Below are 56,413 nucleotides of genomic sequence, written 5' to 3'. Positions count from 1 at the left end.
AAGCTGGGTCGGCACGAGATTTTCCGAGATCCCCAGGCGCAGCAGGTTGACGGTCGCGGGGGCTCTGATGTCCCGCATGAAGGTGTCGAAATGCACCATCATTCGGCGCACACCCACCAGCAGGCGTTCGCCGTCCGGGGTCAGCGTCAGCGCGCGGCTGGTGCGCTCGAAGACACGAAAACCGAGCACCTCTTCCAGCCGGATGATCTTCTGGCTCACCGCCGATTGCGACCGCGCAATCACCTCGGCAGCCGCGGTGAAACTGCCGGTCTCCGCCACCGCGATAAACGCCCGTAGCAGGTCGATCTCAAGGTCGCTGGCTTGCATGATGGATTCGCCTTTCAACTGGATGCCATTAAATTTATGCGTTTGTGTTCTAGATAGCAATTGCCGAACATCGTACTCAACCTGAATACGAGGAGTTCGAAAATGGCAGTCAATACAGCGGTAGAGATTGTTGAACGTTTCTGGCGTGAAGTCTGGCAAGCCAAAGATCCACAAGCCGCAGCACGCTTCGTGGCTGAAGACTTTGTCATCACTTCTGGCGGTATGGATATCGTTGGCCGCGAAGCCTTCATTCAATGGATCGGCGTCTTTCTGTCGAAGATCGAAGACTTCGAGTTCGGCAGTATCGAGACGTTTCAGAATGCCGAAGGCACTCGCGTTGCCTCTCGCTGGAAACTGGCGGGAAAGAACCAGGGATTTATTGGTGGCCGCACGTGCAACAGCCCTTTTGAAATGCTCGGCACCGCGGTCTGGGAAGTTCGGCCGGATGGCCTGCTGGCACACAACTGGGTGGAGCGTAATTCGCTGGAAGTTCATCGCGATTTGATCGGGCTCTGAACTTTAACGTTTAAAGTTGCCAACTGCAGAGTTTCACCCCGCTCCCTCTGTTTGCGTCCACGCAACGCGCTCGGAGGGAGCACCCTGGTCGAATTTAAAATGACACCGACGACGTTGTTCATATTGCTTCTTCAGATCCTCACGCCTCCACACGGTGCGCGACCACCTGAAGTTGTAATGGATATCCGAAGTCATCTTTATGGGTCGGCGCTGCAACTAACGACATAAAACCACATGCGTATTTATTCACATGTCAGGTGAGCCTATGGGGAATTTCGCATAGAGCGCTTTATCTCCAGGATGACCCGAGCCTGCCAGACGGCAGACGTTGCTCACACTCATCATCACTACAGGAAACACATCATGAACATTCGAACATTGCTTGCTACAACCACGCTGACCATTGCCGCGTTCACCGGTTACGCCCAGGCCGACACTCCCAACGTACCCGCCAATCCTTATCACTACGGCATGCCGATACACGTGGCCGAGGTCATTTCCCTTGAGGAACCTCGTTCCGCCGATTGCGAAGTGGTTGCCGCCAAACTGACTTATCTGGACGACTCCGGGAACGTCAAAGCCTTTACCTACTTCAAAATGGCCCAGGCCTGCGAAGTGCAGAACTGAATGTGGGGCTGTAAAACAAAAGCCGCATTGAACGGCAAAGCAAATGACCCGCTGGTGCATCGCATCAGCGGGTCTTTTTTTACGACGGATTAAAGAAGATCAGGCGCCGGCCACCAACACCTGCAACAAGCCACCCGCACCACCGCCAGCTCTGGACTGGACTGGATCAACAGCAACAAACAATACGCGGCGATGATGCAGCTTGGTGGTGACCAGGTAGTCATATGAGTGATCGTACTAACAGGTCATTTTATGGGTCGTATCCATACGATTCCATCCTCCCTCAAAACGTCTTTAAAGTCATCCCCGACATTAACTTGCTGAATCTCCCAATATTCAAACTCCCTCAGCCCTCCCTTCCAGTTCATAACCACTTTAGTAGCAGTAGCAGATTTAAAAGTGCCTTTATGGATATTAGGTGTTTGAACATCGATAGGGGCGTCGACGGCAATATTAGTGAACGAACCTTGTGAGTATGGCATTTCAATAGTTCCATCTATTCATAGAGGCTTCATCCTAAATCGACAACTGTTCAATATCACCTGTAAGAAATGACAGTTGTTTATAACTTTTCGACGTAACACCTTTGAAATTGTATTAGAAGCAGTCGCGACGCCCTCTTCTGAGAAACGAGTTAAGTATGCTTGGCTAATAGCTTGAACGCTTCAACTTCCCCCCAATCACCAACCACTCCATCGACTACCCATTCCTGGTTGGCAGCATAACCGCTTTCTCACAACGCGCCCCTGTAGGAGCAAAACTTACTTGCGAAGGACGATAACGCGGCGTCCAGACTAATCACATCATGTACAAGCCCAAACGCCAGACAGTTAGCAGGAACACCAAGCACCGAGAAACCTGTGGCGAGAGAGGTTGCTACCACTAGACCGCGCAACGGCCCCAAAAAGGCACCGCTGCACAGCCCAACGTCCGCTACTCACTCACCACAGAAGACAGCACCTACTTAGGCAGATCAATCTTATCCAACACCCGATTCGCCGTGATCTCCGCCACCATGATGCTGTTGGAAATGCCCAGCATTGCGTAGCGCGATTCCCCCTCTAGATGATTCACCAACTGATGGACCATCACGTCAACCGACGCCAGTATCTCGACCAGATAAACCGCCAGGGTTTCGGCCGTGGCCTCCGGATCTACGGAAAACAGCGTGCTGCGTGTTCGCGGGCAGGCTTTGATGTCGGCATTCGACGGGAAGTGGAAGTCGAGTGCCCGCTCGGCGGCTTCGTTGAGCTTCTTTGAATCGGGTTCGTACGGGAAGACCGGATCGGTGTCCGGCGGGTTTGGTGTGACTTTGAACATGGTGAAACTCCTAGAGAAATGGAGCTGCCACCCTTCGCTGCGAAACGATAAAAAGGTGGCAACTGTACGCGGGTTCGCAGACCAGGACTCTAGGAACCCGGCAGACCCGAAGGCCTCCCACGCACAGCCGCCATGACATGAACGACAGACCTGACAAGCATCTGCTCACGAGCGTTAGACGTTGTGCGTCTAGAGATTACCCGGGCTGCGAAACCCGATCACTGATGGGCAGTGACGGGTATCAAATTACCGAGGGGCCCCTAGGCGCACAAGCCGGCGGATTCTGGCGCAGCCGTAGGCAACGGCGCAAGGTTTTGTAGCTTTCAGGACGTAACCTTGAGAGCGCTTAAACAAAGAAGCTTCGGCTATGTTTATTAACGCCGCGCGAATGGTAAAAATCAGGTGTACACCCAATCCTGTAGGAGATGTCGAGTGAAACGAGGCAGCTCCTACAGGGGTAAGGGGGATGCCTGCTTTTCACGCGGTCCTTTCTGCCACCTTCGCCGAAGCTTCACTCGCTCCGAACACCAACCCCGAAGCAAACACCACCCCAAGAATCACGCCCCCCGCCCCCAGCAACTGCCACACATTGGGCAGCACACCGAGTATCGAGGACACCAGCATGGTGAACACAGGCGCCAGGTTGAAGAAGATCGACGTGCGCGCCGCGCCGATGGCATGAATGCCTTTGAACCACAGCAAGTAGGCAATCAACGAACCACAGACCGCCAGATAAACCACCGCGCCATGCACAGACAGCGAAGCCGCACTGATCGAGGCCATCGGGCTTTCATAGATGAAGCCCAGCACGATCAGGCCAATGACACCGAACAACATGGAAAATGTGGTGGTTTCCAGCGGTGTCGAGTCTTTGACGAAGCGTCGGGTGCCGACCATGTTGGCTGCCCAGGCGATGCTGCCGGCCAGGATGATTGCGTCGCCGGTCGCCACTTTCAGCCCGAGCAGCACCTGGATATCCCCGCGCGTGATCACCAGTCCAACGCCCAGCAAGCCCAGCACCAGCCCGATGGCGCGGCCGCGATCGATGCGTTCGCCTTCGAGCAGCACGGCGAAGATCATGGTCCACAGTGGCGTGGTCGCCAGGATCAGCGCGCCGTTGATGGGTGTGGTGGTTTGCAGACCGAAGAAGGTTGCGAGGTTGAACGCAGTAAAGCCCAGCAGGCCCAGACCGATAAAGGCCGGTAGATTTTGCTTCAGCGTGGCGAGGCGCAACTTGCCCGCCAGGCCGAAAATCAGCACCAGCAACAGGGTGGATATGGCAAAGCGCTCAATTGAGGCGCTGATCGGTGCCATGCTCTTGATGATGTAGGCGCCGGCATTGAAGTTGGTGCCCCAGAAAAACGTGGCACCGACGATGCCGGCATACGCGAGAGGGGTTGATTTTGACATGGCTGTTTCCTCGTCAAGTCGTACGATGAACACGCCGCACATCGCGGAATGCTTCAGACCTGCTTGTCAGGTGTTGAAGGATTCTTGCAGGCTTGGCAGTGGGGCAAAATTCCCCATTTATTCACCCATCATGTGAGAAAACGCCCATGTTCGATTGGGAGGATCTTCGCTACTTCATCGTCTTCGCCCACGAGCAGTCATTGTCGGCGTCGGCGCGCAAGCTCAAGGTCGACCACGCCACCGTGGCGCGACGCATCAGCGCGCTGGAGAGTTCGCTGAACCTCAAGCTGGTGGACCGACGCCCTCGCTCCTATGTCATCACCGAGGACGGCGAACGCATCGCCCAGCTCGGGCGGCGCATGGAAAGCGAGTCGTTCGCGGTGCAACGCTCGGCGCTCGCCGGGCAGGAAAGCTTTACCGGCGAAGTCACCGTCAGTGCCCCGCCCGCCCTGGCTTGCGCGTTGATAGCGCCGCGGATCAAGGCGTTGCGCACCTTGCATCCGCAACTGTCTGTGCAGTTGATCGGCAGTCTGGACAGCGCTTCGTTGTCGCGGCGCGAAGCCGATATTGCCGTGCGCCTGAGCCGCCCCAAGGAGCCGGACCTGGTGGCGCGCAAGGTGGCGACGGTGCAGTTCCACCTGTACGGCTCGGCAGATTACTTGTCCAAGACCGCCCCACAAGATCTGGCGTTCATCGCCTACGACCAGACCATGGAGCAAACCCCGCAACAGGTCTGGCTCAAGCAACAAGCGGGGGATCGGCCGATCCTGCTGCGCAGCAATGATCTGAACATCCAGGCGACCATTGCCCAGGCAGGCGCTGGTGTCGCGGCACTGCCGTACTTCCTCGGCGAGCATTATGGCTTGCAAGCGATGGAGGCTGTGGGCGCGGGGCTGGCGCGTGAAGTGTGGCTGGTGGTCCACAGCGACATCCGGCACACCCCGTCGGTCCAGGCGGTGATGAGTTTCCTGGCGTCCTGTTTCGAAAACTGAGTCAGTGCGCCAAACACTGCTTTACTGATTCAGAATTCGAATCAACGGGAAGCGCCCCATGGACCGTCTCACCGCCAAAGACTTCGCCCCGGAACTGCTGGAGCTCTACGACTACTACGCCCACGGCAAGATCAACCGGCGCGAGTTTCTTGATCGAGCGGCGCTGTTCACCCTGGGCGGTTTGACGGCCAGTGCCCTCCTCGCCTCCCTGAGCCCGAACTACGCGCTCGCCGAGCAGGTTGAATTCACCGACCCGGACATCCTCCCCGAATACATTTCCTATCCATCCCCCAAGGGCCACGGCAATGTCCGCGGCTATCTGGTGCGCCCGGCCAAAGCCACCGGCAAGGTGCCGGCGGTGGTGGTCGTGCATGAAAACCGTGGGCTCAACCCTTACATCGAGGACGTCGCACGGCGCGTTGCCAAAGCGGGGTTTATTGCCCTCGCACCCGATGGCCTGAGTTCGGTGGGCGGCTATCCGGGCAACGATGAAAAAGGCAAGGAGTTACAAGCGACTGTCGATCCGGAAAAGCTGATGAATGATTTTTTCGCCGCCATTGACTGGTTGATGAAAAATGACAAGACCACGGGAAAAGTCGGCATCACCGGGTTCTGTTATGGCGGCGGCGTCTCCAATGCGGCGGCGGTGGCCTACCCGGAACTGGCGGCGGCCGTACCTTTTTATGGACGGCAGCCAAAGGCTGAGGATGTGCCGAAAATCAAGGCGCCGCTGCTGTTGCATTACGGCGAACTGGACAAGGGCATCAATGAAGGATGGCCGGCGTATGAGAAAGCGTTGAAAGCGTCGGGCAAAACTTACGAGGCATTCATTTACGCAGGCTGCAATCACGGTTTTCATAACGATTCCACGCCTCGCTACGATGAAGCCGCCGCTAAGCTCGCGTGGGACAGGACCGTGGCCTGGTTCAACAAATACCTGGTTTAGGCTGCGATCTTTCGGGTTGTTTGCAGGTGTGGGCTACGCAGCTATCGATTGCTTCGATCTTTTAAATCATGAAGCCGAATTTTTTATTTTTCAGCGGCGGGTTCAGGATGGCGCCACTTCTGATAATTCGGGCGAAAGCTTCATGAACATCAATTTTGCGTTTGCGTGCTTGATCGTGGTGTCGTTTGCGATTGCCCTGGGGCATGGCTGATCGCTCAGGCGTGCGCTTGCACCACTTCGATGCCCAGCTTGCGATAGTCGTCGATGTCGCCCGACGCCACGTGACGCTCGGTAATCAGGGTGTGCAAACGTGAGCACGGCACGACGATGTACGGTTCCACCGCACCCAGTTTGTCCGCCGTGGTGACGGCGATCACTTGAGAGGCACTGTCAAACAGCGCCTGCTTCACTGGCACCTCATCAAAATGCAGCGAGCTGATGCCGACCTCCGGATGAATCGCACAAACCCCGGTAAACAGCACGTCAGCCTTGATGCCCTGCAACAAGCGCACGGTCTCGTGACCGCTGACCGACATCGTCGCCAGGTTAAGTTGCCCACCCGCCAGAATCACCTTGATGCCGGGGTATTGCGCGAGGGTAATCGCGGTCAACGGCGATGTGGTGATGGCCGTGATGGAGATAGTCGAAGGCAAGGACCGGGCGATCTGCAGCGTGGTGCTTCCCGAATCGAACATCACGATCTGACCGTCCCGGACGTGTCGTGCGGCGAGTTGCGCGAGGTGCACTTTCACCTCGTCGGTTTCACCCACCCGAGTGAGGAAATCCTTGCCCGTGTCCTTGGGACGAGGCAGCGCGCCACCGTGCACACGTTGCACCAGACCGGCGTTGTGCAGTTCCGACAGATCGCGGCGAATGGTGTCTTCCGAAACGGCGAAATGCTGGCTCAACTCCGAGGCCATGACCTTGCCGTCGCGTTCGAGGATCAGGAGGATTTTTTGCCGGCGCACGGAAGGAAGCTCGGCTGCCGAATGCTGATCTTGCATGTTTATGCCTGATTTTGCGTGTTTGTGCGAGATTAGCCAAACCATTGCACAAACACAATCGCGGTTTTTTTTCTGGCAAACTCCCCCGGCGCCTCCCTCCAGAGCAATCAACCCATGCATTTCGCCCTTGTCTCAAACGGTTCCCTCCTCACGCCTGAGCTGCCCGATGCAACCGTGCCGTGGTGGAGTTTCACCAAGACGGTACTCGCTGCTGCGGCGTTGTCGTTGGTGCGTGATGGGTTGATCGCTCTGGATGATGTTGTGCCTGAAGGCCCGTTCACGTTGCGTCAACTTTTGCGGCATGAAGCGGGGCTTGCAGATTACGGTGAGCTCGCCGACTACCACGCCGCCGTTGCCCGCCATGAGACACCTTGGCCAGCCGCTGAAATGCTGCAACGGCTTGATGCCGCCCGGTTGCGTTATGCACCGGGAGACGGTTGGCGATATTCGAACGTCGGTTACCTGTTCATCGTCAAACTTGTTGAGCGCATCACCAGCCTCCGACTTGAGGAAGCGCTGACGCAACGCGTATTCGCCCCCCTCGGTTTATCGCGCATACGCCTCGCCACGACCCGTGCCGACCTGGAAGGCGTGAATATGGGAACGGCCTCAACTTACGACCCGGGCTGGGTTTATCACGGGTTACTGGTCGCTCCGCTTGCTGATGCGGCGCTGTGTCTGGACCGTTTATTGGGCGGGCACCTGTTGCCGCAATCACTGCTGCGGGAGATGCAAACGGTACGCACGCTGGGCGGACCGATGGCGGGACGTCCTTGGGTGGTTCCGGGTTACGGCCTCGGTCTGATGCAGGGCATGGTGGAAGATGGCATGACCCTGAGTGGTCACACGGGAGCCGGACCGGGCAGCGTCGTTGCGGTCTACCGCTGCGTTGATGACGGCCGTTCGGCGAGTTGCGCGATTTTTGATGAAAGTGGCAACGAAGGCGCTGTGGAGGCCGAGGTCGTGCGCCACCTGACAAGCGAGTCACTTGAATAAATCTGAAAATCATCTGACCCGCCTCCCCCACCAAGGGCGGTGATACCTCAATGCGGCGAGCACACAAGACCTGTGGCGAGGGCAGTCAGACCTCGATGTGGGGAATTCACAAATAAGTTTGGCGGATTGATGGATCACTTTGGATGTGCGTCAGTTGCTAGCGACTCGCGCCCCATCACCGGGCGTCACCAACGCCTTCAACGAAGCATCAAACTGCTTCAACGCATTCAGCTGCACCGCATTTTGCTGGTCAATCTGCGCAGCAATCTCCGGGGCGGCTTTGCCATGAACCCAGACCGAAGGCATCTGCTGCTCACGTGATCCTTCAGCCTTACCAATGTATTGCAGGTTCGAGTCGTAGAACTTGGCCAGGAATCGCGCTTCGACCTGGTTGTTGCGCTTGGACACCAGACGGCTGTAAGTGTCCAGCATCACCACCACATCGGGGTGGGCTTGCACCAGGGCGTCGAGATTGTCGTAGACGGTCACCGAAGCGAATTGTTTTTGCAGCGAGCCCATCAGCCAGTTGATCGCCAGTTTCGGATCGGAGCTGTTGACGAAGGCGTTGCTGATGCGCGAATCCAGCGCCGGGTTCTTTGCCCCATTCAGCGCGACCGAATGGTACTGCTCAAGGTATTCGATCGTATTGAGGGTGTTTTCGCTGTAGAGCACGCCCACCGATTGAGTGTGCTGCAAGCTGGCGGTGCTGTCGGCGATCGGCAGGAAATGGCAGGACGGGTCGGCCGCGTAGGCCGGCACGGTGGCGGCAACACTGCCAGTCAAGACGGCGACAAGGGCCAGCAAGGTAGAGATTCTCATCGCGCAGGTTCCTTCAGAGGCGACTTTGGTATGACGCTATCCTCCTCTCATGACAAAAAAACAGAACTTGCATTCCTTGATGGTGATTATTGATTAAACGAATGGTTGCGAAGTGAGGCGTCAGGGGCGACTCAGCGCCCGCCCCTGAGGTTGAACGTGATGGCGAGTGGATATCTGCGCGAAGCCGATTATGCTTCAGGAAACCTTGCAGTGATGCGAGGCCGTCAACCTGTGTGCATGCTTCGCGCAATCCGTATTCCGACGACATCAGCCCAAGGGCCTGGGTGCGGCAAAAGGTAATGAGCGACTCCGGCCTATAACAAGAACGACGGAGAAGACTCATGGCCGCAATCGACAACACTTCCACGGGCAGCGCGCCCCACCACGGCATCACCAAGGAGGAGCGCAAAGTCATTTTTGCCTCATCCCTGGGCACCGTGTTCGAGTGGTACGACTTTTACCTGTATGGCTCCCTGGCCGCGATCATCGCCAAGCACTTCTTCGCCGGGGTCAATGAGACAACGTCCTTCATCTTCGCGCTGCTCGCGTTCGCCGCCGGCTTCGCGGTGCGCCCCTTCGGCGCCATCGTGTTCGGGCGACTGGGCGACATGATCGGGCGCAAGCACACCTTCCTCATCACCATTGTGATCATGGGTATCTCCACGGCCGTGGTGGGTTTTCTGCCCGGCTACGCGACCATCGGCGTGGCGGCACCGATCATCCTGATCACCTTGCGCCTGTTGCAAGGCCTGGCGCTGGGCGGTGAATACGGCGGCGCGGCGACCTACGTCGCGGAGCATGCGCCGAAAGGCAAACGTGGTTATTTCACCTCATGGATTCAAACCACTGCGACCCTCGGCCTGTTCCTTTCACTGCTGGTGATCCTCGCCTGTCGCACCGCCCTCGGCACCGAAGCCTTCGAGGCCTGGGGCTGGCGGATTCCGTTCCTGTTGTCGATCCTGCTGCTGATTGTTTCGGTGTACATCCGCTTGCAGCTCAGCGAGTCGCCGGTGTTCCTGAAAATGAAGGCTGAGGGCAAGGCTTCCAAGGCACCGCTGACCGAATCCTTCGCCCGCTGGGACAACCTGAAAATCGTGATCATGGCCCTGCTCGGCGGCACCGCCGGCCAGGCGGTTGTCTGGTACACCGGGCAGTTCTATGCGCTGTTCTTCCTGCTGCAAACACTGAAGATTGACCCGCAGACCGCCAACTTGCTGATCGCCGGATCGTTGCTGATCGGCACGCCGTTCTTTGTCATCTTCGGCAGCCTGTCCGATCGCATCGGCCGCAAGGGCATCATCATGGCCGGCTGCATTCTCGCGGCGTTGACTTACTTCCCGATCTTCCATGCGTTGACCCAATACGGTAACCCCGACGTGTTCGTCGCGCAGGAGAAGAACCCGGTCACGGTGATCGCCGATCCCGACCAGTGCTCGTTCCAGTTCGACCCGGTGGGCAAGGCCAAATTCACCAGTTCCTGCGACCTCGCCAAGACCGTGCTGGCGAAGCGGGCCATTCCCTACAAGAACGAGAAGGCCGAACCGGGCACTGTCGCGCAGGTGCGCATCGGCGACAAAGTGGTCCAGAGCTTCGAAGGCACCGGCATGCCGGCTGCCGACTTCAAAGCCAAGAACGACGCCTTCACCGCCGCCCTCGGCACCGCGCTCAAAGAGGCCGGCTACCCCGAGAAAGCCGACCCGGCCAAGACCAACTACCCGATGGTGCTCCTGCTCCTGACCATCCTCGTGATCTACGTGACCATGGTCTACGGCCCGATCGCCGCCTGGCTGGTGGAGCTGTTCCCGGCGCGCATCCGCTACACCTCGATGTCGCTGCCCTACCACATCGGCAACGGCTGGTTCGGCGGCTTCCTGCCGACGGTGGCGTTCGCCATGGTCGCGGCCACGGGTGATATCTACTACGGCCTCTGGTACCCGATCGTCATAGCGGTGATGACGGCTGTTCTGGGCATATTCTTCATGCCGGAAACCAAGGATCGGGAGATTCATCACACCTGAGGCTGGCACCTGCCCTCTCGTGCGAGCGAGAGGGCCCTTCTGCTTCGGATCAAACGGTCTACGCTCATCCACATTGCTTCGGGATTCCTGCCCCGAACGCTGAGGGGGGCACCGTGATGATCCGTATTCTGTTGAGCGCGTTTTTGCTTGCACTGAGCATTCCGGCCCATGCCGGAGTGACGCCCTTTCCTGCCGGTTTTCGTGCTCAGGACATCCCGGTCGAAGGTGCCACGATTCATGTGCGCGTCGGCGGCAAGGGCCCTGCCGTGGTGATGCTGCATGGCTTTGGCGACACGGGCGACATGTGGGCGCCACTGGCCGCCGATCTGGCCAAGGACCACACGGTCGTGGTGCCGGACCTTCGTGGCATGGGCTTGTCGTCGATCCCGGACGGCGGTTACGACAAGAAGACCCAAGCGGGGGACATTCGTGGGGTGCTGGCAGCGTTGAAGATCGAGCACGCGGTGGTCATCGGTCACGACATCGGCACCATGGTCGCCTTCGCCTACGCCTCGCGTTATCCGCAGCTGACGGATCGCCTGGTGGTGATGGATGCGCCCGTGCCGGGCATTCCACCGTGGAACGACATCGTTCGCTCGCCGATGCTGTGGCACTTCGACTTCGGCGGTCCGGATGCCGAACGCCTGGTCGCCGGTCGTGAGCGCATCTACCTGGACCGTTTCTGGAACGAGTTCGCCGGCGACCCGACCAAGGTCGATGAAGCCACCCGTCAGCATTACGCCAAACTCTATGCCCGCCCCGGCGCCATGCACGCCGCTTTTGCCCAGTTCCGCAGTATTCGTCAGGATGCGGTGGACAACGAAGCCTCGATGAAAACGCGCTTGACCATGCCGGTGCTGGCCATCGGCGGGGAAAAATCCTTTGGCAACAATGAAGCAATCGTGATGCGCAACGCAGCGGACAAGGTGACCGAGGTGGTGATTCCAGGGGCGGGACATTGGCTGATGGAAGAAGCGCCGACGCCGACGATTCAGGCGATTCGTGAGTTTATTGCGCAGTAGGCTCCGCAGCACGCACCGTGTAGCAGCTGGCGAAGCCTGCTGCTACATTCCCCAGTGCTTTGTAAAACGAATTGAACCCCGCGCATCATCGTGTTTTCGAAACTCCATAAGCGCCGATCTTTGATCACGAGCAGCGCCATTGGAGAGGAATTCCCGATGAACCATAGACTGCTGTTTCTGCTCGCCAGCCTGAGCCCCACGCTGGTATTCGCCGAAGGCTGTGACGTCCTGACCCGATCCCAAAGCCCTTCGGTTCCGGTGGTCGAGTCCCATAGTTGCTATGAGTACGAAGGCATGCCGGTGAACGCCATCGACTGGTCATGCAGCAATGAGAGCAAGGAAATGCTCACCAGCACCAAGAAAAAAGTCGAACAGTGCGACGATCATTATCAGGCCTCCTGCATCGCGACCCTGACCCAGGAATCCTTGGCCAACCCTCACTCCACCAGCAAGGACAAGAACAGCAAGTCGCTGAACATCCCCGACAATGCCCAGGTCACCACGTATTACTACGGTGCTGAACACTTGGCCCAATCGAAGATTGATTGCGAATCGGGCGGTGGTCACTGGAAAGCGAAGTGATGTCGCTGGCTGATACGTCGCCGTTACATCGCGCGATTCGCTGTATCCGCGGTGTTACCTTACCGACCGAGTTGTCACTTCTGCGGTGCCCGGCGGGCCAATAGAGTATTGGCTTCGGTGGGTTGGTCGGGTCGAGAACGTCTCGAGCCGACTGTCCGCCGATCCCCCCATCACGGAAGAGGTGACACCATGAGTTTCGTAACTGTTGAAAAAAACCAGAGCAGCGCCCCGTCGGAAGCCGATATGAAAAAGGCCATGACTGAATCTGGCGGCAAACCCGGGGAAGTCACCGGGACCAACGCGGCCCGGAAGCTGACGTACACCGGCACGGTCAATCACACCGTGTATGAGAACAAGCTGATCGAGATTGCCGAGGGCAAACGAACCAGTTGGAACTTTGTCTGGGCCGACGCGAAGGTGAGTACACCGGCGCATTAAGGCTACGGCGGGGCGGTCGCACGGCCGCCCCGCTGTTTCAACTCGCGGCCCCCTTGATACAACCCGGTTACGCAAGCTGATACGTTGCCGATTCCTGCCCGATGAATCGCCCACTCCTCTGTAACGCCAAGACACTTCGCCACCCTGAATCTTGCGCCTACTGTGAAGCCATCAATGTGTTTAGAGGGCGCTGCCCGATTACTTGTCGGATTCGCTGCCCGCTGGCCATTGATTGCCTAACACAACCAAGGAAGAGGAAAGCCATGAGTAAGTCGAGCGCTGTAAGCAAGCAAGCTCTGCAACTTCACAATGATGTGCAAGAGGCCCTCAAGTCGTTCCAAAGTCTCGCCCCAGCGAGCCTGAAAACGTCGGACTACAGCAAGGTGCTGACGTCGACCCTGGCGGCCACTCAAAAATCGGTCACGATCGAGATCGCAGCCGATGACCTGACACTGCTCAAGCAGTCAGGCTACAAGCTGTGCTTCGCCAAAAAGGTCGGCAACGAAGCCTATAACGTTGTCTGGCAGTCCTATGACAAATACCTGAGCAACAATGGCTTCAGCTGGACTCCTCAGTACCAACTGTTCGGGTCCAATACTTTTCAGGCTGACGTGACGGTGAAGGTCTCGACCAACATCGTCACGATCGGCCTTGGGCAGCAATCGATACTCAGTCCGGAAGGCTTGCTGGGCCAGGCGGTGACCGGCGGCCCTGACATTTCCATTACCCTGGATAACGAATACGGCCCGATCCACCCTGGCATCAACCAACTGTCTGTCGGTATCGACGGCAAGCAGGTCAGCACGCCGATCTACGTTGCCACAAACCAGGTGGTCACCGGCAATACCGTTCTGACCCCTGTCGAGACTATTCTCGTGTGGTTCGAACAGAACGTGCAGACCAGCACCATGTTCAGCACATCGCGGTCCAAGGCCATCGAAATCGACCTGACTGTCGTTAACGATGCAACCCGCCTCTACGAAGGCGGGGCATGGAAAACCGTGTAATCGTCGCACCCGGGGGCAACCTCGCGGTTGCCCCTTCCACTCAAGGAACATCACCGCTTCCCCGGGCGAAATAGCCCGTCAACGACCGACAGATGGACTCCGCCAGATCTTCCTGTGTCGCGATGCCGTAAGGTTGATTGCGATCGAACTGCTCGGACCAGCGGATCCGCCCCTGTGCGACATCAATCAGGCGCACCGATGCCCGGACACGGCTCGGTTCCACCCGCACGCTGCCCTCAAGGGAATAGTTGCCGCGCCCGGCACGCACAACGTCCAGCGCCTTGACGCTGGAGCGTGACACCTTCATCAACACGTGGTTGCCATGGCTTTGCGCCTGCTCGAACGACTCGAACAGCCGGCAGCTCAATTCTTCAGACAAGCCCTTGGTGAAGTCATCGCCGTCGCGGGTGATGCAGGTAAACGGCTGAATTTGCAAAACAGGATGGCGAGTCGCGATGGTTTTGGGTCTGATCCGCTGGTAAGCCAGCCGATAACAACCGGCCGGTATGCTCAGGCGCACCGGGTCTTGCTGCCCCAGGGTGGCGTAATGGATCGCGAGTTTGCGCCGCAACCGGCCCACCTGCACGCGCACCACCGGATCGTCGCCCGTGCAGTAAACCGCCGGGTCACGGCGAAACACCGCGATGCCGATGGCATGCTCGGTGAGCGGGACATTGGAAAATTGAAGATCGTGATCGACCAGGAAACGCAGCAAACTGCCCATGCGCCTGGACTTGGCAAACACCGGACTGGCCAGCAACAGCGCCAGCACCCGCTCTATCTCTTCGTGATCGAGTGGCTCGGGAACGCCCTCGGCACTTGAATGGCCTACGTGCTTGATTACCATTGCCTGCCTCCGTGCAGGTTACCGACAATCGCTCGCCACCCCTGTAGAAGTGGATATTGATACTGAAGTCGTACTCCATGGCCACGCTCAACGCCCGAGCCCGCAAAGGCTCGGACGCTGCAACGTCGAAGCTTAGCAGCCGTAACGAAATGGGGAGGATATTGTGCTGATCGCGGCGTTCGCCCAGGTCATCAGCAGCAACGCGTGGTGCATTGCTTGCCGCCGTAGCGGGCTTCCTGACGCTCGCGAAGAAACGCTGAATGGCTCATCACCGGCTCTTCCGGGTGTTTAAGCGTCATCTGGGCGACATAGTTGTCGTAATCGGGGACGCCGACCATCAAACGCGCGCTCTGGCTGAGGAAGCGGACGGCTTGCTGCAGTTTACGGATCATGGAAACGCTCTCATTGTGAGGGGGGACAGGGCCATGAAAGCGCACTTATGTATCTGGAATGTGTCCGCGCGACAATGTGTCCAATACCAGCCATCAACCGCAACGCATAACCTGTAGCAGCTGGCGAAGCCAGCTGCTACAGGTGATCGTGCTATGGCCGGGTAGTCAGTGGCCCGGGCGTTTCTGCTGATCCGTAGTTTTCAGCAGTTTCTGCACCTGTACCAAACCCGCCCCTCGTCCAACAATGAGCAAAGCACGGCCACAGTTTGTTAATATCCACCCGTTTTTTTCGTCTGACTCATCAGGCGCTACAGATTTCCCGTCGCAACACAGGAATGCTTTTCCATGAGTACGTTGTTTACCCGCCGCACGGTACTGCGCGGTATGGGCTTGTTGAGTCTTGGCCTGCTCGCCGGCTGCGATGACAGCTCCAGGCTGTCGTTCAAGTACGGCAAGGACCTCAGCGACAAGATCATGGGGCGTACCTTCAAGCTCAAAGATGCCCAGGGCGAAACGAAGATGCTCACCAGTTATCGCGGCCTGATGCCGATGGTGTTCTTCGGTTTCACCCAATGCCCGGCGGTCTGCCCCACGACCCTGGCCCGCGCGGCACAGGCCAAGAAACTGATGGGCCGCGACGGCGAGAAGCTGCAGGTGATCTTCATCACCCTCGACCCGGAACGCGACACGCCGCAAATGCTCGACGCCTACGTCAAGTCGTTCGACCCGAGTTTCGAGGCGCTGCACGGCACCCTGGAAGAAACCGCCGCCACCGCCAAGGAGTTCGGCGTGTTCTTCGAAAAGATTCCGAGCGGTTCGACCTACACCCTTTCCCACACCGCGACCAGCTACGTCTTCGACTCCCGGGGCACCTTGCGCCTGGGGCTGTCCGCGTCTCTTACGGCTCAAGAGTGCGCAGAAGACCTGCTCACCGTCATGGAAGTCTGCTGATGAATTCGATCCACGCAAACACCGTTTTCTCGCGACGTGTCAAACAAGTGGTCCTGGGATGCGCCCTGATCGGCATGGCCTGGCAGGTATCGGCGCAAACCAAAGTGGACGACGCCTGGGTCCGCGCGACCGTTGCCGGCCAGCCATCGACCGGCGCCTTCATGACGCTGCAAGCCGACAGCGACAGCAAGCTGCTCAGCGTGCAATCGCCTGTCGCCAAAATGGTACAAATCCACCAATCCAGCATGAAAGACGATGTGATGAGCATGCGTCAGGTCGAGTCCGTCGCGCTGCCGGCCGGCAAACCGGTGAGTTTTGATCCTCACGGCTACCACGTGATGCTGATGGACCTTACGGCGCAGGTGAAGGAAGGCGACAAAGTCCCCCTGACCCTGACCGTGGAAAACGCCAAGGGCGAGAAAGAGACGATCAAGGTGGACGCCGAGGCCCGGGCACTTGGCATGGCTGATCACAGCAAGATGCATTAACGGTCGGGGCGTCTCAGGGCGAGCGACTCTTACTTGACGAGTCGCTTCTCCTTGGAAGGCCTGTAGCCGAAATACGAGCTGTAGCACTTGCTGAAATGGCTCGGCGACACAAAGCCACACGCCACCAGCACATCCACCTGGGACAACTCCGTATGCTGGAGCAGCCGCCGCGCTTCGGTAATCCGCAGCTCCATGTAATACCGTTGCGGTGTGGTGCCCAGTTGCTCCTTGAACAAGCGCTCAAGCTGTCGGCGGGAACGCCCCGCGTAGACCGCGAGTTGCTCCAACTCCAACGGCTCTTCGAGGTTGGCGTCCATCAGCTTCACCACCTCGCGCAACGGCGCGCTCACACAGACATTTTCCGTCGGCTTGATGCGCCGGTAGCGCGACTCCTCGAACGCCAGGATGTCCTCGATCCCCTCGACGAGCGCTTTGCCGTACAGCCCTTTGATCCAGTCCAGCGCCATGTGGAAGGCCCCGGAAGGACTGGACGCCGTGAGCCGGTCTCGATCGATGATGTAGGGCTCGCTGCTGACCTGCGTCGCCTTGCAGAAATCCGCTAGCGCCGGGCGATGTTCCGGGTGAATCGCGCAACGGTATCCGTCAAGCAACCCCGCCTTCCCCAGGAACCATGCACCGTTCCACAACCCGGCCAGGCTGACACCCTGGTCTGACGCGGTCCGCAACAGGCTGATCAAGCCTTCGCTGGCCTTGAGTTCAGTCCTGTAGCCTCCGCAGATCACCAGCAGGTCCAGCGCTTTGACCGCTGCGCAATCGATACGGGCATCGGGCCGAATGACCAGGCCCAGATCGCTGACGACCTCGCCGTCGTTCAAACCAAATGTGCAGGAAGAGAACGATTCAGGTCGTAGCAGATTGGCTGTGACCACCGTATCCAGCGCCTGGGTAAACGCCGGCAGGGAGAAATGTTCGAGCAGCAGAAAGCCTGCGCGGACCGTTTGCCGGGTCCCGTCAGGGTGTTCATTCAGATAGCGAAGGTTCTTGCCCTTCATGCCTCCGCTGAATTGGCGTCGTTCGATCAATGCTCGATCCACTCCATTACGTACCGAACCGGTTGTCTGGTGCGTTGATAAGGCGCCATGTTAACCCGTGGCGCCACTATGGCGTATCGACTCGAGCGCCAGACAGCGCTCTGCCTCAGTTATTTATACTCAAATGCCAGCTTAATAATATTTTACCGATACCAGGGTCATCCCTAGTCTTGAGCCCAAGAAATGGCAGGTCGTTCGCGACCTCACTCCAACTTCGAAGGGTATTGAGATGACCACCGAAAAAATAAAAACAGATACGCTGATTGTTGGCGCCGGTCAGGCTGGCGTGGCCATGAGTGAACACTTGAGCAAACTCGGGGTGCCGCACCTGGTGCTGGAGCGCAACCGCATTGCCGAGCGCTGGCGCACCGGGCGCTGGGATTCGCTGGTGGCGAATGGTCCAGCGTGGCACGACCGGTTCCCGGGTCTTGATTTCGACGACCTCAGTCCCGACGAATTTGCCCCGAAAGAACGCGTTGCCGATTACTTCGAGGCCTACGCCAAGAAATTCAATGCGCCGATCCGCACCGGCGTCGACGTGCTGAAGGTTGAGCGCAATGCCGGTCGCCCGGGCTTCACCATTGAAACCTCTGAAGGCGTGATTGAAGCCAACCGCGTGGTGGCGGCCACCGGGCCTTTTCAGCGTCCGGTCATCCCGCCGATTGCGCCGAAAGATCAGCCTTTCATGCAGATCCACTCCGCCGACTACCGCAACCCGGCGCAACTGCCTGAAGGCGCGGTGCTGGTGGTCGGCGCGGGGTCGTCCGGCGTGCAGATTGCCGATGAATTGCAGCGTGCCGGGAAGAAGGTTTACCTCTCCGTCGGTGCCCACGACCGCCCTCCTCGCGCTTACCGCAACCGTGATTTCTGCTGGTGGCTGGGTGTGCTGGGCGAGTGGGATCAAGCGGCGATGAAACCGGGTCGGGAACACGTGACCATCGCGGTCAGCGGCGCCCATGGTGGCCGCACGGTGGACTTCCGTGGACTCGCCCATCGCGGCATGACGCTGGTGGGGCTGACTCAATCGTTCAACGGTGGCGTGGCGACGTTCCAGCCGAACCTGGCCGACAACCTGGCGCGCGGCGATGAGAACTATCTGACGCTGCTGAATGCCGCCGATGCCTACATCGAACGCAATGGTCTGGACTTGCCGGAAGAACCGGAAGCGCGCCACGTGTTCCCGGATCCGGAGTGCGTGACCCATCCGATTCTCGAGCTCGACCTGGTCAAGGCCGGCGTCACCTCGATCATCTGGGCCACCGGTTTTGCCACGGATTACAGCTGGCTCAAGGTCGATGCCTTCGACGATAACGGCAAGCCGCAGCATCAGCGCGGAGTGTCGAGCGAGGCTGGCGTGTATTTCCTCGGCCTGCCGTGGCAGTCCCGTCGCGGCTCGTCGTTCATCTGGGGTGTCTGGCATGACGCCAAGTACGTGGCGGACCACATCGCGATTCAGCGCTCTTATCTCGACTACCACGATGCGGCGCAACGGGAGGCTGAACAGGCCCCGGTCGCCCTCAAAACCACGGTCAGTGCCTAAGCCTTTTCTGTCAGGAGCTCAAAATGTCCACGCCAACCCATACCCGTATTCGCATGTTCAACACCAAGGAAACCTACCCGAACCAGAGCCTGGACAACGACCTGTGCCAAGCGGTCCGGGCCGGCAATACCGTTTATGTTCGCGGCCAGGTCGGGACGGATTTCGAGGGCCGGCTGGTGGGTCTGGGTGACCCGCGTGCCCAGGCTGAGCAGGCCATGCGCAACGTCAAGCAGTTGCTGGAAGAGGCTGGCAGCGACCTGAGTCACATCGTCAAAACCACGACTTACTTGATTGATCCGCGGTATCGCGAGCCGGTGTATCAGGAAGTCGGGAAGTGGTTGAAAGGTGTATTTCCGATTTCGACCGGGTTGGTGGTTTCAGCACTCGGGCAGCCGCAGTGGTTGATGGAGATTGATGTGATTGCGGTGATTCCTGAGTAAAGAAGTAGACCGCGTCGCGGCCATCGCAGGCAAGCCAGCTCCCACAGGGTTAGTTGTCGTGCACAAAATTTGCGGCCACTAAAAAAACCTGTGGGAGGGGGCTTGCCCGCGATGGCGGCCAAACAGACACCTCATTTGCCAAGGCCAACCAAGGAGCAAAACCCATGACCTTCTCCATCGCCGCCCGTTGCCCCGAAACCGGTCAGTTCGGCATTGCAATCAGTTCCTCCAGCATCGCCGTCGGTGCCCGTTGCCCCTGGCTGCTGCCAGGCGTCGGCGCTGTCTCCACACAAAACATCACCTTGCCGTCGTTAGGCCCGGAAGTGCTTGCCCTGATGGAGCAAGGCCTGGCGCCCGCCGAAGCGCTGGACAAGGTGTTGACCCGCAACGGCTACAGCCAATACCGCCAGATCACCGCCATCGACCACCTCGGCCAGACCGCGCATTTCAGCGGCGCGCAAACCCTCGGCAACCACCACGCCGTCTCCGGTGAACAATGCGTCGCCGCCGGCAACATGCTTGCCGACCGTTCGGTGATCGAGGCCATGGTCGAAGCGTTTGAACACGGCGAAGGCCAACTCGCCGACCGCTTGCTCGCTGCCATGAAAGCGGCCATCGCCGCCGGTGGCGAAGCCGGGCCTGTGCATTCGGCGGCGATGGTGGTGGTCGGCGAACTGACCTGGCCGATCATCAACCTGCGGGTCGATTGGGCGGATGAAAATCCGATCGGCCAACTGGAAAAACTCTGGGACGCTTATCGCCCCCAAGTTCAGGACTACATCGACCGCGCCCTCGCCCCCGACAAGTCCCCCGGCTACGGCGTCGCCGGAGACGACCGATGAGCAGCAGCAGCCGTGATTTGCTGGAAACCCTGGTGGCGTTCGACACCACCAGCCGCGAATCCAACCTGCACCTGATCGAGTTCGTTCGTGATTACCTCGCGGGTTTCGATGTGCCTTGCGAGCTGATTTACAACGAGCAGCGCAGCAAGGCCAATCTGTTCGCGACCATTGGCCCGGCGGATCGGCCGGGCATCGTGCTGTCGGGGCACACCGACGTGGTGCCCGTCGACGGCCAGCCGTGGACGGTTGCGCCATTTGAACTCACCGAGCGCGACGGCAAACTGTTCGGGCGCGGCACGGCGGACATGAAAGGCTACATCGCCTGTGTTCTCGCCCTCGTTCCGTCGCTGGTGAAGGCGAAGCTACGGCTGCCTGTACACATTGCGCTGTCTTACGATGAGGAAGTCGGCTGCCTTGGCGTGCGCTCGTTGCTGGCGGAGTTGGAGCAGCGCCCGGTCAAACCGATGCTGTGCATTATCGGTGAGCCGACGGAACTCAAACCGGTGCTCGGGCATAAAGGCAAACTGGCGATGCGCTGCGATGTTCACGGTGAAGCGTGCCACTCCGCCTACGCGCCGCTGGGGGTCAATGCCATCGAATACGCCGCCGAACTGATCGTTGAGCTAGGGCGGATCGGCAACCGACTCAAGGCCCCCGAGCATCACGATGCGCGGTTCGATCCGCCGTTCAGCACCGTGCAAACCGGGGTGATTTGCGGTGGCAAGGCCTTGAACATCGTCCCCGCCGATTGCCGCTTCGACTTCGAAATCCGCGCGTTGCCCTCGTATGATCCGAGCGAAGTGGCGCAGGCGTTGAAGGCCTATGCCGAGCAACAGGTGTTGCCGCGCATGCGGGCCGTGAGTGAACAGAGCGAGATCCGATTCAGCCAGTTGTCGGCGTATCCGGGATTGGCGACTGATGCGCACAGCGAAGCGGCCGAGTTGATCGCCATGTTCTGCGGCTCCCGAGCATTCGGCACCGTGGCCTTCGGCACCGAGGGCGGCCTGTTCGATGCCGCCGGAATCCCCACCGTTGTTTGCGGCCCCGGCAGCATGGATCAGGGCCATAAGCCCGACGAATTCGTCAGCCTCGAACAACTCCATGCCTGCGACGCCATGTTGCAACGGATGCTGTTATCGATCACTGAATAGCAAAGATTCCGAACACCCAAAAACCCCTGTGGGAGCGGGCTTGCCCGCGATGACGGCCTGACAGTCAATGATGATTTGACAGACAGACTACCATCGCGGGCAAGCCCGCTCCCACAGGGTTTTGCGGTGACCAAACGACCTATTTTTTTTAACGTCTATACCCACAATCTTACTAATTTATCTATCCGCCCCCACCGCACATCATCACTCCAACAAGAAAAGCGTCGCCCCCGTGCGGCGCTCACCGAAGTACGTCCACGTACTCAAATTGCCTTGGAGTCCGTCATGGTTACCACCGCAACAAACGCCGCCCCGCTCATCGAAAAACACACCATCGGCTACGTGCCGCCCGAAGATCGCCACGGCAAGACCCGCGACCTGTTCACCCTTTGGTTCGGCGGCAACATCGCCCCGCTGCCCATCGTCACCGGCGCCCTTGGCGTGCAGATGTTTCACCTCAACCTGGTGTGGGGCATCGTCGCCATCCTCGTCGGCCACCTGGTCGGCGGCGTGCTGATGGCGCTGCACTCGGCGCAAGGTCCGCAAATGGGCATCCCGCAAATGATCCAGAGCCGCGCCCAGTTCGGCTCCCTCGGCGCGCTGCTGGTGGTGCTGATCGCCGGCATCATGTACATCGGCTTCTTCGCCTCCAACATCGTCCTCGCCGGCAAATCCCTGCACGGCGTGGTCGACAGCGTGCCGGTGCCGGTCGGCATCGTCATCGGCGCCCTCGGTTCCGGCATCATCGGCATCATCGGCTACCGGTTCATCCACGTGCTCAACCGCATCGGCACCTGGGTGCTCGGCGCCGGCATCGTGCTCGGCTTCGGCTACATCTTCACCCACGTACAGACCGCCGACTTCCTCACCCGTGGCAGCTTCAACATCTCCGGCTGGCTGGCTACCGTGTCGCTCGCCGCGCTCTGGCAAATCGCCTTCGCCCCCTACGTCTCCGACTACTCGCGCTACCTGCCGGCCAACGTGCCCGTGGCCGCCACGTTCTGGACCACGTATCTGGGCACCGTGCTCGGCTCCAGTCTCTCGTTCATCTTCGGCGCCGTCGCCGTCCTCGCCACCCCCGTGGGCATGGACACCATGGACGCGGTCAAGCTCGCCACCGGCTCCATCGGCCCGTTGATGCTTGTGCTGTTTTTGCTCAGCGTCATCAGCCACAACGCCCTTAACCTCTACGGCGCCGTGCTGTCGCTGATCACCCTGGTGCAAACCTTCGCCTACCGCTGGATCCCGACCGCCAAAAGCCGCGCCGTCCTCTCCGTCATCGTCCTCGCCGCCTGCTGCTTCGCCGCCGTCGGCGCCTCCGCCAACTTCATCGGCCACTTCGTCGACATGGTGCTGGTGCTGCTCGTGGTGCTGGTGCCGTGGACCGCGATCAACCTGATTGACTTCTATGCGATTCACAAAGGTCAGTACGACATCAACTCGATCTTCAAGGTCGATGGCGGGATCTATGGACGCTACAACCCGCAAGCGTTGCTGGCGTATGCGATCGGGATCGCGGTGCAGATTCCGTTCATGAACACGCCGCTGTACGTCGGGCCAATCTCCGAACACATCAACGGCGCTGACTTGTCCTGGCTGGTCGGCCTGCTCATCACCTCACCGCTCTACTACTGGCTGGCCAATCGCGACACCGCCTACAAACGCCGCCTCTCCACCGGAAAACTCGCCAACTCGATCTAACTCACCCCGCAATCCCTGTAGGAGCGAGCCTGCTCGCGATGAGGCCCTGTCAGCCAAAACAGATTTTCCTGACAGGTTCCCCTCGCGAGCCTCCTGCTTATGCTCCGACATTCAATGAACCCAGCCAGCGTCTGATTAACAGTGCCTCGCTCGCCACAACAGGTAACGCTCTTATCATCCCAACGCACTCAACAATTCCAAGGCGCGTCATCAACAGCATCGATGCCGTATTGCGCGCGGGCCTTGGCCTGCGCCTGCGTATCCACCATGGCAAGCGCGGCCAGGACGATGTGATAGCGATCCACTTCAAAAAAATCGCGTAATGCCGAGCGTGTGTCGCTACGGCCGAAGCCATCAGTCCCCAGGCTATTGAAGGACGCCTGCACATAGGGCGCGATCAGTTGCACATAACCACGGACATAATCACTGGCCGCAACGATCGGAACAGGTCCCGGCAGGCAGGCTTGCAGATGGCTCGTGAGTTCGAAGTCCCCGCCGAACAGCTGCTGACGCTGCACTTCACGGGCGTCGCGGGCCAATTCGGAAAAACTGCTGACACTCCATATTTCGCTGCTCAGTTGCCATTGTTGGTTGAGAATCTGCGCCGCCGCGATCACTTCGCGCAAAATCGCGCCCGAGCCCAGCAGACGGACTGCGGGCACATCGGCGCCCACTCGCTCGTACAAGCGCATGCCCCGGATGACGTCCTGATATTGGCTCGGTTCAAGTGACGCCTGAACGTAGTTCTCGTTGGTCACTGTCAGGTAGTAAAACTCGTCCTGTTGCTGCTCGAGCATGCGTCGACACCCATGATCAATGATCACGGCGGCTTCACTGGCAAACGCCGGGTCATAGGCCCGACAGTTGGGTACCGTCGATGCAATCAACTGGCTGGTGCCATCCTGATGCTGAAGCCCCTCCCCGGCCAACGTCGTCCGCCCGGACGTGGCGCCAATCAGAAAGCCTCGCGCCCGCTGATCGGCGGCGGCCCAGATCAAGTCGCCGATGCGCTGGAATCCGAACATGGAGTAATAGATGTAAAACGGCAGCATCGCCTCGCCGTTGACGCTGTAAGACGTTGCCGCAGCAGTCCATGAAGAAATGGCGCCGGCCTCGGTAATGCCCTCCTCCAGCAATTGCCCGTCGGTCGATTCCTTGTAGTACAGCAAGGCACTGGCATCTTCCGGCTCATACAGTTGCCCGACCGCCGAGTAGATGCCGATCTGGCGAAACAGATTGGCCATGCCGAACGTGCGTGCCTCATCGGCGACGATGGGAACGATGCGTGGCCCCAGCTGCTTGTCCTTGATCAGGTGTGTGAACAGTCGCACCACGGCCATGGTGGTTGAAATTTCTCGTTCATCGGCACTCAACGCGAAACGGGCATAGCTGTCGAGCGGCGGGACTGTGATGGCCGCCGCCTCGCTGCTGCGCTTGGGAACGTAGCCGCCCAACGCACGACGTTGCTGATGCAGATAACGCAACTCGGGGCTGTCCTCTGCCGGTCGGTATAAGCGAAGCTCTTCCACCGCCTGATCGTCCATCGGCAAGGCGAAACGATCACGAAAGGCTTTCAGCGCTTCGACATCGAGCTTTTTCTGTTGGTGAGCGGTATTGCGCGACTCACCGATCTGGCCCATGCCATAACCCTTCTTGGTTTTCGCCAGGATCACGGTCGGCCGGCCCTTGTGTCGCCTGGCGGCATCGAAGGCCGCGTGCAACTTGCGAAAATCGTGTCCGCCCCGGCGAAGGGCGTCGATCTGCTCGGGGCTCATGTCTGAAACCAGCGCTTGCAGTTGCGGGTCCTGATCAAAGAAATGACTGAGGTTGTAAGCACCGTCATTGGCGCCCAGGGTCTGGTACTGCCCATCCACCATTTGCGAGAAATGACGCAACAACGCTTGCCCATGATCCCGGGCAAACAGGGCGTCCCAGTCAGATCCCCACAGCACTTTGATCACATTCCAGCCGGCACCGCTGAAGAGCGACTCCAGTTCCTGGATGATCTGGCCGTTGCCCCTGACCGGACCGTCCAGGCGTTGCAGGTTGCAATTGATCACAAAGGTGAGGTTGTCCAGGCTCTCCCGTGCCGCGAGTGAAAGCGCAGCGATTGATTCGGGCTCGTCCATCTCGCCATCGCCAAACACGCCCCACACCCGGCGGTTATCCGTCGATGCGATGCCGCGATGCTGCAAGTAACGCAAGAAGCGCGCCTGGTAAATCGCATTGATGGGGCCGATGCCCATTGAACCCGTAGGAAACTGCCAGAAGTCAGGCATCAACCAAGGGTGCGGATAAGAGCATAAGCCGCCACCGTTGACCTCTTGCCGATAGCGTTCCAGCTGCGTCTCTTGCAGGCGCCCTTCGAGAAAAGCCCGGGCATAGACGCCGGGCGCGGAGTGGGCCTGGAAGTACACCAGATCGCCCCGCCCCTCGGCGTTATCGGCACGGAAAAAATGATTGAAGCCGACCTCGAAAATCTCTGCGGCCGAGGCAAAACTGGCAATGTGGCCGCCAAGCTCGCCATAGGGTTTGTTCGCCCGCGCCACCATCGCCAGGGCATTCCAGCGAATGATCGAGGTGATACGTTCTTCCATCACCAGGTCGCCGGGGTAAACCGGTTGCTGCTCCAGCGCCAAGGTGTTCTGGTAAAGCGAATGGGCATTGGACGCCGATTGAATCCCGAGGCGGTTGGCTTGCTCGGCCAGACGCTGCAGCAAGAAGCGGACTCGCGGGGCGCCTGAGACCCTGGCGACACCCGCCAGGGCGTCAAGCCATTCGTTCGTCTCGATGACGTCAATGTCTTCGTGGACCGGTGTTGCAGCCGGTGGCTGTTGCGCAAAATCTTTCACAGCAGAGCCCTCGATACATAGGACTGACCATCAGACGCACCGGGTGCGTCTGGCCGATTGAACAGGCGGATGCGGCACTGACTCACTCTAAGTCGAAACTTGCTCAAGGAATATAAGTTGCAAAGGCTCGGCCAGAAGGTCGTCGCTGGCCGCGGCAAAGCGCTGAAAGTACGGCGTGGCAAAATGCGCATCGAGTGCAGCCTGATCCGTGAAGGCTTCGCGCATGAAGAACGTGCCGGGCTCATCCTGTCGTTCAAACAACACGTAATCCAGGTTTCCCGGCTCCGCTCGTGTCGGTTCGACCAAGGCCAGGAGTGCTGCTTTCAAGGCCTCTTGCTGACCCGCTTTGGCCTTGAGTACCGCAATCGATACCCGTGCTTTTTCAATCTCAACCATGACCCACTCTCCACATTAAAATCATCAACACAGTCGGGCCCTGGACTTGAAGAAGCATGAACAGGGCCTTCGCAAAAGGGCGGTGCCTGGTCAGCGGGTCGGCGCCGGCGCAGCACCAATTTTCAGGCGCATCAGGCTATAGGGTTTGACCCGTTGATCCTGACCGGAACGGAACGCCGCCTGGCGATGCAGCTGGTTCGCCGTGAAATACAGATAACCATCGGGGCCGATGGACAGCGTATCGGGCCAGAGCAAGCGCGGGTCATGCACCAGCGTTTCCCAGCGCCCATCAGGCAGACGCTTGCGAATGGAATTGTGTTCGTAATCACCGGCGTAGATCGCCCCGGCGGCGTCGGCCTCCAGACCATCAGAGGCGCCTTTTTCGCCCAGGTCCTGCACCGCCTTGACCAGTTGCTGCTCGCTGACGCGTTTGTCGTTTAACAGTGCGGTTGGAACGGAGTAAAGATGGCGGCTGGATAACGGCGTGAAATACAGCGTCTTTCCATCGGCCGACAGGGCGATACCGTCCGAGGCCACGCCCAGAGGTTTGCGCGTACCGCCCGCCCCGTCGACCATCACCGGGATGCCTTCAACGACCGGAACGAAATCGGGGGCAACGGAGGTCGCCGCCGCGCCACTCAAACGGCGAATGGCCTGCCCGGTGGCAATGTCCATGACAATAATTGCCCCCGGACCGCTCAGGGATGAATCGGTGACATACACGGTACCTTCTGCGCCTTTGCGAAAGTCGAAGCGCATGTCGTTGACATAGGTGCTTGGCAACATGACGTTGTCAGGGAACACCAAGCGCTTGACGATCCGGTTGGTCGCCAAGTCTACGGCCATCAGCTTTGCCCCGCCTGGAACCGGCTTTGAAAATCCGGGAGCCGCCGTATCCAGAAGCCAGACGCGTCCCTGACCGTCAGCCACCACACTTTGCACGCTGATCAGGCCGGCGCGTGGGTCACCTGGATGTTCCTTGTTGATCGCCAAGTCGGGATACGCCACCACCTGACCGTCACGGATCTCACCGACGGTAAACGGTACGTTGTCGCCCCAGCGCGGAAAATTGACGAAAATCCGCCCGGTCTCCGTCACCGTCACGCCCGTCGGCATCGCATCGTAAAACGCATGAACCTGTTCCAGTTGGCCGAAGGCTTTATCGGCCGGTGCATCTTCAGGCAGTTCGTTGGCGGTGACGCCATACGCCAACGATGCCGTCAGCGTCGCAGCGGAAAAAACGGCCAGTGCCACGGGCAACCACTTTCTTTTATGCATAGTGCGCTCCTGATGGATCAGCCAGGCTGTCCATCTGTCATTGCCGGTGGGTGATCAGAAACCTTCGAGAACGATCTTGCCCTTGGCCTTGCCACTCTCCACCAACGCATGGGCGCGGCGCATATTGGCGGCGTTGATGGTGCCGAAATGCTCGCCGAGCGTTGTTTGAATCAACCCTTCATCGATCAGGCTGGCGACACGATTGAGCAGGTGATGCTGGTTAATCATGTCCGGAGTTTCGAAGAGCGATCGGGTAAACATCAGCTCCCAATGCAGGGACAGCGACTTGGTTTTGAGCGGCATCACATCCAGGCTTTGCGGGTCGTCAATCACCCCCAGACGCCCTTGCGGACGCAGCATTTCAACCAGTTGCTGAAAATGGATTTCAGTGTGGGTAAGGCTCGCGATGTAACTGACAGACTCCAGGCCCAGTGCCTGCAATTGCGCCGGCATCGGTTGATGGTGGTCAATCACATGGTGAGCGCCGAGTTGCCTGACCCAGTCGGCTGTTTCCGGGCGCGATGCAGTCGCGATGACCGTAAGGCCGGTGAGCTGGCGGGCCAGCTGAACCAGCATCGAACCGACTCCACCGGACGCCCCGACGATGAGCAAGGTTTCCCCTTCCCCCGATTGTTCCGCGACGCCTAGGCGCTCGAACAAGAGTTCCCAGGCAGTGATCGTGGTCAACGGCAAGGCTGCGGCCTGGGCGGCGCTTAACGTCAGCGGCTTGCGGCCGACAATTCGCTCATCCACTAGATGAAACTCACTGTAGGTCCCGGGTCGCACGATGGAGCCTGCGTAAAACACCTCGTCGCCGGGCTGAAAAAGCGTCACCTCGCAACCCACTTCCCGGACGATACCTGCCGCGTCCCACCCCAGTATTTTCGGTTCCTTGGCGAAAGTGCCGGCGCGAACCTTGGTATCGACGGGGTTGACTGAAACGGCCCGCACTTCCACCAGCAGATCCTGGGGGCCGGGCGCAGGTTTAGGGACCTCGGCGTCCTGCAGGGATTGAGGATCTTCAATCGGTAAGCCGTGTTGGGTAAACGTAATCGCTTTCATGGACACTCGCTGACTAAGGGGTTGATGCCTGACGTTGCGAGTAGTTTTGTCTTCCCCACGGCAAAGAAAAACCGGCAGAATGCGCCAACACTTTCACTGCTGGAGTGAAAATGATCCGTATTGATGACCTCGGTCTGTTTCTTCGCAGTGCGGCCTTGGGGAGTTTTACCGCCGCAGCGCATGAGGCCGACCTGCTGCCGGGCCAGGTCGCTGCCGCGATCAAGCGTCTGGAGCGAGAATTGAACGTGCGTCTGTTCGCACGGACAACCCGAAGCCTCCGTCTGACGGCCGAAGGCGAGCAATATTTGCCCACCGCGCTGTCAGTGCTTGAGGCCTTGAAGCAAGGACGCGAAAACCTGCGCGGTGAAAACGCCCGCCTGCAAGGGGTGCTTCAAGTCTCCGCGCCGTCGGATCTGGGACGTAATGTGCTGTTGCCTTGGCTTTCGGCATTCCGACGCGAACACCCAGCGCTCAGCCTGCGCTTTTTCCTTTCCGACCAGGTGGCCGACCTCTTTCGCGATCCGGTGGATGTCGCCATTCGCTATGGCCTGAACGAAGACGCTAACTACATCGCGTTGCCGTTGGCGCCGTGGAATCGGCGCGTGCTGGTCGCATCGCCTGACTATGTGGCGCGAAACGGCAGTCCACAGGCACCGGAGGATTTGCTGGATCACGCTTGCTTGCTGTATCTGCAAAACGGCCGAATCTACGACAAATGGAACCTGGGCCACCGCACCGTGCAGGTGTCCGGGCCGCTGTTCAGTGACGACGCCGACATCGCCCGGCGCTGGGCCATCGAAGGCGAAGGCATCGCCTACAAATCCTGGCTGGATGTGAGTGCGGATGTCATGGCAGGACGGCTCGTGGTGTTGATGGAGAATCATCAGGGTGAGGGTTTACCGCTGAGTCTGGTGTGCGCGCACCGCAAACAGGTGTCCCCGGCAGTTTCCCGGCTCCATGCATGGTTGACGAGCCAGTTCGTTACGCTGAAGCCTGTTTGACGTGGTCAGGGCTGCAGCATTCGCGTTTTCCAGCGTTGAGACCCGCGTACTTGACGCCTCACCTCATTAAGTGGGAAAACGTGCACGGCCCAAACGGAAGCATTGGCGTACGACACGAATCAAGGAAGACTCATGAAAACCCTAGTGTGTTTGCTGATCGCCACCGGCGTCGGCACTGCGCTGCAATACGCCGGTATCCCCCACGGCCTGTTGCTAGGCTCGATACTCGCGAGCGCGTTGATCGCCAGCAATCTGCGATTTTCCCCCACCCTGCCCTTCGGCCTTGGCTACGTGCAAATCGTGCTGGGGATCGCGACCGGTCTGATGTTCACCTCGTGGGACAACCACACCGTGGCGGCCATGTTGCCCAGCCTCGGATTCATGCTGCTGTGCCTGATGATCCAGAGTTCCGTGGCCGGTTTCTGGTTGTTCAGGGTCTCGGGCTGGAACCTCAAGGACTCGCTGTTATCCGTGTACCCGGGCGCACTCGCCGCCGTGTTCGACTTGATCGAATCTGAACGTGCGTCCAGCAAAGTGATCGTCGTGCACCTGGTCCGCCTGTTGTCGATCACCCTGCTGGTCAGTTTTTGCATTCCCGGGCACATCGACGTCGCGCTTGCCCAGAGCAGCCCGCTAGACGTGAGTACGGCGCTGACCCTGCTGTCGCTGATCGCCTTGTGCCTGTTGCTCGGCCGCGTGCTGTTGAGCGTCGGCGTGCCGGCGCCGTTCATGCTCACCGCCATCGTGCTCACCGCTGCCTACATCAAGCTGGGTTACCTCCAGGCGTTCCACCTGCCGCAGTGGAGCGTCGACTCCGCCTCCGTGCTGATCGGCGTGCTGATTGGCTCTAAATTCAAGGACATCAGCTTCGCCGAGCTGGTCCGCCATGGCCGCGCCGGGCTGCTCGCCGTCGGCCTCATGTTGCTGATCGCCGCCGCGTTTGCCGGCGTGGCCGGGCGGGTGCTGGGCAGCGATCCGCTGTCGTTGTGGCTGGCGTACATGCCGGGCGCCATTGAAACCATCGCCATCGTCGCGTTCAGTGGCGGGCTGAACGTGGTGTTTATCCTGACGCATCATTTGGTGCGAATGGTCGTGCTGCACTTTGCCCCGGCGCTGATCGTGCAGGCGCGGCGCTGGCGGGCAGAGTGATTGCCGAGAACGGCTGATTTTTTTCGGAGCGCTTGCCACCCACTTTCAGCGGAACAGAGCCTAGGAAAATGAAGCGTGATGCTTGGGAAATGTCCTACATCGGTAGCGGACATCTCTCGTTAGTGTTCCGGCTCCATCTCGATAGGACACTGTCTTATGTCTCTGTTCAAACGTTCGGCTACTGAGTTGTTGGGTACGTTCTGGCTAGTGTTTGGTGGTTGCGGCAGTGCGGTTTTCGCGGCGACGCTTCCAGGCGCGGGGATCGGTTTTCTGGGCGTTTCCCTGGCGTTTGGTTTGACCGTGCTGACCATGGCGTTCGCCATCGGCCACCTTTCCGGCTGTCATCTCAACCCCGCGGTCTCGGTCGGATTGGTGGTGGGTGGAAGGTTTCCGGCCAAAGAACTACCCGCTTATATCCTCGCCCAAGTGTTGGGCGGGGTGATAGCAGCGGGCCTGCTGTACTTCATCGCCAGTGGCAAACCCGGCTTCGACCTGGCCAGCGGCCTCGCGTCCAATGGCTACGGCGAACACTCTCCAGGTGGCTACTCGATGGCAACGGGGTTTGTCACTGAGTTGGTGATGACCGCGATGTTTATTCTGATCATCCTCGGTGCCACCGACAAACGTGCACCTGCTGGCCTGGCACCGATTGCTATCGGTCTGGGGCTGACCCTGATCCACCTGATCTCGATCCCCGTCACGAATACCTCGGTCAATCCGGCGCGCAGCACAGGCCCGGCACTGATTGTCGGTGGCTGGGCGATTCAACAACTGTGGCTATTTTGGCTGGCACCGATGTTGGGTGCCGTCATTGGTGGCGTGACATATCGCTGGCTGGGTAAAGCTAACCGTTAACCGGTGTGCAGCGGGCGATGATCTGTCTTGTCGACAGGGCGAGGCGCGAAACCATCGTCATCGGTCATTTCTGCGCAGCACCGCAACGCCTCCCACTGTGGAGGCGGTTTGCTTTGTGCTGAGGGGAGGAAGGACTAAACGGGAGAGATTGTGGCCAGGGCACCAATCAAAATGGTTAACACCAGAAATCCGCCGAGGAAAATTGCCATCTTGCCCATAGGGCCTCCTACATTATGAGTTTACGGTGCAGTGACTGCGCGACTGCGGACCGTGCTGTCATTGTGAGCGGGCGGCTGGGTACATTACAGAGGCAGATGGCGAAGGAAAATACGGATCAGATCGATTAATCGGCAGCTACCGAGCAGCTCATTGTGGCGAGGGGGCTTGCCCCCGTTGGAGTGCGGAGCGCTCCCAAAAATCTTCAATAGGTGCCGAGATTTTGGGGCTGCTACGCAACCCAACGGGGGCAAGCCCCCTAGCCACATAGCCCCCTCGCCACAGGGGATGGTGATTTACGCCTTCGGCTCGACGTTATCCAGCGCCTGGTTCACGGCCAATTCTCCCAACATGACCACTTGCGTGATCCCCAGCAGGGTCTTGCGGTGTGAGTTATCCAGTAACGCGGCGAAGTTGCTGAGCATGGTGGTGGCCGAGCCCAGTGATTCGCTGGCGTTGGCCAGCAGGGATTCGGTGTCGTACTTGGGGTTGGCGAGGAACATGGGTTCGGGTTCGTGGGGGCTTGCCATAATGTGGGCCCCCGGGTTGAGGTAGTGGTCGAGGGCGCGCTCGGCGGCTTCGTGGAGTTTTTTTGAATCGAGGGATTCGTAGGGGGATGCCGGATCGGTCTCCGGTGGGTTTGGCGTTGGTTTGATCATAGATGGAACTCCTGGATAACTAATGAGGAGCCATCACCCTTCGCTACCAAACGTAGGGTGGCGGCCATACACAGGTTGGTAGACCGGTCCAGGAACCCGGCGCCCCCGAAGGAGCCCTGCGCATGGCCACCATAAAAACAGAGATAAAAACGACCTCTGCAAAAGGTGGTGCTATGCGCCTGGACATACCGGGCTACCAAACCCGATCACTGTTTTTCAGTGACCCAGGAACGATAAAACCCATGCCCCAGACGCACAAGCCGGCGGATTCTGTCTTACGTGTAGGGAGTGGCGCAAGGCGTTGTAGCCTCCATGCGGTAACAGCAAGCTTCATTTAAACGTGTCTGATTTTTTGTTTAAACGGGCTGCGGGCAACCCTCACTCGGTCGTCACTTCAACAACCACCGCGCCATCAACCGCGTCGTCAACGGCATCAACCAATACACCATGTTGAACGACACCAACCCTGCAACCGTTACCTTGAATACCCAGACCGGCCATCGCAGATCAGCCAGTTCAAGCAGCATCGCCAACCCCCACGGCAAGAACACCGTCAACGGCAAAACGATCAACCACGACAGCACCCATTGCTTCCATCGCGCAACAGTCACCCGACCTTGCACTGGTTCAAACCAGAATTTCGAATCATCGTCAGTACGGTGATAATCCTGCCGCAACCAAGGCAAGGACTCGCGCAACAACGCATGACGAACCTGGGATTCCAGCCACGCCACAACGTGCCCCTTACTCACGAACCGCAAAATGATCGCGTAACGCAGGTGCGAGCCAACAGGCATGACCACGTCCGTCGCCAGGTAACCCGGAAACTGCCGATGCGCGTCGATGGCCTTGTTCATCCATTGCTCATACAACGCCTGATGCTGTGGATTGACCTCATGCACAATCACGCTGACGCCAATCTCGGCGTCAATGCTCATGCCTGCTGCCGCCTGAGCAGCGCCCGCTGGTAAATGCGTTCGCGCGCCAGAATCATCGGGTCGTCACTCGGTGCAATGCCGTCGGTCAAGCGCCCGGGATTGAAGTCGAGGCGCTGCTGGGCGGATTGTTGCTGTGCGGCAGGAACAAGCGCATCCAGGGTCAGAATCCCCAGTTCAACTTCATCGTGGCTGCGCGGCCATGGGATCGAACCGTCCTCGATGGCATCCCCAGGCGCCGACAATTGCACCACCAGACGCAACTTCACAGCGCCCCTGCCCAACCGAGCGCTGATTTCGTCCTGTAAATAATCCGCAGGCATCGCGGCGGCTTGCTGCTCATTCAATGCCGGTTCTGCCCGCAACGGTTCAATCCGGTAGCGACCGACATGCGCTTCACCCTGACGGTTGGTGAACACCAGGGCGTTGATGCCGAAGTACTCGATACCGGCGTAACTGCTCGGCGCGGGCTTGGGCGTTTGAAGGAAATGTTCGGCGCGGGGATGACTGGCCAGAAAGGTTTGCAGCGGCAGCGGGTCCGGCGGCGTAGCGAAGTTGGCGGCGATGCCTTGCAGAAAACTCAGGAAGTCTTCGGGTGTGGCCACCGGGAAGCCGTCGAACGAGTGGGTCACGATATCGGTGAATTCACCGTCCGGCAGGGTAAAACGAATGGCCAGGCCATGAGGGCTGGCCATCGGGTCGCCGTCCTCGGTGGCGGGTACGCCGCTGAAATTGGAGAACCGCAGCAACACCGGCACCGGTTGCCCCTGCAAATGGGCCGCCCGGCTCAGTACCGGAGCGGGCGGCGACGCCATGAAGGTTCCGCTGAGCAACACACCCTTGGCATGGGTCGCGCGAAAGCCCGGGTGATGGCCGAACGTCGCGGTCAGCGCGTCAAGTAACGCGTCGTAAAGTCTGTCCTTGGACATGGGGGCACTTCTCATGGGTGACACATCATGCTCGTGGGCGGCAAAAGCGGAGGGCGCGGTCAGCGTCCCCGCCAGCAGCGCGCCGATCAATAATCGGGTGGGCCGCATTAGATTCAGCCCTTGCGCAGGCCGGGATTGAGGGCGATGTGTTTGTACTCGACAAAATCATCCATGGCCGCCACGCCGTTCAGGCGCCCCTGCCCCGACTGTTTGAAACCGCCCTCCTCAAACTCGTCATAGACCACGGCCCAGTCATTGACCCACACCGTGCCCGCCTCCAGTTCGCGAGCCACCCGCAGCGCGCGGTCGACATCGCGGGTCCAGACACTGGCGGCCAGGCCGAACTCGCTGTTGTTGGCCAGTTCGATGCCTTCGGCTTCTCTGTCGAACACTTGCAATGTCAGCACCGGGCCGAAGGTCTCGCGCTGGACGATGGCCATGTCGGGATCGCTGACCCGCAGCAGCGTCGGGCGATAGAACGCGCCCTTGGCCAACGGCCCATCGGTCACCGGACCACCGCGAACGATGACTTGGGCGCCGGCGGTGATCGCCTCTTTCACGATTTGATTGACCCGTTGTACGTTGGGCTTATCGATCAACGGCCCCATCTCGCTGGCCGAATCGGCCGCAGGCCCGACGCGCACCGCTTCCAGCCGCGCGGCCAGTCGCTCGGTCAACGCCGTGGCGATATCCCGTTGCACCAACAGCCGCGAACCGGTCATGCAGAACTGGCCGGCGAATACCGTCAGGGCTTTCACCAGAGTCGGCACGGCGGCGTCGAGGTCGGCGTCGTTGAACACCAGCATCGGCGTTTTCCCACCCAACTCCAGGCCAAAACGCTTGAGGTGCTGGGCACCCGCGGCTGAAATCGCCCGGCCGGTGCTGGTGCTGCCGGTGAAGCTGATCACCGGAACACGCGGTGATTCCACCAGATGGATCGAGCCCGCCGCGCCCTGCTCGCTGAACAGATTGATCACGCCACGCGGCAGCGACAGCGCCTCGCTCATGATCCGGGCCACCAGGCAGTTGGTCTGGGCGGTTTGCCCGGGCATCTTGATGACCGTGGTGCAACCGGCCGCCAGCGCCGGAGCCAGCGAGCGAATCATCAAGACCACCGGCGAGTTCCACGGCACGATGATGCCCGCCACGCCCACCGCCTGACGAATCACCAGGGAAATCTTGCCGGGTTTTGGCTCGGCCGCACGCCCGTATTCGGCACGCGCCAGCGCCGCGTAATAGCGCAGCTTGGAGGGCACCATACCGACTTCAAACGCGGCTTCTGGCCGAATCTTGCCGTTCTCCAGTGCGAGGGTGTCGATCAGCTCATCGGCGTTGCGTTCGAAGGCATCCGCCAATTCCAGCAATACCTGTGCGCGCAACTGGCGGTCGTCTTTCCAGGGCGTTTTGGCAAATGCCCGTTGCGCGGCCTTGATGCCGGCTTGCGCTTCGTTCAAGCCGCCTTCTGCGTATCGGCCAATCAGCTCGTAGGTCGCAGGGTCGATGGAGTCTTTGTAAACACCGGAGTCCAGCCATTGGCCGTCGATCCAGTTCAATACCGGGGTGCTGTTCATAGAGGCAGGTTCCTGAAAATTAAGCGTAGAGACGGGCAATGTGCTCGGCGGTGGCAATCACGGTGATGTTGGTGGCGACCGAGGGCACGTCGGGGAAGATCGACGCGTCCACGACGCGCAGCCCCTGCACACCGATGACCCGCGCTTGCAGGTCGACCACCGCCCGCGCATCCCCCGGCCGGCCCATTGGTGCCGTCGAGGTCGGGTGGTGATAGGTGTCGAGACTGGCTTTGACGCTGGCCAGCAACGCCTCGTCCGAGTCGTTGCCTTGGCCGGGGTTGAGCTCGGAATGGATCAATGCATTCAGCGGCCCCGTGTTGCCGATTTTGCGGGCCAGGCGGATGCCATCCAGCAGGCGCTGGCGGTCCTTGGGCTCGGCGAGAAAATTCAGGTCGATGGTCGGTGCCACGAACGGATCACGACTGGCCAGCGTCACCTTGCCCCGGGACAGTGGCCGCGTCAGGGCGACGGCGAGCACGAAGCCGACACCGGTCGGGCTCTGATCATGAGGAAACAAGTGGGTGGCGGTGATGTGCAGGTCCAGCTCGCCATTTTCGGCGGAACGGCTGTGGGTCCAGAGCTTGGCACCGATGGTGGGCGACTGGCTGCCGATCACGTCAGGCTTGGCGGCATAGGCGTTGTAATAGAACGGGTGATCCACCAGGTTCTGCCCGACCGGTAGTTCAGCGACGGGTGGAATCTGCAAGGCACGCAGGTCTTCGCCAGGCCCAACCCCGGAACGCAAGAGAATCGCGGCGCTGCCGTAGCTGCCGGCGGAAAGGATCACTTCAGCGGCCAACAATTTTTCACCGTTGGCCAGTTGCACGCCGATCGCACGTTTGCCGTCGAACAGCACTTTGTCCACCAGGCTGTCGGTCTGGATCTGCAGGTTGTCGCGGGCGCGCACCTCGTCGGTGAGGTACGCCATGCCGGTGTTGACCCGCACGCCGTTGACGATGTTCATCGGGTACGGGCCCACGCCATGGGCGTCAGCGCCGTCGAAGTCCTCGATCACCCGGTAGCCATTGGCGAAGGTCGCGTAGATGAACGCGCGCTGCATGGGGGTGACATCGGCCTTGCCGAGTTGATGCACCGGCAGCGGTCCTTCATGGCCGTGCAACGCGCTGGCACCGCCGCTGTGGGTTTCCAGTTTTTTGAACGACGGCAGCAGTTCTTCGTAGCTCCAGCCTGGCAAATCCCAACGCTTGAAATCGGTGGCGCGGGCACGGATGGCCACCGCGCCGTTGATCGCCGAACTCCCTCCCAACACCTTGCCACGCAAGGCGCCGATGGGGTGGTCGATGTAGCCCGCTCGGGTCTTGTAACCCCACTCGAATTCAGGATTGGCGTTAGCGCCGACGATGTCGCTGCTGGCCACGATCTCGGGGTAATTGTGCGGGCCGTAGCCATGGCCGGCTTCAAGCAATAACACCTGGCGCGCGGTGTTTTCGCTCAAACGACGGGCCAGCACCGCGCCCGCCGAACCACCGCCAACGATGATCACATCTACTGCCGCGCGATCAGCGCCACGCTTGCCAGCCATACCGCTGGACTCCAACGCTTGCGCCAAACCACTGCCCGCCGCCAACGTCGCAGCGGCCACAACTCCGCCGGCCAGAACCGCCCGGCGAGCAGGATTGTCAAGGGTACTCTTCATCCGTTTTCTTCCCTGTCAGACGTCAGAATGCGTCTGTTAGGGAAAAGCATATGGGACGGTGCGCAGGCTCATAAGCCGGCAAAAGACGATTCCCGGTTTCGTTTTTCCAGAACGATTGAACGCGTGTGAGCCGCAAGCATTTGCTCCCACACCGGCGGGTTGCCGATCTGTTCGATGAGGAAGCTGGTCAGCGCATGAAGCTTGGGCGACGCTCGCTGGGATTGCCGGTAGACCGCCGAAATGTTGCCGCCACGCGGGGCATAAGGCGCCAGCACTTCCTTGAGCTCACCGGCCACAATCGCCGGCGCTGCCAGGAAGGTCGGCAGAATCGCCAGGCCCATGCCGGCCTTGGCGCCTTCCATGAGTTGATGGCCATTGTTGGTGCGCATCCGGCAGCGCACACGGAACGATTCCAGGGTGTTGTTCACCGGCAGCGTCCACATACCGTGAGGTTCGCGATTCACATAGAGCATGGCGAAATGCTGGGACAGCTCTTGCGGGGTTTGCGGTGTGCCGTGTGCGGCCAGGTATTCCGGGCTCGCGCAGATGATGTGGCGGTTGGGCGTGATGGTCTTGGCGACCAGCGAGGAGTCCGGCAACTCGCCGATGCGGATGGCCGCGTCATAGCGTTCTTCGTGCAGATTGACGTGGCGATCATCGAACTCGATATCCAGCCGCAACTCCGGGTAACGCACCGCGAAGGACGACAGGATCGGCGTCAGGTAACGAATGCTGAAGGCCATCGGCGCGGCAAGTCGCAGCACACCGCGCAAGCTCGATTGAAACGCCTGCACCGCGTCTTCGGCGTCTTCCACATCAGCGAGAATACGCACGCAATAACGGTAAAACACTTCGCCCGACTCCGTCAGCCGGGCCTGACGCCCCCGCTCCAGCAAAATACTGCCCAGGCGCTTTTCCAGTTGCTGGATCCGCAGGCTGACCATGGATTTTGCGATACCCAAACGCCGAGCGGCTTCGGAAATACTGCCGGTGTCCACCACCATGACAAAAGAATGCATCTCGGACAGCTTGTTCAAGTTTTAATAATCCAGAGAAAATCGGGGGCATGCCCTTCCAGATGGCATGCCCCTTAACGTTTTTATTATATGAATTAGCGGTATTGTTTGATGGCATCGGCCAGCTTTTCCGCCGTCATGATGACGGTCGGGTTCAAGTTGATCAGCGGGATCTCGGGGAAGATGGAAGCATCAATCACGCGTAGTCCTTCCACGCCATAAACGCGCCCCTCCTCGTCCACTACCGCGCCCGGGTCGTCCGGCAAGCCCATCGGTGCCGTCGAACACGGATGCTGCAAGGTGCCCACGCCTTTCGCCAGCGCCGCACGAATGTGCTCGTCGCTGTCGTCAGTCGCTGGGCCCGGATAAAGCTCTTCCACGATCAGGCTCTTGAGCGGTTCGGTGTTGGCCAGTTTGCGGGCCAGACGGAAGCACTCGATCATCCGGTTCATGTCATCTTCAGTCGTCAGGTGATTGAGTTCGATAACCGGTGCGTCCTGGGGATCGCGACTGCTCAAACGCAAGCGACCGTGGGACGTGCAATGCATCAACTCCAGCCCCAGCGAAAAAGCGACACCGGTCGGGCTGATGGCGGGATCGAGCAGATGCGAGGGGGAAATCCCGATGTCCAATTCCTTATCCGAACTGGCGTAGGACGAGTGGGTCCACAACTGCGCGCCCACCACCGGCCGATCTTGCCCCTTCAGGGCTTCTATTCCGCTGAAGTTCATCCAGAAGAACGCATGATCGAGCAGCCGCACACCGACCGGCGCATCTTTTACCAAGGGAATATCCAACGCTTCAAGGTCTGCCCTGGGGCCGATACCTGAGCGCAAAAGAATCGCGGCAGAGCCATAGGCACCAGCGCTCAGAATGACTTCTTTGCCGTGGACTTTTTCACCGCCCGCCAACAGCACCGACTGAACCTTGCTGCCTTCGAATAACACCTTGTCGACAAGGCGTTGATCGAGGATCGACAGGTTGTGGCGAGCGCGTACTTCACGCGTGAGGTAGGCCATCCCGGTATTAACGCGGACGCCGTTGATCACGTTCATTGGATTTGGACCGGCGCCGTTATTGGCCTCAGGGTCATTGAAGTCGTCGACTTTGTTGGCGCCGCAAGCCCATGCTGCTTCCACCATCGCGCGCTGTACCGGGGTGATGTAGTCCAGGGACATCTGGTGAATCGGCAGCGGCCCGTTGCGGCCGTGCCATTTATCTTCGCCGTGGGCGGTGCGCTCCATTTTTTTGTAATAGGGCAGCACCTCTTCAAAGCTCCAGCCTTTCAGGCCTTTGGCGGTGAAGCGCGCAAAGTCGAAGGGCAACGCTCTGCAGGCGACAGCGCCATTGATGGCAGAACTTCCGCCCAGGACTTTTCCACGCGGGGCGTAGACCGCCTGCGGTTGCTCGACCGGGGTTGCGAAATAGCCCCACTCGTAACGTTTATCACCGTTAGCGGCGATGATCGTGCTGCTGTAGATCTCTGCCGGGTATTCATCGGGGTCAAAGGCTCGGCCCGCCTCAACCAGCAGCACATTAAGTTGTGGGTCTTGCGACAAACGCGCGGCCAATACGGCACCGGCAGAACCGCCACCCAGAATGACGAAGTCGAATACGTTGCTGTGCACAGTCATCTTTATTTCCCTATCGATAACAACGTTCATCGCGTGGTGTTGAGCGCTTCGGTAATGACCCTGGCCACGTCGGCAGGTCGAGACTGATGCGGCACATGGCTGGTCGGCAGCGCCGTCGTTGTGGCGTTGATTTTCCGGGCGAGTGCGCGCTGCAGGTCAGGCGCAATCATGCGATCGCGCTCACTGACGATGTACCACGAGGGTTTCTGCTGCCAGGCGGCCACGCTGATGCGCTCGTCGAACGCCCGGGAATTGATGGCACCTTGGGTGGCGACCATCACCCGACCCTGCGCAGCGGGCACGTCCGGGGCAAAATCCTGCTCGATACCGTGTTGGGTGAGCGACAGATACCCGGCCTTGTCAGCCACTAATTCGCCCATGCCCGGCGACGGCGGATAGCCCTTGCCGACCTCGGCCGTGGACTGCCCGACGTCAGGGACGAAGGCGGCCACGTAGACCAGCGCCGCGACCTTGTCGCTCGCACCGGCCTGGGTGATCACGCTTCCGCCCCACGAATGCCCGACCAGCACCACCTTGCCCGGCGCAGCTTCAATAGCGCGGCGAGTCGTGGCCACGTCATCCGCCAACGAATTCAAACCGTTCTGCACCGCCCGTACTTTCACACCCTTGTCCTGCAGCAACGTGATCACCTTCGCCCAATCAGAACCATCGGCGAACGCCCCATGTACCAGCACCACGGAAGGATCGTTGGCAGCGTTGGCATAACCCACCGAACCCTGTGTGGCCAAACCCAAAGACATGGCGAGAATCGTCCTGCGTAACATCTGAAGCTCCTTTAATGAACCAACCGAACGGCGGCAATCTAGGCGCTTTGCTGTCTTGTGAACCAGTCCCGAAAAACGGGTTTGTCTTTCCCATCCATTGGACGATCGTTCTTGTATAGTTGGCCTCTTTTGGCCGAATGGATGCCGCCCGGTGCTCGACCTCAATGACCTTCAGTACTTTGTGATGGTGGTGGACCACGGCGGCTTCGCGCCGACCGCACGGGCGCTGGGCATTCCAAAATCCAACCTCAGTCGCCGCATTGCGCTGCTCGAAGAACGCCTGGGCGTGCGCCTGATCATCCGTAACACCCGCAACTTCAAGGTGACGGAACTGGGCCAGACGTATTACGCCCATTGCCGTTCCATGCTCAAAGGCGCGGAAGCCGCCGAAGCCGCCGTCGCCATGACGCGCACAGAACCCGGCGGCTTGTTGCGCGTCACCTGCCCGACGGTGTTACTGGAGGAGTGCGTCGGCGGCATCATCACCCGATTCATGGCCATGCACCCGCGTGTCGAAGTGCATCTGGAAGCCAGCGACCGTCAGGTCGACGTGGTCGCCGAAGGCGTTGACCTGGCACTGAGAGTCCGCCCGCCTCCCCTTCAGGATTCGGACCTGGTCAACCGCGTCATGTCCCAGCGGCCGCAATGCCTGGTGGCCAGTCCCGCGCTGTTGAACCGCCTCGGTGTACCCCACGAGCCGGGAGAACTGGCACGATTCCCCAGCGTCCATCACGGCAGCCCGCAACGTGATTACAGTTGGACGTTGTTCCATCAAGATGGCGCGGAATTTACGATCCAGCATCGTCCGCAACTGATTACCAAGGGACTGCCGATGCTGCGCTGCGCGGCGATAGACAGCGTTGGCATTGCGCAGATGCCGATGTCGCTGGTGCATGACTTTATCGAGCGCGGGCAACTGGTGGTGGTGGTGCCTGACTGGGCGCCGCGGACTGAGATGATCTATGCGGTGTTTGCGAGCCGGCACGGGATGCTGCCGTCGATGCGGATGTTGATTGATTTCATGGTGGAGCAATTCAGGTTGCTGGATGATCCGGCGCGGGGGATGCGCGGGAGTCCGTTGGTTTGATAAGGCCAAATGCTGGACCTTGCAGGTGAGGTGCCAGACGGCCGCTATTCCACTGCTATGCTGATAGCATCTGTTTCTGCGGTCGAGACGAGTAGCATGGCAGCACAAGGCAAGCAATCCTCGTTCACGCTTAAGGCCATGGCCTACCTGGCTGGGATTTTCGTTGTCGCTTGGGTTGCCATAAATTCGCTCGAAACTTATTTCGAACTGACATTGTTGGCAGATACCACGAGCTGGCTGCTACGTTTGGGGGATTGGCTTTTGCTGGAAACGCCAATGCCGAATTGGTCGCTGCTGATGATTATCGCGATTTTCATCAGCACGCTGTCTGTAGCGATTTACTACGTCCGCATCCCTGATGGAACTGACGGCGAGTTACACGAGATAGAGCGAAAGGTTTACAAAAAGAACAATCCTCAGTTTCCAAAATTGACCGATAACCAAACGCTACTGATGGAAGTTTTGGCCTATCATGCGAACTTCAGAAAAGTTGCAAACTTGAACTCGGTTTGCAAACTGGTCTCACTCAGCACGTTAGAAGTTGAAACCGGTCTTAAGCAACTCCAGGCTAAACGTCTCGTGACGCAAAAAGTGACCCGAGGTACGTTTGGCGCCACCATTTTTGAACTTACTTTGGCAGGTAAGGATTATGCGTTGGAGCGATTTGACCTTACGTAGCAGTGATGCCTAAGGCGGCGAAAGAAACGGCGAAATGTTCGCCATCGCTCGCGTTATGTAAATGTCTTTCTCCCCCACTGGGGCAACGTAATGAAGCGCACTGCGTGCAGCCTCTACACCCGCCAGACGGGCGATGAACCATGTGGCCAGATACAGCGACGACAGACAGCCGCCAGCGGTTGCGACATTGCCCTTGGCCACGAACGGCTGATTGAGCACTGGCACGCCAGCCTCTTCAACCCACGGCTTGGTGATTAGATCCGTGCAGGCCGGAACTTCGTCCAGCAGGCCGAGCTTTGCAAGTATCAATGTGCCCGAGCACTGGGCGCCCAAGAGTTGGCGGGCCGGGTCGAATTTAAGTCGAGACATCAGTGCTTCGTCCGCGACGACATTCCGGGTCAATCTCCCACTCCCCACCAGCACTGCATCCGCGCTGCAGGCGTCCTCTAACGATGCCTGCGCCTCGATCTTCAGGCCGTTCATCGACAGCACCTTATCCGTGGGGCTGGCGATAGACACTCGCCAGCCCGGCTGTTGAACTCGGTTGAGGATACCGAACGCGATGAGCGAGTCGAGTTCGTTGAACCCCTCGAAGGTAAGGATGGCGATGTGCATGATGAGCCTCGTACCAGAGAAATTCTGTGACCCATCGTAAAAACAAACAGCCAATACATTCAAAGAATTGTCATGGATACAATTCGGCTAACTGCGGCGAATTCGCAGCCATGCGGTGCCTCTCTGGAACATCCACTTTGGGTTGCCACCGAGATGAATTTTCTCCTTGAAAACCACCGTCCACAAAAAAAGCCACTGACCGTGACCGGTTCAGTGGGCTTTTTACTGTGTGGCGCGTTGAAACAGCCGCACTGATGGACGTGCAATCATCAAAAAAATTCTTAATCGCTAGGCGGCCAGCTCGACGTAACTCGACTCCCCTCCTCCAGTCTCACCCGGCAACTGATGCAAGATAAGACAAGCAGTGCCATAGAAATCAAGCCCCGAAAAATTCGGGGCTTGATGGGGTCAGACGACATCAGGATTTACGTCCTCCACCTCCGCTCATCCCATCATCATTGCGCCCTGTTCCAGACGACTTGTCGCGGTCATCGGCGAAATTGCCACCGCGTCCGCTTCCTTGCCCGCCGCTGGACGATTGATCAGCCTTGTTAGACTGCTGTCCGCCGGAAGCCTGGCCGCCTTTTTGGCCTGGCTTGGACATGTTTTCCTTATCGTCGGTAAATTCCCCTCCGCGATTGGTACCCTGCCCACCTCCAGACATGCTGCCTTTATCACGCGAGGGCTGTCCGCCAGAAGCTTGACCTCCTTTTTGACCGGCTTCAGACGCGCGTTGTGGATCGTTGGCAAAATTTCCGCCAGACGCTTCTCCGCCTTTCTTGCCGGCTTCAGAAGCCTTGTCCCGGTCATTGGAAAAATTGCCTGGATTGTTGTTTCCTGTATTGGCCATTTTGGTTCACCTCTACATCATTGGCACGAGCATGGGCCCGTACAATTCGGAGGACACGCAAAAGGGAAAGTTTGAACGGAAATACGGGGCTCACGACGAGCGGATTTGGACGTTTGGTTCCATTAAAATGTCGCTCATTCGACTGACGGCTGTCCCATTCGTCGATGCCACCTTACGATGGCTTTTCACACCAAATAATCGATGTTTACTAGACTGAATAGCGCTTGCAAGCCCTCCCTGCATCGCACTCAGGAGGTCAATCAATGACTGAACACATCGTGCATTTTCATTGCCAGATCGACCAGGCGACGACCGAACGGTTCAGGGATTGCTGCCTTGAGGTCATCGATCAAGGTGCCACCTCCCTTCTGTTGAACCTGTCCACTTGCGGGGGCAGCACCAATTTTGGCTTCACTCTCTACACGTTCCTGAAGTCCTTGCCAGTACCGCTTTGCGCAATCAACGCCGGCAATATCGAGTCGATGGGCATCATCATGTTCCTGGCGGCAGGCCGGCGCATCACATCTCCTCACGCACGCTTTCTGATTCACCCGATGAACTGGTACTTCAGCCAAAAATCCGTCGACCACCAACGACTGCGGGAATACCTGTCCAGCCTCGACAATGACCTCGCACGCTACGTGCAAATCTTCATGCTCGAAACCGCTGATGCAGCGACCAAACTCGACATTTTTCATTGCTTGTCTGCGGAGGAAAAAGTTATCGCCGCACATGAATCGCTGGCCTATGGTATTGCTCATGAGATGAAGCAGATGGTGTTTGCGGATGACGTGAAACATTGGAAGGTTAGTGGTGGGTAATTGATCGGACAACCGGATACAAAAAGCCCACTGACCGTCACCGGGTCAGTGGGCTTTTTTTTACTGCGTGACGCGTTGGAACAACGCCCTCGACTACCCCTAGCAGATAGCAGATGTCACTTTTTCTTTTTCGCCGGCTTTTCTGCCTTGTCTGATTTCTTAACCTTGTCTGGCTTGCTATCAGCTTTTTTTGCAGATTTCTTCGGTTCGGCGTCTTTTTTCTTGTCTTTCTTTTCGGAAGATTTCGAAAGCGCCGAGGCCGCCGCTGATTTCTTTGCCTTGGATGACTTCTTGTCTTTCAAATCCTTGCTGGCGTTCGAAGCATCACCTTTGCTTTTCTTCTCGTCTTTAGCCACGTTGACCACCTCTCGAAAAATGCCGGTATTGGCACATTGCCTGTGCGATTCGTCCACAAGCTAATCATTAGGCGAGCGCGTCCAAAGGCGGTTCAAAGTTTTTTGATGCGTTCAGACAGGCTTTGGATGAAGCACCGAGATGTGGGCCCAGATGAATCTACCCCCTCGAAAACCACTCCCCACAAAAAAGCCCACTGACCGTCCCCGATCAGTGGGCTTTCTCTGATTACGCTCCTACTTACAAAGCCATATCACTGGCAGCATTAGCCTTCGGCGCCTTTGCCTTATCAGCATCAGCCGGAGCGGCAGCCGGAGCCGCGACCTGACCAATCGCCGGCGGCGGAGTCAGTTGCAGCACCTTGGCGGTGTAAGCCCACTCCTGCGCAACCTTCTCAGGACTGCCGTTCAGCTGAGTGCCATAGCTTGGCACGATCTGATGCAGCTTTTCCTGCCAGGCAGGCGAAGCTACTTTGTCCTTGAACACTTTCTGCAGCACGGTCAGCATGATCGGTGCAGCGGTCGATGCGCCCGGCGATGCGCCCAGCAGGCCGGCGATCGAGCCGTCAGCGGAAGCAACGATTTCAGTACCCAACTTCAGCACGCCACCCGCCGCTTCATCACGCTTGATGATTTGCACGCGTTGGCCGGCTTGCCACAGGCGCCAGTCTTCGGCTTTGGCGTTCGGGAAGTATTCTTTCAGGGCGTTGAGGCGGTCTTCGTCAGACAGCATCAGCTGGCCGGCGAGGTACTCGACCAGCGGGTATTCCTTGATGCCGACTTTGGTCATTGGCCACACGTTGTGCGTGGTGGTGGTGGTCAGCAGGTCCAGGTACGAGCCTTCCTTCAGGAACTTGGTGCTGAAGGTCGCGAATGGGCCGAACAGGATGACGCGCTTGCCGTCCAGGACACGGGTGTCCAAGTGCGGAACCGACATTGGCGGTGCGCCAACGGAGGCTTTGCCGTAGGCCTTGGCCAGGTGTTGCTCGGCGATGGTCGGGTTTTCGGTGACGAGGAACGAGCCGCCTACCGGGAAGCCTGCGTACTCCTTGGCTTCAGGAATGCCGGACTTCTGCAGCAAGTGCAGTGCACCGCCGCCCGCGCCGATGAACACGAACTTGGCGTCGGTTTCGGACTTGGTGCCGTCTTTGAGGTTTTTGTAGCTGACGCGCCAGGTGCCGTCGTCGTTCTTGGTGATGTCTTGCACTTCGCTAGACAGTTTCAAGTCGAACTTCGGTGTGGTTTGCAGGTGCGCGACGAACTGGCGGGTGATTTCGCCAAAGTTGACGTCGGTGCCGATCGGGCTCCAGGTGGCCGCGATTTTCTGGTTCGGGTCGCGCCCTTCCATCATCAGCGGAACCCACTTCTTGATCACAGCCGGGTCTTCGGAATACTGCATGCCGGCGAACAGCGGGCTCGCTTGCAGGGCTTCGTAGCGCTTCTTCAGGAACTTGATGTTGTCATCGCCCCACACAAAGCTCATGTGTGGCGTGGAGTTGATGAACGAACGCGGGTTTTTCAGCACGCCTTGCTGAACCTGCCAGGCCCAGAACTGACGGGAGATCTGGAACGCTTCGTTGATTTCAACGGCTTTCGGGATCGAGACATTGCCCTTGTCGTCTTCCGGGGTGTAGTTCAACTCGGCCAGGGCGGAGTGACCGGTACCGGCGTTGTTCCAGCCATTGGAGCTTTCCAGTGCAACGCCGTCGAGGCGCTCGATCATTTCCATCGAAGTGCCAGGTTCCAGCTCGTTGAGCCAGACACCCAGGGTCGCGCTCATGATGCCGCCGCCGATCAGCAGTACATCGACTTTCTTTGCCTCTTCCGCGTGAACGGACGTGATCCCCATCGACAAAGCCAGCCCCAGCAGGGCCGTGTTCATTTTCTTAAACATCTGTAGCACCTATGATAAAACGCCATCCGCCCTTCCATCTTCAGTTACGGAGCCCCTGTTCACGGCATTCAGGCAGGATGTCGTGGGTGCTCGTACATGAAGATTGGAGGGTGGGCACACAAGGCCGACTGTCTGCATCGACCTCAGTTTATATGTCCCTACTGAACTGACTTTTTATCATTATTGGCTTCAGCTACTTGAGCGACATTGATCCTGTCGGCACGTCTCAGGGACGTGCAAACTGAATAGGTCAAACCAAGTTGGCGCGCAGAATATCATGGCTCGACGACCGCGCGCTCTCAAAAGGACTTATGAGTCTAGTCCAGACGAGGCTCGTTCGCCGCGTCCCGGCCCAAACGATTCAGCACAAACACCTTGGCGTTGTGGGTCATTTGGTCCAGGTGCCGGTCGCGTTGCTTTTCGGCATCGACCATCGCGCGCTTTCCGTGTTTTTGCAGCAAGTAGGTATGTATCTGCCGGACCTCTAGAGAACTGTAGATAAATGTGACGTCCAACAGCCCCATCAAGCCTTCGCTGCTGCGGTCGCGGGTGTTCATCAGCACCTGCGTGCCGCGCACGCCCAGCACCTGAAAACCCATTGACTCGAACCACGGCACCTTGGCCACGGTGCAGGTCAGTTCGGCGTGGGGGTAGCGGCTGATCATGTCTTGCAACATGGACCGCGCGACGCCGCGGCGACGATGACCCGCGTCGACGGCCATGTAGGCGACGCCGCACGCTTCGGGATCGTCCTTGACCGGCAGGTACAACAGAAAGCCGATGACCTTTTCAGGGTCTTCATCGTCGGTGGCGACGATCAACTCGACCGCAATGCCCTTGGACCCGCCGAGGGCTTCCAGGTACAGATGCACTTCGTAGCCGACCGCGTACTGATACACGTTGTACAGCGGGTTGCTCGGCGCGATGCCGACCATGCTGATGTCGGTCAGGTTGTCGACAACCATCTGCAGGATCTGGCTGTTGATGTGCTCCGGGCACGGGGTTTCAAAGTGGCTGAGTTGGGGCATTGCGTGACTGACTCCGAGGTTTAAGGCGCGCCCGTGACGTGAAGCGTTGGCACAGGGCGCGCCTATGATAACTGCTGTTGCAGCCTTTCCCTCGACTGACTCACCGAACCTCTTCAACTTCGCTGGGGCGCCAGGCTTTGGTGAAGAACGGTTCGAGCGGCCCGTATAACCGCAAGAGCATGAACCAGCCTTTGCCCGGCAGCGTCTGAATCCAGTTGCCACGTTTCACGCCGTCCGGTTGTTGAGGACCGAAGTAAACGGTGGTTGAGCCATCCGTGTCGGCCTCGGCGGCGGGCGACGGATAGCTCTGGCTGCCGGCCCGTGGATAACGTTGTGGCGTATCCAGCATCGATCGGGTCTGGTTGTCGTACACGGTGAACGACCAGAAGTTGGCTTCGGGAATACCTTTGGGCAGCGTCACCTTGTAGGTCTTGGCCCCGTCGAAATACGCCTTTTTGGAATCCAGCATGGCGAACAGGTATTGCGAGCCGATACCGGGCAGACGCATCGCCATGGCCGGCGTGATGCCGGTGACGCCATAGAAAAACGCCGAGCGCGCATCCAGGGTGCGATAACCCGTCGCCGGGAAAGGCTTGGCGCCTTCGGAGGTGATGATCGGGATGGGCGTTTCAAACTCACTGCCACTGATGAACAGGAAGTTGGACCAGGATGAACCCGGGTAGTAATACCAGTCAGGATCACGCGGGTTCATCAGCAAGCTGCGCGCGGTGGCATTCGCCGCCGCCAGCGCTTCGGTCATGATTTTCTTCAGGCGTGCATCCGGGGCGAACGGCTTGCCCTTGACGATGCCGACGGCGGCCAGCGAGCCCATCAGTTCGGCGTCGAGCGTGGTCGCAGGCTCTTGCTGCACGAGTTCATTGAGGAGCTCATAGGCGCTGAAGTCGTTCGGTGGAATGGTGTTCATCACCTTGCCGCTGCCTTCGTGAAACACCGTGGGCGGCGGTTCGGCCACCTTGGCCAGCGCGACCTGGCCACTGAGGAACTGCGCCACGCTGGTGCCGTAGCCCCCTGCCTCGTAGGGATAGATTTTGGCGGTTTTCTTGATTAACTCGACGACCGGTTTCGGGTTGCTCTTATCCATGAACGCACGGCCCAGAATCAGCACTTTGGTGGTAGGCGCACGCGTCACGAAATAGCCGCCTTCAGGCACCGGCCCGTCGTAGCCAGGCGGCAGCACCAGGTATTTTCCGCCCTGCCCCCGGTCCGGTCCCGGCGCGCCGAAGTCGATCATCCAGCGCCACCAATAATCGTCCAGCGTGCCCAGCGAATTGGGCGGTGTTTCCAGCACCATCGGCCCCTTGCTCACGTCGATGAAACCAAGGAAATAAATGGTATCGGCATTGGCCGTGAGGAACAGCGACTTGGCATCCATCAACTCTGAAAAGATCAGAATCTCGTTGTCCTTGACGCCGGCCTCCAGGAAGCCTTTGCGGATCGCCACCACGTTGACGCCCTGGAAGGTGTTGGTAATGGCGTTGAAAGCATGGATGTAATCGAGGTTGTCGTAGACCTTGTTCAGGGTGTCCGTGCTCGGCATGCCGTCCTTGAATTCAAGCGTGCCGAAACGGGTGTCGACGTTTGCGGGCGTGCTGATCGACGCGGGAACAGGCGAGTTGTCGAGCGCGGTTGCAGCGCTTGGGAGCGCCAGCGCGATACACACGGCGGGGGCGGTTAGTAGCCGGATGAGTGGTTTCACAGTGTCATCTCCATCAGGAATGGATTGAACGCTTGCCCTCTCGACATTGGAAAACGGCCCGATTGACTCCCTCTGTTCGCGGCAGCAGATCAAGCATAGCCATGCATGGACGCAACAATTGCCATTCGGCGGAGAACGGCGTTGTTGAACTGAAATTTATTCGTCAGAAATGGCTGCATCGCCACCAATTGATCGCCACGCCGCTTGCGCCAGCAGTTCTCTGTAAGCCTTCGGACTGCCCGCCACCCTCCCCGACAACCATGCCCGGCAGTAACTGTCCGCCTGGCCGATGATCAGCGACGGCAACAATTCGGCAGGAAACGCTCGCAATTCATCGCGTCGGCCGGGCTCTGCCAGCCATTGGCCGAGTTTTTGGTTACGGGTTTTGTTTCGGGTGGCCAGTTCTTCCTTGAACGGCCCTTTGGTGACGGCAAATCGCGCGTGGTACTGGAACCGTGCCCACTCGGGTTGGCTGTCGACCCAATCGACGTAGCTGTAGACCAGCGCGTGCACGCCCTCTTCGCTCGTCTGTGCCTCGGCGAGGTAGCTGTCGCGAAGCAGTGCCTGATCGTCCAGCGCGGTAAAAAACAGCGCGGCTACCAGGCCTTCCTTGTTGCCGAAGTGATGGTAGATCGCGCCGACGCTGGTATCGCATTCGGCGCGGATCATTTCGATGGTCGTGGCTTCGAGTCCTTGTTCGTTGAACAGGGCCAAGGCTTTTCTGAAGATGTCGCGCTTGAGTTCGGCTCTTCTGCCGGGGTAGCTGCGCTCGAGTAAATCTGCGGTTTCCATGCGGGATACAGGCCAGAAAATTCATGACAAGGCAGCCGGCTGCCCGTGAGAAAGCTGCGCTAGGTTGACAGATTTCCTCGCGACAGAATACTGTTCCGTCACAGAATATTATTCTGTTACGGAACATGATTCTGTAAAACCACACCCTCAGCGAGGCTTCAAAATGAGTCAGTTTCTCAGCATGTTCAACAGCGCCGGTCCGGAAGCGTTCAGCAAAATGGCCTGCCAGGTGGCACCTTATTTCAGCACCATCAAGCCGCTGATCTCGGCGTTGCGCCCCGGTCACGCCACGGTGCAGGTGCCATTCAGCAAGGAGATCACCAACCACTTGGGCTCGGTTCATGCGATTGCGATGTGCAACGCCGCCGAACTGGCGGCCGGGACGATGACCGACGTGTCCATTGCGGCCGGTGCGCGCTGGATTCCGAAAGGGATGACGGTTGAGTATCTGGCCAAGGCCAAGAGCGATGTGACGGCGGTGGCCGATGGCGAGGCGGTGGATTGGCAGACGGAGGGCGACAAGATCGTGCCGGTGGATATTCATGATGCCGAAGGCAAGAAGGTGTTCACGGCGCGGATCACCATGAATGTGAAGCTCGCTTAAACAACGAACACAAAACCTGTTGCGAGGGGGTTCACCGGGCTCGGGCTCTGAGTGTTAGCGAAGGCCCTCGGTGCTTTATTGGCATCGAGGGCTGTTACGTGGTTGAGAAAGTTACCAGTCGTAGCTCATTTCAACCGACGCCACCCGCTCCTGGCCGTAGTAGCAACCGAACGAATAATTGCAGTCTGACACGTACTCGCGATCAAACACGTTTTGCACGTTCAAGCGGGTTTGCAGGCCACGCAAGCTTGGGTCGAGTTTGCCCATGTCATAGCTGACGGTGGTGTCGTAAACCACATAGGACGGCACGTCGAACGAGTTGGATGAATCCCCCGGTTTGCGCCCGGTGTACCGCGCACCCGCGCCGAACGTCAGGCCATTGAGTGAGGCCTGAGTGAAGTGATAATCCACCCACAACGAGGCGGAGACCGGCGACTGCGCTTCGTTGCGGTTGCCCTGATCGCCATAGGTGCTCTTGGTGTAGAACGAGTCGATGTACGTCGCCGCCGCCAGCACGTCGACGTTGTCGATGCTGGACTTCAGCTCCAGTTCAACGCCGCGCGAACGCACTTCGCCGGCCTGGGCCTGGTACTGCGGATACTCATCGTCACCGGTCAGCACGTTTTTCTGCTTGATCTGATACACCGAGGCGGTGATCAGCGTCTTCTCGAACGGCTGGTACTTCACGCCCACTTCATATTGCTCGCCCTCGGTCGGTTCGAAGGCATTGCCGCCACGTTCAGGCGCGGCGGTGCCGATGGTCGGCAGGAAGGACTCGGAGTAGCTGATATACGGCGCCAGGCCGAATTCGGTGACGTAGGTCAGGCCCACGCGGCCGGTGAATTTGTTGTCGCGTTGCGAACTGACGGTGCGGGCGAGAATGTCCTTGTTATCGATTTCCGCCCAGTCCTGGCGCCCACCGATGGTCAGGATCCACTGGTCCAGTTTGATCTGGTCCTGCACGTACACACCCGTCTGGCGCAGGGTGTTGTCCCATTTGGTGTCCAGCACCGGCGTCACGCTGCTGGTGTCGTAGTTGTTCTTGCCGTAGAGGTCGACCGGCAACACGTTGTTCGCGTTCAAGCCATCGTACTTGCGGTTGAAGTGGCGATAGTCAACGCCCACCAACGTGGTGTGCTCAAGGGCTCCGGTGTTGAATGTGTACTCAAGGTTGTTATCGATGGTGTAAGCGATGTTGTGCTGGCGCCAGTCGAGTTTGGTTCGGTTGGCGCGGGTGTAATCGGTCACACCGGCAGCATCGGTAACGAAGCTGCGCAAGTAGAAGCCTTTATAACGATCGCGCACGTCGGTGTAGCGCGCGGTGGAGCGGTACTTCAGATCGTCGGAGAAGTTGTGGGTGAAGTCGTAGCCGAAGACGTACTGGTTGCGTTTGTAGTCGTTGTAGTGCGAATCGCCGGAGAAAAAGTCGCGGTTGATTTTCTCGCCGTTGGGGCCGCGATTCAGCGAGCCGATCCGCGGCAGCGACTGATAGTCGACTTGGCCGTCATCCCGCTGGATCTGCGCCAACAGCGTCAGCGACGTGTCATCGGTTGGTGTCCAGGTCAGGCTTGGCGCCAGCAACATCCGTTCGCTGTGGGTGTGCGCGACCTGGTCGTTGCCCTTGTTCGTGACCCCGACGAGGCGATAGGTGAAGGCTTTCTGATCGTCGATCGGGCCACTGGTGTCGAACGCGCCGTTGACCCGGTTGTAGCTGCCCGCACCGAGTTTGACCTGGCTGCGCTGTTCCGTGGTCGGACGTTTGGAGACCATGTTGATCAGGCCGCCCGGCTGGTTCTGCCCATAGAGGACCGACGACGGGCCTTTGAGCACTTCGATGCGTTCCAGGGTGTACGGATCGATTTGCGGTGCGCCGCCCAGGCTGCCGGCATATGGAATGTAAGCACCGTCCAGGTACAACGGCGTCGGCGCGAAACCACGGCTGGTGATTTCGTCGGCAATCGAGTTGCGGTCGGTGAAACCGCCGGTATTCAGCCCGGGCGTGTAGCGCAGCGCCTGGGTCAGGTTGCGTGCGCCCTGCACCTCGACCTGATGCGCGGTCACCACATTGATGGCCTGCGGAATTTCCAGGATCGGTGTGTCGGTTTTGGTGCCCGTGGCGCTGCGGGTGGCAACAAAACCGTCCACGGGCCCGTAGGCCGACTCGACGACCTCACCCGAAATGTTGGTCGCGCCCAGTTGCAGGGCCGAGCCGGAATCCACCACCGGTAACAGCGAATAGCTGCCATTGTCCAGGCGCACGACCTGCAATTTGCTGCCGGCGAGCAGCTGGCGCAATCCCGCATCAACCGTGTAGCGGCCGTGCAATCCCGCCGATGTCTGGCCACCGGCATGGGCCGGATCAAACGAAACCGTTACACCCGCGGTGGAAGCAAACTGGGTCAATGCCGACCCCAGCGAACCCGCAGGAATATCGAACTCGGTTTCGATGTTGGTCTGCGCCCACGCGGGTTGTGCAACGACCGCCATCCCCAACGGGACGACGAGCGCCATGCCAAGCAACGCCGCGTGGACAGCACGGTTCAACGGTTTGAGAGAAGGTTTACGGTTAAGGGGATTGCGAGGGGTCATGCAGTTTCCTTTCGCCCGGCGGCAGTGAATGGCGGCGACTCTTTGCGCCTCTACCTACAAGGTCGAATGAGAAACAGAATCAACAACCCCTCTCGGCAAATTCTTTTCGCAGGCCCCATCACACCGGCTCGACACTGGCCCAATACCGACTGAAACGGCGTATGCGCACCGGCAATGTCGAGGTCAGGTTGTCCAGAATCGTGTCGGTGCTGCCAAGATGGAAAGCGCCGGAGATGCGCAGCGCAGCGACCGCCGGATCGCACCCCAGGTGGCCGGGACGGTAGCGCTGCAGTTCCATGACGAAATCGGCCAGGCGCCAGTCATTGACCACCAGCATGTCGCGGGTCCAGGCATCCGCCTGAGGGTTGGCTCGCTGCAAGGGCTCAACGCTGTCGCTGCGAAAACTCAGCTGCTGCCCGGCATCCACACGCACGGCAGCGCCGGCCAAATGGGCGGAGCGCACTTCAACCACATGTTCCTGCACGCTGACCTGCGTGCGCCCCGCTTCGCTGCGCACGATAAACCGCGTGCCCAAGGCGCGAATGCTGCCTTCGGCCGTGTGCACAATGAAGGGCCGCGCTCGTTCATCGGGGGCCGTTTCAATCTGGATTTCACCGCTGAGCAAGCGAATTTCCCGCAGCCGTTCGCTGTAGCGGATGTCCACGGCGGTGGCCGTGTTGAGTTGCAGCTGACTGCCGTCGTCCAGGTGCACGCGGCGGCGCTCGCCGGTGCCGGTGCGCTGGTCCGCCATCAACGTCGGCAGCGGCGTGGTGTTCCAGGCCAATGCGCCCGCTCCGCCCGCCGCCAACAGAATCGACAACACCTTGAGCACGTCGCGCCGTTTGATCCGGGCGCTGGTCAATGTCGGCCGCGCGATGCCGGGGCTGACCTGACCCAGTTTGTCCTGCAAACGCGCGAGGCGGTCCCAGGCTTGCTGATGACGTGGATCGCGCTCCAGCCAGTGCCGATGCGCCTCGCGAATGGCCTCATCCGGCGCCTCGCTGCGCAAGTCGACGTACCAGCGCGCCGCCGCTTCGAGGGTGGCGTGATCCAGTGATTGGGCACGTGCCAAGCTTTAGTCCTCAACCAACAACAGACAGTGAGTCAGGGCGCGCACCGCGTGCTTCTTCACCGTGTTCACCGAAACGTTCAGGCGCCGACCAATCTCCACATAAGTCAGACCGTCGAGTTGCGACATCAGGAAAATCTCACGGGTTCGGCTACCCAGGCCATCGAGCAAGCGGTCGATTTCCATCAGGGTTTCGATAATCAGCGTGCGGGCTTCAGGCGAGAACGCCACCGGCTCGGGGATCAGGGCCAGGGTTTCCAGATAGGCTTGCTCCAGCGCCCGACGGCGGAACATGTCGATCATCAAGCTGCGCGCGACCGTACTCAGATAAGCGCGAGGCTCGCGCAATTCAGGTGTCTTGCGCTGGGTCAGGATCCGGATGAACGTGTCCTGGGCCAGGTCTGCAGCATTGTCGATGCAGCCGAGTCGTTTGCGCAGCCAGCCGCAGAGCCAACTGTGATGGTCCTCGTAAAGCGTATGCACGGCGTGTTGCAGCGAGAGATCAACAGACGACATGGAGAAGGCCCAATGCGGAGAGTTATTTGATAATGACTCTCATTTTCTTCGATGACAGTTGGTTTTGGCAAGGCCGCGCGGGTGTCAGGGTGGTTGGCAAGTGGGGGCAGCACCCTCCTCGACAGTGAGGAAAATCCCCCAACCCCCACCAATCCGATCACCTACTACCAATTCAACCCTATGTTTTTTAAGCACTTCAAATCGGTATCCGGCTGTAGCACGACTTTTGCATCAACCCCTTGGCAAATGCCGCCACGCCCGGCATGCCCCAAGAGAACCACCATGAAAAACTCAACACCTGAATACAAGTCGCTCGGCTTCTTCAGGGGGGCGGGCATCACTTCCGTGATGCTGATGACGTTCAGCCTGACCCCGGT

54 protein-coding genes and 1 pseudogene (1 of these 55 cut by a window edge) are annotated in these 56,413 nt (G+C 59.2%); 25 read left to right on the top strand and 30 right to left on the bottom strand.

Annotation, left to right across the window (positions count from 1 at the left end; translation table 11 throughout):
• On the bottom strand, positions 1-327 hold the start of the coding sequence (locus tag K0F88_RS23465) for a LysR substrate-binding domain-containing protein (protein ID WP_219096681.1). The gene continues 552 nt to the left of window position 1, outside the view; 327 of the gene's 879 nt are visible here — the first part of the coding sequence; it begins with the start codon at positions 325-327; its stop codon lies off the left edge, out of view.
• Positions 328-429: 102 nt separating this feature from the next.
• Between K0F88_RS23465 and K0F88_RS23460 the strand changes: the two genes are divergently transcribed.
• Positions 430-843 (top strand): ester cyclase, encoded by a 414-nt coding sequence (locus K0F88_RS23460; RefSeq protein WP_094467794.1) that lies wholly within the window; start codon positions 430-432, stop codon positions 841-843.
• 363 nt (positions 844-1,206) lie between these two features.
• Positions 1,207-1,470, top strand: a complete 264-nt coding sequence (locus K0F88_RS23455; RefSeq protein ID WP_094467795.1) for a DUF2790 domain-containing protein — start codon at positions 1,207-1,209, stop codon at positions 1,468-1,470.
• 960 nt (positions 1,471-2,430) lie between these two features.
• Here K0F88_RS23455 and K0F88_RS23450 read toward each other — a convergent pair.
• Both K0F88_RS23450 and K0F88_RS23445 read right to left on the bottom strand, forming a co-directional pair.
• Positions 2,431-2,790: a DUF6124 family protein gene (locus K0F88_RS23450; protein ID WP_219096680.1), complete on the bottom strand. Its 360-nt coding sequence runs from the start codon at positions 2,788-2,790 to the stop codon at positions 2,431-2,433.
• Between the two features lie 477 nt (positions 2,791-3,267).
• Positions 3,268-4,200 (bottom strand): DMT family transporter, encoded by a 933-nt coding sequence (locus K0F88_RS23445; protein WP_094467798.1) that lies wholly within the window; start codon positions 4,198-4,200, stop codon positions 3,268-3,270.
• A gap of 146 nt (positions 4,201-4,346) precedes the next feature.
• On the opposite strand from K0F88_RS23445, the gene K0F88_RS23440 reads away from it, so the two are divergent.
• The 3 genes from K0F88_RS23440 to K0F88_RS23430 are packed head-to-tail and all read left to right on the top strand — an operon-like array spanning position 4,347 to position 6,349.
• The gene (locus K0F88_RS23440) at positions 4,347-5,192 is read left to right on the top strand and encodes a LysR family transcriptional regulator (protein ID WP_094467799.1); all 846 of its coding nucleotides are present in this window, start codon (positions 4,347-4,349) and stop codon (positions 5,190-5,192) included.
• Between the two features lie 58 nt (positions 5,193-5,250).
• On the top strand, positions 5,251-6,138 hold the full coding sequence (yghX, locus tag K0F88_RS23435; RefSeq protein ID WP_219096679.1) for a YghX family hydrolase: 888 nt from the start codon (positions 5,251-5,253) through the stop codon (positions 6,136-6,138).
• A 28-nt stretch (positions 6,139-6,166) separates the two neighbouring features.
• Positions 6,167-6,349 carry a hypothetical protein gene (locus K0F88_RS23430; protein WP_176457658.1) on the top strand — a complete coding sequence of 61 codons (183 nt, stop codon included), beginning with the start codon at positions 6,167-6,169 and terminating at the stop codon, positions 6,347-6,349.
• Positions 6,350-6,353: 4 nt separating this feature from the next.
• On the opposite strand, the gene K0F88_RS23425 is transcribed toward K0F88_RS23430, so the two are convergent.
• Positions 6,354-7,142 (bottom strand): DeoR/GlpR family DNA-binding transcription regulator, encoded by a 789-nt coding sequence (locus tag K0F88_RS23425; protein ID WP_094467801.1) that lies wholly within the window; start codon positions 7,140-7,142, stop codon positions 6,354-6,356.
• A gap of 114 nt (positions 7,143-7,256) precedes the next feature.
• On the opposite strand from K0F88_RS23425, the gene K0F88_RS23420 reads away from it, so the two are divergent.
• Positions 7,257-8,138 (top strand): serine hydrolase, encoded by an 882-nt coding sequence (locus K0F88_RS23420; RefSeq protein WP_094467802.1) that lies wholly within the window; start codon positions 7,257-7,259, stop codon positions 8,136-8,138.
• A gap of 150 nt (positions 8,139-8,288) precedes the next feature.
• Here the strand turns inward: K0F88_RS23420 and K0F88_RS23415 are convergent, their stop codons facing one another.
• Complete coding sequence (locus K0F88_RS23415) at positions 8,289-8,957, bottom strand: ATPase (RefSeq protein WP_094467803.1); 669 nt, start codon at positions 8,955-8,957, stop codon at positions 8,289-8,291.
• Between the two features lie 341 nt (positions 8,958-9,298).
• Between K0F88_RS23415 and K0F88_RS23410 the strand changes: the two genes are divergently transcribed.
• The 5 genes from K0F88_RS23410 to K0F88_RS23390 all read left to right on the top strand — a co-directional run bounded on the left by K0F88_RS23410 (position 9,299) and on the right by K0F88_RS23390 (position 14,024).
• Positions 9,299-10,975 (top strand): MFS transporter, encoded by a 1,677-nt coding sequence (locus K0F88_RS23410; RefSeq protein ID WP_094467804.1) that lies wholly within the window; start codon positions 9,299-9,301, stop codon positions 10,973-10,975.
• A gap of 116 nt (positions 10,976-11,091) precedes the next feature.
• On the top strand, positions 11,092-11,997 hold the full coding sequence (locus K0F88_RS23405; RefSeq protein WP_219096677.1) for an alpha/beta fold hydrolase: 906 nt from the start codon (positions 11,092-11,094) through the stop codon (positions 11,995-11,997).
• 156 nt (positions 11,998-12,153) lie between these two features.
• Entirely contained in the window at positions 12,154-12,579 is a 426-nt protein-coding gene (locus tag K0F88_RS23400; protein ID WP_094467805.1) for a hypothetical protein, read from the top strand.
• 189 nt (positions 12,580-12,768) lie between these two features.
• Positions 12,769-13,017 carry a hypothetical protein gene (locus K0F88_RS23395; protein WP_094467806.1) on the top strand — a complete coding sequence of 83 codons (249 nt, stop codon included), beginning with the start codon at positions 12,769-12,771 and terminating at the stop codon, positions 13,015-13,017.
• A gap of 263 nt (positions 13,018-13,280) precedes the next feature.
• Complete coding sequence (locus K0F88_RS23390) at positions 13,281-14,024, top strand: hypothetical protein (RefSeq protein ID WP_094467807.1); 744 nt, start codon at positions 13,281-13,283, stop codon at positions 14,022-14,024.
• A 40-nt stretch (positions 14,025-14,064) separates the two neighbouring features.
• Here K0F88_RS23390 and K0F88_RS23385 read toward each other — a convergent pair whose 3' ends face one another.
• Positions 14,065-14,871: a hypothetical protein gene (locus tag K0F88_RS23385; RefSeq protein ID WP_094467808.1), complete on the bottom strand. Its 807-nt coding sequence runs from the start codon at positions 14,869-14,871 to the stop codon at positions 14,065-14,067.
• Between the two features lie 191 nt (positions 14,872-15,062).
• Positions 15,063-15,263 carry a YbdD/YjiX family protein gene (locus tag K0F88_RS23380; RefSeq protein ID WP_094467809.1) on the bottom strand — a complete coding sequence of 67 codons (201 nt, stop codon included), beginning with the start codon at positions 15,261-15,263 and terminating at the stop codon, positions 15,063-15,065.
• Positions 15,264-15,608: 345 nt separating this feature from the next.
• Here K0F88_RS23380 and K0F88_RS23375 point away from each other — a divergent pair, with 345 nt between their 5' ends.
• Complete coding sequence (locus K0F88_RS23375) at positions 15,609-16,214, top strand: SCO family protein (protein ID WP_219096675.1); 606 nt, start codon at positions 15,609-15,611, stop codon at positions 16,212-16,214.
• Positions 16,214-16,702, top strand: coding sequence for a copper chaperone PCu(A)C (locus K0F88_RS23370; protein ID WP_219096674.1), 489 nt, complete (start codon positions 16,214-16,216; stop codon positions 16,700-16,702). The genes K0F88_RS23375 and K0F88_RS23370 overlap by 1 nt, the downstream gene beginning before the upstream one ends.
• A 29-nt stretch (positions 16,703-16,731) precedes the next feature.
• Here K0F88_RS23370 and K0F88_RS23365 read toward each other — a convergent pair whose 3' ends face one another.
• On the bottom strand, positions 16,732-17,715 hold the full coding sequence (locus tag K0F88_RS23365) for a GlxA family transcriptional regulator (protein ID WP_219096725.1): 984 nt from the start codon (positions 17,713-17,715) through the stop codon (positions 16,732-16,734).
• Between the two features lie 268 nt (positions 17,716-17,983).
• On the opposite strand from K0F88_RS23365, the gene K0F88_RS23360 reads away from it, so the two are divergent.
• The 5 genes from K0F88_RS23360 to K0F88_RS23340 all read left to right on the top strand — a co-directional run bounded on the left by K0F88_RS23360 (position 17,984) and on the right by K0F88_RS23340 (position 23,428).
• Complete coding sequence (locus K0F88_RS23360) at positions 17,984-19,294, top strand: NAD(P)/FAD-dependent oxidoreductase (protein ID WP_094467812.1); 1,311 nt, start codon at positions 17,984-17,986, stop codon at positions 19,292-19,294.
• 23 nt (positions 19,295-19,317) lie between these two features.
• Positions 19,318-19,734: a RidA family protein gene (locus tag K0F88_RS23355; protein WP_017338215.1), complete on the top strand. Its 417-nt coding sequence runs from the start codon at positions 19,318-19,320 to the stop codon at positions 19,732-19,734.
• Between the two features lie 164 nt (positions 19,735-19,898).
• A complete protein-coding gene (locus tag K0F88_RS23350) occupies positions 19,899-20,576 on the top strand; it encodes a DUF1028 domain-containing protein (protein WP_094467814.1) in 678 nt (225 codons plus the stop codon).
• Entirely contained in the window at positions 20,573-21,727 is a 1,155-nt protein-coding gene (gene argE, locus K0F88_RS23345) for an acetylornithine deacetylase (RefSeq protein ID WP_219096673.1), read from the top strand. The genes K0F88_RS23350 and argE overlap by 4 nt, the downstream gene beginning before the upstream one ends.
• 285 nt (positions 21,728-22,012) lie before the next feature.
• Positions 22,013-23,428 (top strand): cytosine permease, encoded by a 1,416-nt coding sequence (locus K0F88_RS23340; protein WP_094467816.1) that lies wholly within the window; start codon positions 22,013-22,015, stop codon positions 23,426-23,428.
• Positions 23,429-23,616: 188 nt separating this feature from the next.
• Here the strand turns inward: K0F88_RS23340 and mdeB are convergent, their stop codons facing one another.
• From mdeB to K0F88_RS23320, 4 genes are all read right to left on the bottom strand, one after another.
• A complete protein-coding gene (gene mdeB, locus K0F88_RS23335; protein ID WP_219096672.1) occupies positions 23,617-26,280 on the bottom strand; it encodes an alpha-ketoglutarate dehydrogenase in 2,664 nt (887 codons plus the stop codon).
• Positions 26,281-26,367: 87 nt separating this feature from the next.
• On the bottom strand, positions 26,368-26,676 hold the full coding sequence (locus tag K0F88_RS23330) for a putative quinol monooxygenase (protein ID WP_094467847.1): 309 nt from the start codon (positions 26,674-26,676) through the stop codon (positions 26,368-26,370).
• Positions 26,677-26,766: 90 nt separating this feature from the next.
• On the bottom strand, positions 26,767-27,954 hold the full coding sequence (locus tag K0F88_RS23325; protein WP_219096670.1) for an L-dopachrome tautomerase-related protein: 1,188 nt from the start codon (positions 27,952-27,954) through the stop codon (positions 26,767-26,769).
• A gap of 54 nt (positions 27,955-28,008) precedes the next feature.
• Entirely contained in the window at positions 28,009-29,016 is a 1,008-nt protein-coding gene (locus tag K0F88_RS23320) for a zinc-binding alcohol dehydrogenase family protein (RefSeq protein ID WP_219096669.1), read from the bottom strand.
• Positions 29,017-29,126: 110 nt separating this feature from the next.
• Here K0F88_RS23320 and K0F88_RS23315 point away from each other — a divergent pair, with 110 nt between their 5' ends.
• The 3 genes from K0F88_RS23315 to aqpZ all read left to right on the top strand — a co-directional run bounded on the left by K0F88_RS23315 (position 29,127) and on the right by aqpZ (position 32,021).
• On the top strand, positions 29,127-30,017 hold the full coding sequence (locus K0F88_RS23315; protein ID WP_094467830.1) for a LysR family transcriptional regulator: 891 nt from the start codon (positions 29,127-29,129) through the stop codon (positions 30,015-30,017).
• A 132-nt stretch (positions 30,018-30,149) separates the two neighbouring features.
• Complete coding sequence (locus K0F88_RS23310) at positions 30,150-31,166, top strand: AbrB family transcriptional regulator (RefSeq protein ID WP_094467818.1); 1,017 nt, start codon at positions 30,150-30,152, stop codon at positions 31,164-31,166.
• A gap of 156 nt (positions 31,167-31,322) precedes the next feature.
• Complete coding sequence (aqpZ, locus tag K0F88_RS23305; protein WP_219096668.1) at positions 31,323-32,021, top strand: aquaporin Z; 699 nt, start codon at positions 31,323-31,325, stop codon at positions 32,019-32,021.
• 512 nt (positions 32,022-32,533) lie between these two features.
• Here aqpZ and K0F88_RS23300 read toward each other — a convergent pair.
• The 8 genes from K0F88_RS23300 to K0F88_RS23265 all read right to left on the bottom strand — a co-directional run bounded on the left by K0F88_RS23300 (position 32,534) and on the right by K0F88_RS23265 (position 41,423).
• Entirely contained in the window at positions 32,534-32,896 is a 363-nt protein-coding gene (locus K0F88_RS23300) for a DUF6124 family protein (RefSeq protein ID WP_094467820.1), read from the bottom strand.
• Positions 32,897-33,285: 389 nt separating this feature from the next.
• Positions 33,286-33,834, bottom strand: a complete 549-nt coding sequence (locus K0F88_RS23295) for a hypothetical protein (protein ID WP_094467821.1) — start codon at positions 33,832-33,834, stop codon at positions 33,286-33,288.
• The gene (locus K0F88_RS23290; RefSeq protein WP_094467822.1) at positions 33,831-34,760 is read right to left on the bottom strand and encodes a catalase family peroxidase; all 930 of its coding nucleotides are present in this window, start codon (positions 34,758-34,760) and stop codon (positions 33,831-33,833) included. Before K0F88_RS23290 ends, K0F88_RS23295 begins: the two co-directional genes overlap by 4 nt.
• Positions 34,761-34,873: 113 nt before the next feature.
• Positions 34,874-36,331, bottom strand: a complete 1,458-nt coding sequence (locus K0F88_RS23285) for an aldehyde dehydrogenase family protein (RefSeq protein WP_094467823.1) — start codon at positions 36,329-36,331, stop codon at positions 34,874-34,876.
• Between the two features lie 19 nt (positions 36,332-36,350).
• Positions 36,351-37,988 carry a GMC family oxidoreductase gene (locus K0F88_RS23280; protein WP_094467824.1) on the bottom strand — a complete coding sequence of 546 codons (1,638 nt, stop codon included), beginning with the start codon at positions 37,986-37,988 and terminating at the stop codon, positions 36,351-36,353.
• Between the two features lie 68 nt (positions 37,989-38,056).
• Positions 38,057-39,025 carry a LysR family transcriptional regulator gene (locus K0F88_RS23275; protein WP_094467825.1) on the bottom strand — a complete coding sequence of 323 codons (969 nt, stop codon included), beginning with the start codon at positions 39,023-39,025 and terminating at the stop codon, positions 38,057-38,059.
• A gap of 74 nt (positions 39,026-39,099) precedes the next feature.
• Positions 39,100-40,638, bottom strand: coding sequence for a GMC family oxidoreductase (locus K0F88_RS23270; protein WP_219096667.1), 1,539 nt, complete (start codon positions 40,636-40,638; stop codon positions 39,100-39,102).
• Positions 40,639-40,664: 26 nt separating this feature from the next.
• A complete protein-coding gene (locus K0F88_RS23265; RefSeq protein WP_219096666.1) occupies positions 40,665-41,423 on the bottom strand; it encodes an alpha/beta hydrolase in 759 nt (252 codons plus the stop codon).
• Positions 41,424-41,574: 151 nt separating this feature from the next.
• Between K0F88_RS23265 and K0F88_RS23260 the strand changes: the two genes are divergently transcribed.
• Positions 41,575-42,510 (top strand): LysR substrate-binding domain-containing protein, encoded by a 936-nt coding sequence (locus K0F88_RS23260; protein ID WP_094467826.1) that lies wholly within the window; start codon positions 41,575-41,577, stop codon positions 42,508-42,510.
• Positions 42,511-42,606: 96 nt separating this feature from the next.
• Complete coding sequence (locus tag K0F88_RS23255) at positions 42,607-43,188, top strand: hypothetical protein (RefSeq protein WP_094467846.1); 582 nt, start codon at positions 42,607-42,609, stop codon at positions 43,186-43,188.
• A 9-nt stretch (positions 43,189-43,197) separates the two neighbouring features.
• On the opposite strand, the gene K0F88_RS23250 is transcribed toward K0F88_RS23255, so the two are convergent.
• Together K0F88_RS23250 and K0F88_RS32560 are read right to left on the bottom strand one after the other, a co-directional pair.
• Positions 43,198-43,803, bottom strand: coding sequence for a DJ-1/PfpI family protein (locus K0F88_RS23250; RefSeq protein ID WP_219096665.1), 606 nt, complete (start codon positions 43,801-43,803; stop codon positions 43,198-43,200).
• Positions 43,804-44,491: 688 nt separating this feature from the next.
• A pseudogene (locus K0F88_RS32560) lies at positions 44,492-44,653 on the bottom strand (general stress protein); the annotation flags it as partial.
• Positions 44,654-44,916: 263 nt separating this feature from the next.
• Between K0F88_RS32560 and K0F88_RS23240 the strand changes: the two are divergent.
• Positions 44,917-45,474 (top strand): ATP-dependent Clp protease proteolytic subunit, encoded by a 558-nt coding sequence (locus tag K0F88_RS23240; RefSeq protein WP_219096664.1) that lies wholly within the window; start codon positions 44,917-44,919, stop codon positions 45,472-45,474.
• 116 nt (positions 45,475-45,590) lie between these two features.
• On the opposite strand, the gene K0F88_RS23235 is transcribed toward K0F88_RS23240, so the two are convergent.
• The 5 genes from K0F88_RS23235 to K0F88_RS23215 all read right to left on the bottom strand — a co-directional run bounded on the left by K0F88_RS23235 (position 45,591) and on the right by K0F88_RS23215 (position 51,258).
• On the bottom strand, positions 45,591-45,839 hold the full coding sequence (locus K0F88_RS23235; protein ID WP_094467849.1) for a hypothetical protein: 249 nt from the start codon (positions 45,837-45,839) through the stop codon (positions 45,591-45,593).
• 229 nt (positions 45,840-46,068) lie between these two features.
• Positions 46,069-47,721: a malate dehydrogenase (quinone) gene (gene mqo / locus K0F88_RS23230; protein WP_219096663.1), complete on the bottom strand. Its 1,653-nt coding sequence runs from the start codon at positions 47,719-47,721 to the stop codon at positions 46,069-46,071.
• Between the two features lie 317 nt (positions 47,722-48,038).
• Positions 48,039-48,749 carry a GNAT family N-acetyltransferase gene (locus K0F88_RS23225; protein ID WP_094467834.1) on the bottom strand — a complete coding sequence of 237 codons (711 nt, stop codon included), beginning with the start codon at positions 48,747-48,749 and terminating at the stop codon, positions 48,039-48,041.
• A gap of 100 nt (positions 48,750-48,849) precedes the next feature.
• A complete protein-coding gene (locus K0F88_RS23220) occupies positions 48,850-50,466 on the bottom strand; it encodes a DUF1254 domain-containing protein (RefSeq protein ID WP_257605335.1) in 1,617 nt (538 codons plus the stop codon).
• Between the two features lie 156 nt (positions 50,467-50,622).
• On the bottom strand, positions 50,623-51,258 hold the full coding sequence (locus tag K0F88_RS23215) for a TetR/AcrR family transcriptional regulator (protein WP_219096662.1): 636 nt from the start codon (positions 51,256-51,258) through the stop codon (positions 50,623-50,625).
• A 163-nt stretch (positions 51,259-51,421) separates the two neighbouring features.
• Between K0F88_RS23215 and K0F88_RS23210 the strand changes: the two genes are divergently transcribed.
• Positions 51,422-51,862, top strand: coding sequence for a hotdog fold domain-containing protein (locus tag K0F88_RS23210; protein WP_094467836.1), 441 nt, complete (start codon positions 51,422-51,424; stop codon positions 51,860-51,862).
• Between the two features lie 111 nt (positions 51,863-51,973).
• On the opposite strand, the gene K0F88_RS23205 is transcribed toward K0F88_RS23210, so the two are convergent.
• The 3 genes from K0F88_RS23205 to K0F88_RS23195 all read right to left on the bottom strand — a co-directional run bounded on the left by K0F88_RS23205 (position 51,974) and on the right by K0F88_RS23195 (position 56,036).
• Positions 51,974-54,451: a TonB-dependent siderophore receptor gene (locus K0F88_RS23205; protein WP_219096660.1), complete on the bottom strand. Its 2,478-nt coding sequence runs from the start codon at positions 54,449-54,451 to the stop codon at positions 51,974-51,976.
• Between the two features lie 118 nt (positions 54,452-54,569).
• Positions 54,570-55,523, bottom strand: a complete 954-nt coding sequence (locus K0F88_RS23200; RefSeq protein WP_219096659.1) for a FecR domain-containing protein — start codon at positions 55,521-55,523, stop codon at positions 54,570-54,572.
• 3 nt (positions 55,524-55,526) lie between these two features.
• Positions 55,527-56,036: a sigma-70 family RNA polymerase sigma factor gene (locus tag K0F88_RS23195; RefSeq protein ID WP_219096658.1), complete on the bottom strand. Its 510-nt coding sequence runs from the start codon at positions 56,034-56,036 to the stop codon at positions 55,527-55,529.
• Positions 56,037-56,413 lie beyond the last annotated feature (377 nt).

Origin of the sequence: Pseudomonas sp. UMAB-40, assembly GCF_900095275.1 — a bacterium.
Taxonomy (GTDB): Bacteria; Pseudomonadota; Gammaproteobacteria; order Pseudomonadales; family Pseudomonadaceae; genus Aquipseudomonas; species Aquipseudomonas mandelii_B.
This window is presented reverse-complemented; position numbering and strand designations above follow the sequence as displayed.

What these genes read in the sequence shown, in the direction of transcription:
- K0F88_RS23310 (WP_094467818.1), top strand. Translation starts at nt 30,150, where the DNA reads ATGAAAACCCTAGTGTGTTTGCTGATCGCCACCGGCGTCGGCACTGCG.
- K0F88_RS23420 (WP_094467802.1), top strand. Translation starts at nt 7,257, where the DNA reads ATGCATTTCGCCCTTGTCTCAAACGGTTCCCTCCTCACGCCTGAGCTG.
- K0F88_RS23440 (WP_094467799.1), top strand. Translation starts at nt 4,347, where the DNA reads ATGTTCGATTGGGAGGATCTTCGCTACTTCATCGTCTTCGCCCACGAG.
- K0F88_RS23205 (WP_219096660.1), bottom strand. Translation starts at nt 54,451, where the DNA reads ATGACCCCTCGCAATCCCCTTAACCGTAAACCTTCTCTCAAACCGTTG.
- K0F88_RS23450 (WP_219096680.1), bottom strand. Translation starts at nt 2,790, where the DNA reads ATGTTCAAAGTCACACCAAACCCGCCGGACACCGATCCGGTCTTCCCG.
- K0F88_RS23390 (WP_094467807.1), top strand. Translation starts at nt 13,281, where the DNA reads ATGAGTAAGTCGAGCGCTGTAAGCAAGCAAGCTCTGCAACTTCACAAT.
- K0F88_RS23280 (WP_094467824.1), bottom strand. Translation starts at nt 37,988, where the DNA reads ATGAAGAGTACCCTTGACAATCCTGCTCGCCGGGCGGTTCTGGCCGGC.
- K0F88_RS23325 (WP_219096670.1), bottom strand. Translation starts at nt 27,954, where the DNA reads ATGCATAAAAGAAAGTGGTTGCCCGTGGCACTGGCCGTTTTTTCCGCT.
- K0F88_RS23400 (WP_094467805.1), top strand. Translation starts at nt 12,154, where the DNA reads ATGAACCATAGACTGCTGTTTCTGCTCGCCAGCCTGAGCCCCACGCTG.
- K0F88_RS23240 (WP_219096664.1), top strand. Translation starts at nt 44,917, where the DNA reads ATGACTGAACACATCGTGCATTTTCATTGCCAGATCGACCAGGCGACG.
- K0F88_RS23395 (WP_094467806.1), top strand. Translation starts at nt 12,769, where the DNA reads ATGAGTTTCGTAACTGTTGAAAAAAACCAGAGCAGCGCCCCGTCGGAA.
- K0F88_RS23415 (WP_094467803.1), bottom strand. Translation starts at nt 8,957, where the DNA reads ATGAGAATCTCTACCTTGCTGGCCCTTGTCGCCGTCTTGACTGGCAGT.
- K0F88_RS23290 (WP_094467822.1), bottom strand. Translation starts at nt 34,760, where the DNA reads ATGTCCAAGGACAGACTTTACGACGCGTTACTTGACGCGCTGACCGCG.
- K0F88_RS23370 (WP_219096674.1), top strand. Translation starts at nt 16,214, where the DNA reads ATGAATTCGATCCACGCAAACACCGTTTTCTCGCGACGTGTCAAACAA.
- K0F88_RS23295 (WP_094467821.1), bottom strand. Translation starts at nt 33,834, where the DNA reads ATGAGCATTGACGCCGAGATTGGCGTCAGCGTGATTGTGCATGAGGTC.
- K0F88_RS23340 (WP_094467816.1), top strand. Translation starts at nt 22,013, where the DNA reads ATGGTTACCACCGCAACAAACGCCGCCCCGCTCATCGAAAAACACACC.
- K0F88_RS23460 (WP_094467794.1), top strand. Translation starts at nt 430, where the DNA reads ATGGCAGTCAATACAGCGGTAGAGATTGTTGAACGTTTCTGGCGTGAA.
- K0F88_RS23375 (WP_219096675.1), top strand. Translation starts at nt 15,609, where the DNA reads ATGAGTACGTTGTTTACCCGCCGCACGGTACTGCGCGGTATGGGCTTG.
- yghX (WP_219096679.1), top strand. Translation starts at nt 5,251, where the DNA reads ATGGACCGTCTCACCGCCAAAGACTTCGCCCCGGAACTGCTGGAGCTC.
- argE (WP_219096673.1), top strand. Translation starts at nt 20,573, where the DNA reads ATGAGCAGCAGCAGCCGTGATTTGCTGGAAACCCTGGTGGCGTTCGAC.
- K0F88_RS23300 (WP_094467820.1), bottom strand. Translation starts at nt 32,896, where the DNA reads ATGATCAAACCAACGCCAAACCCACCGGAGACCGATCCGGCATCCCCC.
- K0F88_RS23225 (WP_094467834.1), bottom strand. Translation starts at nt 48,749, where the DNA reads ATGCCCCAACTCAGCCACTTTGAAACCCCGTGCCCGGAGCACATCAAC.
- K0F88_RS23365 (WP_219096725.1), bottom strand. Translation starts at nt 17,715, where the DNA reads ATGAAGGGCAAGAACCTTCGCTATCTGAATGAACACCCTGACGGGACC.
- K0F88_RS23410 (WP_094467804.1), top strand. Translation starts at nt 9,299, where the DNA reads ATGGCCGCAATCGACAACACTTCCACGGGCAGCGCGCCCCACCACGGC.
- K0F88_RS23255 (WP_094467846.1), top strand. Translation starts at nt 42,607, where the DNA reads ATGGCAGCACAAGGCAAGCAATCCTCGTTCACGCTTAAGGCCATGGCC.
- K0F88_RS23210 (WP_094467836.1), top strand. Translation starts at nt 51,422, where the DNA reads ATGAGTCAGTTTCTCAGCATGTTCAACAGCGCCGGTCCGGAAGCGTTC.
- K0F88_RS23385 (WP_094467808.1), bottom strand. Translation starts at nt 14,871, where the DNA reads ATGGTAATCAAGCACGTAGGCCATTCAAGTGCCGAGGGCGTTCCCGAG.
- mqo (WP_219096663.1), bottom strand. Translation starts at nt 47,721, where the DNA reads ATGTTTAAGAAAATGAACACGGCCCTGCTGGGGCTGGCTTTGTCGATG.
- K0F88_RS23455 (WP_094467795.1), top strand. Translation starts at nt 1,207, where the DNA reads ATGAACATTCGAACATTGCTTGCTACAACCACGCTGACCATTGCCGCG.
- aqpZ (WP_219096668.1), top strand. Translation starts at nt 31,323, where the DNA reads ATGTCTCTGTTCAAACGTTCGGCTACTGAGTTGTTGGGTACGTTCTGG.
- K0F88_RS23320 (WP_219096669.1), bottom strand. Translation starts at nt 29,016, where the DNA reads ATGAAAGCGATTACGTTTACCCAACACGGCTTACCGATTGAAGATCCT.
- K0F88_RS23360 (WP_094467812.1), top strand. Translation starts at nt 17,984, where the DNA reads ATGACCACCGAAAAAATAAAAACAGATACGCTGATTGTTGGCGCCGGT.
- K0F88_RS23270 (WP_219096667.1), bottom strand. Translation starts at nt 40,638, where the DNA reads ATGACTGTGCACAGCAACGTATTCGACTTCGTCATTCTGGGTGGCGGT.
- K0F88_RS23405 (WP_219096677.1), top strand. Translation starts at nt 11,092, where the DNA reads ATGATCCGTATTCTGTTGAGCGCGTTTTTGCTTGCACTGAGCATTCCG.
- K0F88_RS23315 (WP_094467830.1), top strand. Translation starts at nt 29,127, where the DNA reads ATGATCCGTATTGATGACCTCGGTCTGTTTCTTCGCAGTGCGGCCTTG.
- K0F88_RS23445 (WP_094467798.1), bottom strand. Translation starts at nt 4,200, where the DNA reads ATGTCAAAATCAACCCCTCTCGCGTATGCCGGCATCGTCGGTGCCACG.
- K0F88_RS23215 (WP_219096662.1), bottom strand. Translation starts at nt 51,258, where the DNA reads ATGGAAACCGCAGATTTACTCGAGCGCAGCTACCCCGGCAGAAGAGCC.
- K0F88_RS23380 (WP_094467809.1), bottom strand. Translation starts at nt 15,263, where the DNA reads ATGATCCGTAAACTGCAGCAAGCCGTCCGCTTCCTCAGCCAGAGCGCG.
- K0F88_RS23195 (WP_219096658.1), bottom strand. Translation starts at nt 56,036, where the DNA reads ATGTCGTCTGTTGATCTCTCGCTGCAACACGCCGTGCATACGCTTTAC.
- K0F88_RS23350 (WP_094467814.1), top strand. Translation starts at nt 19,899, where the DNA reads ATGACCTTCTCCATCGCCGCCCGTTGCCCCGAAACCGGTCAGTTCGGC.
- K0F88_RS23265 (WP_219096666.1), bottom strand. Translation starts at nt 41,423, where the DNA reads ATGTTACGCAGGACGATTCTCGCCATGTCTTTGGGTTTGGCCACACAG.
- K0F88_RS23285 (WP_094467823.1), bottom strand. Translation starts at nt 36,331, where the DNA reads ATGAACAGCACCCCGGTATTGAACTGGATCGACGGCCAATGGCTGGAC.
- K0F88_RS23425 (WP_094467801.1), bottom strand. Translation starts at nt 7,142, where the DNA reads ATGCAAGATCAGCATTCGGCAGCCGAGCTTCCTTCCGTGCGCCGGCAA.
- K0F88_RS23355 (WP_017338215.1), top strand. Translation starts at nt 19,318, where the DNA reads ATGTCCACGCCAACCCATACCCGTATTCGCATGTTCAACACCAAGGAA.
- K0F88_RS23330 (WP_094467847.1), bottom strand. Translation starts at nt 26,676, where the DNA reads ATGGTTGAGATTGAAAAAGCACGGGTATCGATTGCGGTACTCAAGGCC.
- K0F88_RS23250 (WP_219096665.1), bottom strand. Translation starts at nt 43,803, where the DNA reads ATGCACATCGCCATCCTTACCTTCGAGGGGTTCAACGAACTCGACTCG.